General features: G+C 34.6%; 44 protein-coding genes, 1 tRNA gene and 2 pseudogenes. 23 read left to right on the top strand and 24 right to left on the bottom strand.

Annotated elements, in window-relative coordinates; all coding sequences use genetic code 11:
* The 10 genes and pseudogenes from WKI77_RS01240 to trxA all read right to left on the bottom strand — a co-directional run.
* Nucleotides 1-230: SDR family NAD(P)-dependent oxidoreductase (locus WKI77_RS01240; RefSeq protein WP_337860017.1), on the bottom strand; the 230-nt coding region annotated here is incomplete at its 3' end.
* Between the two features lie 244 nt (nucleotides 231-474).
* Nucleotides 475-1,613 (bottom strand): annotated as a pseudogene (locus WKI77_RS01245) (IS256 family transposase).
* Nucleotides 1,614-1,991: 378 nt separating this feature from the next.
* Nucleotides 1,992-2,064: transfer RNA gene (locus tag WKI77_RS01250), tRNA-Arg, on the bottom strand.
* Nucleotides 2,064-2,546, bottom strand: coding sequence for an adenosine-specific kinase (locus tag WKI77_RS01255; RefSeq protein WP_337860018.1), 483 nt, complete (start codon nucleotides 2,544-2,546; stop codon nucleotides 2,064-2,066). Before WKI77_RS01255 ends, WKI77_RS01250 begins: the two co-directional genes overlap by 1 nt.
* Before the next feature lie 38 nt (nucleotides 2,547-2,584).
* Nucleotides 2,585-2,869 carry a hypothetical protein gene (locus WKI77_RS01260; protein ID WP_337860019.1) on the bottom strand — a complete coding sequence of 95 codons (285 nt, stop codon included), beginning with the start codon at nucleotides 2,867-2,869 and terminating at the stop codon, nucleotides 2,585-2,587.
* 60 nt (nucleotides 2,870-2,929) lie between these two features.
* Complete coding sequence (locus tag WKI77_RS01265; RefSeq protein WP_337860020.1) at nucleotides 2,930-3,478, bottom strand: hypothetical protein; 549 nt, start codon at nucleotides 3,476-3,478, stop codon at nucleotides 2,930-2,932.
* Nucleotides 3,479-3,585: 107 nt separating this feature from the next.
* On the bottom strand, nucleotides 3,586-3,876 hold the full coding sequence (locus WKI77_RS01270; protein WP_337860021.1) for a winged helix-turn-helix domain-containing protein: 291 nt from the start codon (nucleotides 3,874-3,876) through the stop codon (nucleotides 3,586-3,588).
* Between the two features lie 81 nt (nucleotides 3,877-3,957).
* A complete protein-coding gene (locus WKI77_RS01275; RefSeq protein WP_337860022.1) occupies nucleotides 3,958-5,403 on the bottom strand; it encodes an amino acid permease in 1,446 nt (481 codons plus the stop codon).
* Nucleotides 5,404-5,652: 249 nt separating this feature from the next.
* Nucleotides 5,653-6,609 carry an FAD-dependent oxidoreductase gene (locus WKI77_RS01280; RefSeq protein WP_337860023.1) on the bottom strand — a complete coding sequence of 319 codons (957 nt, stop codon included), beginning with the start codon at nucleotides 6,607-6,609 and terminating at the stop codon, nucleotides 5,653-5,655.
* A 10-nt stretch (nucleotides 6,610-6,619) separates the two neighbouring features.
* Complete coding sequence (trxA, locus tag WKI77_RS01285; RefSeq protein ID WP_337860024.1) at nucleotides 6,620-6,973, bottom strand: thioredoxin; 354 nt, start codon at nucleotides 6,971-6,973, stop codon at nucleotides 6,620-6,622.
* Nucleotides 6,974-7,112: 139 nt separating this feature from the next.
* Between trxA and WKI77_RS01290 the strand changes: the two genes are divergently transcribed.
* On the top strand, nucleotides 7,113-7,481 hold the full coding sequence (locus tag WKI77_RS01290; protein WP_337860025.1) for a helix-turn-helix domain-containing protein: 369 nt from the start codon (nucleotides 7,113-7,115) through the stop codon (nucleotides 7,479-7,481).
* A gap of 43 nt (nucleotides 7,482-7,524) precedes the next feature.
* A complete protein-coding gene (locus tag WKI77_RS01295; RefSeq protein WP_337860026.1) occupies nucleotides 7,525-7,935 on the top strand; it encodes a molybdenum cofactor biosynthesis protein MoaE in 411 nt (136 codons plus the stop codon).
* Here WKI77_RS01295 and WKI77_RS01300 read toward each other — a convergent pair.
* Nucleotides 7,899-9,251 (bottom strand): MFS transporter, encoded by a 1,353-nt coding sequence (locus tag WKI77_RS01300; protein ID WP_337860027.1) that lies wholly within the window; start codon nucleotides 9,249-9,251, stop codon nucleotides 7,899-7,901. The genes WKI77_RS01295 and WKI77_RS01300 overlap by 37 nt on opposite strands.
* A gap of 94 nt (nucleotides 9,252-9,345) precedes the next feature.
* On the opposite strand from WKI77_RS01300, the gene WKI77_RS01305 reads away from it, so the two are divergent.
* The 4 genes from WKI77_RS01305 to asd all read left to right on the top strand — a co-directional run bounded on the left by WKI77_RS01305 (nucleotide 9,346) and on the right by asd (nucleotide 14,120).
* Nucleotides 9,346-10,758 (top strand): FAD-binding oxidoreductase, encoded by a 1,413-nt coding sequence (locus tag WKI77_RS01305; protein ID WP_337860028.1) that lies wholly within the window; start codon nucleotides 9,346-9,348, stop codon nucleotides 10,756-10,758.
* Nucleotides 10,745-11,947, top strand: a complete 1,203-nt coding sequence (locus tag WKI77_RS01310; protein ID WP_337860029.1) for a (Fe-S)-binding protein — start codon at nucleotides 10,745-10,747, stop codon at nucleotides 11,945-11,947. The genes WKI77_RS01305 and WKI77_RS01310 overlap by 14 nt, the downstream gene beginning before the upstream one ends.
* Before the next feature lie 116 nt (nucleotides 11,948-12,063).
* Nucleotides 12,064-13,110: a hypothetical protein gene (locus WKI77_RS01315; RefSeq protein ID WP_337860030.1), complete on the top strand. Its 1,047-nt coding sequence runs from the start codon at nucleotides 12,064-12,066 to the stop codon at nucleotides 13,108-13,110.
* Entirely contained in the window at nucleotides 13,098-14,120 is a 1,023-nt protein-coding gene (asd, locus tag WKI77_RS01320) for an aspartate-semialdehyde dehydrogenase (RefSeq protein ID WP_337860031.1), read from the top strand. Before WKI77_RS01315 ends, asd begins: the two co-directional genes overlap by 13 nt.
* Here the strand turns inward: asd and WKI77_RS01325 are convergent.
* Genes WKI77_RS01325 through WKI77_RS01335 form a run of 3 tightly spaced genes read right to left on the bottom strand, consistent with a single transcriptional unit; the run spans nucleotide 14,112 to nucleotide 17,196 of the window.
* Complete coding sequence (locus WKI77_RS01325) at nucleotides 14,112-14,753, bottom strand: HAD-IB family phosphatase (RefSeq protein WP_337860032.1); 642 nt, start codon at nucleotides 14,751-14,753, stop codon at nucleotides 14,112-14,114. The two genes, asd and WKI77_RS01325, sit on opposite strands and share 9 nt — an antisense overlap.
* Nucleotide 14,754: 1 nt before the next feature.
* Nucleotides 14,755-16,146, bottom strand: a complete 1,392-nt coding sequence (gene proS, locus WKI77_RS01330) for a proline--tRNA ligase (RefSeq protein ID WP_337860033.1) — start codon at nucleotides 16,144-16,146, stop codon at nucleotides 14,755-14,757.
* 27 nt (nucleotides 16,147-16,173) lie between these two features.
* Nucleotides 16,174-17,196 carry a hypothetical protein gene (locus WKI77_RS01335; protein ID WP_337860034.1) on the bottom strand — a complete coding sequence of 341 codons (1,023 nt, stop codon included), beginning with the start codon at nucleotides 17,194-17,196 and terminating at the stop codon, nucleotides 16,174-16,176.
* A gap of 353 nt (nucleotides 17,197-17,549) precedes the next feature.
* Between WKI77_RS01335 and WKI77_RS01340 the strand changes: the two are divergent.
* The 8 genes and pseudogenes from WKI77_RS01340 to WKI77_RS01375 form a co-directional block, all read left to right on the top strand.
* Nucleotides 17,550-17,708, top strand: a pseudogene (locus WKI77_RS01340) (IS481 family transposase); the annotation flags it as partial.
* A 72-nt stretch (nucleotides 17,709-17,780) separates the two neighbouring features.
* Nucleotides 17,781-19,097, top strand: coding sequence for an APC family permease (locus WKI77_RS01345; protein WP_337860035.1), 1,317 nt, complete (start codon nucleotides 17,781-17,783; stop codon nucleotides 19,095-19,097).
* Between the two features lie 306 nt (nucleotides 19,098-19,403).
* A complete protein-coding gene (locus WKI77_RS01350; RefSeq protein ID WP_337860036.1) occupies nucleotides 19,404-20,105 on the top strand; it encodes a hypothetical protein in 702 nt (233 codons plus the stop codon).
* 89 nt (nucleotides 20,106-20,194) lie between these two features.
* Nucleotides 20,195-21,001, top strand: coding sequence for a 5'/3'-nucleotidase SurE (gene surE, locus WKI77_RS01355; protein WP_337860037.1), 807 nt, complete (start codon nucleotides 20,195-20,197; stop codon nucleotides 20,999-21,001).
* A 60-nt stretch (nucleotides 21,002-21,061) separates the two neighbouring features.
* Nucleotides 21,062-21,901, top strand: a complete 840-nt coding sequence (locus WKI77_RS01360) for an ABC transporter ATP-binding protein (RefSeq protein ID WP_337860038.1) — start codon at nucleotides 21,062-21,064, stop codon at nucleotides 21,899-21,901.
* Complete coding sequence (locus WKI77_RS01365) at nucleotides 21,882-22,613, top strand: ABC transporter permease (protein WP_337860039.1); 732 nt, start codon at nucleotides 21,882-21,884, stop codon at nucleotides 22,611-22,613. The genes WKI77_RS01360 and WKI77_RS01365 overlap by 20 nt, the downstream gene beginning before the upstream one ends.
* Nucleotides 22,614-22,692: 79 nt before the next feature.
* Nucleotides 22,693-23,640 carry a GTP 3',8-cyclase MoaA gene (gene moaA / locus WKI77_RS01370; protein WP_337860040.1) on the top strand — a complete coding sequence of 316 codons (948 nt, stop codon included), beginning with the start codon at nucleotides 22,693-22,695 and terminating at the stop codon, nucleotides 23,638-23,640.
* A gap of 2 nt (nucleotides 23,641-23,642) precedes the next feature.
* A complete protein-coding gene (locus WKI77_RS01375; protein WP_337860041.1) occupies nucleotides 23,643-23,879 on the top strand; it encodes a MoaD/ThiS family protein in 237 nt (78 codons plus the stop codon).
* Nucleotides 23,880-24,455: 576 nt separating this feature from the next.
* On the opposite strand, the gene WKI77_RS01380 is transcribed toward WKI77_RS01375, so the two are convergent.
* Entirely contained in the window at nucleotides 24,456-25,907 is a 1,452-nt protein-coding gene (locus WKI77_RS01380; protein ID WP_337860042.1) for a gamma-glutamyltransferase, read from the bottom strand.
* Nucleotides 25,908-27,496: 1,589 nt separating this feature from the next.
* Here WKI77_RS01380 and WKI77_RS01385 point away from each other — a divergent pair.
* From WKI77_RS01385 to WKI77_RS01395, 3 genes are read left to right on the top strand one after another with little or no spacing between them, the layout of a single operon-like run.
* Complete coding sequence (locus WKI77_RS01385; protein ID WP_337860043.1) at nucleotides 27,497-29,140, top strand: NADH:flavin oxidoreductase; 1,644 nt, start codon at nucleotides 27,497-27,499, stop codon at nucleotides 29,138-29,140.
* Nucleotides 29,141-29,185: 45 nt separating this feature from the next.
* Nucleotides 29,186-29,653 carry a 5-(carboxyamino)imidazole ribonucleotide mutase gene (gene purE / locus WKI77_RS01390; protein ID WP_337860044.1) on the top strand — a complete coding sequence of 156 codons (468 nt, stop codon included), beginning with the start codon at nucleotides 29,186-29,188 and terminating at the stop codon, nucleotides 29,651-29,653.
* Nucleotides 29,650-30,726, top strand: coding sequence for a 5-(carboxyamino)imidazole ribonucleotide synthase (locus WKI77_RS01395; protein WP_337860045.1), 1,077 nt, complete (start codon nucleotides 29,650-29,652; stop codon nucleotides 30,724-30,726). The genes purE and WKI77_RS01395 overlap by 4 nt, the downstream gene beginning before the upstream one ends.
* Here WKI77_RS01395 and WKI77_RS01400 read toward each other — a convergent pair.
* Complete coding sequence (locus WKI77_RS01400; RefSeq protein ID WP_337860046.1) at nucleotides 30,723-31,235, bottom strand: regulator; 513 nt, start codon at nucleotides 31,233-31,235, stop codon at nucleotides 30,723-30,725. The two genes, WKI77_RS01395 and WKI77_RS01400, sit on opposite strands and share 4 nt — an antisense overlap.
* A gap of 84 nt (nucleotides 31,236-31,319) precedes the next feature.
* Complete coding sequence (locus tag WKI77_RS01405; protein ID WP_337860047.1) at nucleotides 31,320-31,994, bottom strand: DUF3834 domain-containing protein; 675 nt, start codon at nucleotides 31,992-31,994, stop codon at nucleotides 31,320-31,322.
* Nucleotides 31,995-32,188: 194 nt separating this feature from the next.
* Here WKI77_RS01405 and carA point away from each other — a divergent pair, with 194 nt between their 5' ends.
* The gene (gene carA / locus WKI77_RS01410; protein WP_337860048.1) at nucleotides 32,189-33,238 is read left to right on the top strand and encodes a glutamine-hydrolyzing carbamoyl-phosphate synthase small subunit; all 1,050 of its coding nucleotides are present in this window, start codon (nucleotides 32,189-32,191) and stop codon (nucleotides 33,236-33,238) included.
* A complete protein-coding gene (carB, locus tag WKI77_RS01415; RefSeq protein WP_337860049.1) occupies nucleotides 33,235-36,390 on the top strand; it encodes a carbamoyl-phosphate synthase (glutamine-hydrolyzing) large subunit in 3,156 nt (1,051 codons plus the stop codon). Before carA ends, carB begins: the two co-directional genes overlap by 4 nt.
* Nucleotides 36,391-36,520: 130 nt before the next feature.
* Here the strand turns inward: carB and WKI77_RS01420 are convergent, their stop codons facing one another.
* Together WKI77_RS01420 and WKI77_RS01425 are read right to left on the bottom strand one after the other, a co-directional pair.
* On the bottom strand, nucleotides 36,521-36,910 hold the full coding sequence (locus WKI77_RS01420) for a hypothetical protein (protein WP_337860050.1): 390 nt from the start codon (nucleotides 36,908-36,910) through the stop codon (nucleotides 36,521-36,523).
* Between the two features lie 9 nt (nucleotides 36,911-36,919).
* A complete protein-coding gene (locus tag WKI77_RS01425; RefSeq protein WP_337860051.1) occupies nucleotides 36,920-38,320 on the bottom strand; it encodes a hypothetical protein in 1,401 nt (466 codons plus the stop codon).
* A 216-nt stretch (nucleotides 38,321-38,536) separates the two neighbouring features.
* Between WKI77_RS01425 and nth the strand changes: the two genes are divergently transcribed.
* Both nth and WKI77_RS01435 read left to right on the top strand, forming a co-directional pair.
* Complete coding sequence (gene nth / locus WKI77_RS01430) at nucleotides 38,537-39,190, top strand: endonuclease III (RefSeq protein ID WP_337860052.1); 654 nt, start codon at nucleotides 38,537-38,539, stop codon at nucleotides 39,188-39,190.
* 71 nt (nucleotides 39,191-39,261) lie between these two features.
* On the top strand, nucleotides 39,262-40,851 hold the full coding sequence (locus WKI77_RS01435; protein ID WP_337860053.1) for an amidohydrolase family protein: 1,590 nt from the start codon (nucleotides 39,262-39,264) through the stop codon (nucleotides 40,849-40,851).
* Here WKI77_RS01435 and WKI77_RS01440 read toward each other — a convergent pair.
* The 5 genes from WKI77_RS01440 to WKI77_RS01460 form a co-directional block, all read right to left on the bottom strand.
* Nucleotides 40,848-41,636 carry an MBL fold metallo-hydrolase gene (locus WKI77_RS01440; protein WP_337860054.1) on the bottom strand — a complete coding sequence of 263 codons (789 nt, stop codon included), beginning with the start codon at nucleotides 41,634-41,636 and terminating at the stop codon, nucleotides 40,848-40,850. The two genes, WKI77_RS01435 and WKI77_RS01440, sit on opposite strands and share 4 nt — an antisense overlap.
* Before the next feature lie 37 nt (nucleotides 41,637-41,673).
* Nucleotides 41,674-41,961, bottom strand: a complete 288-nt coding sequence (locus tag WKI77_RS01445; RefSeq protein ID WP_337860055.1) for a 4Fe-4S dicluster domain-containing protein — start codon at nucleotides 41,959-41,961, stop codon at nucleotides 41,674-41,676.
* Nucleotides 41,962-43,155 carry an NAD(P)/FAD-dependent oxidoreductase gene (locus WKI77_RS01450; protein WP_337860056.1) on the bottom strand — a complete coding sequence of 398 codons (1,194 nt, stop codon included), beginning with the start codon at nucleotides 43,153-43,155 and terminating at the stop codon, nucleotides 41,962-41,964.
* The gene (locus WKI77_RS01455) at nucleotides 43,148-44,974 is read right to left on the bottom strand and encodes an FAD-binding protein (protein ID WP_337860057.1); all 1,827 of its coding nucleotides are present in this window, start codon (nucleotides 44,972-44,974) and stop codon (nucleotides 43,148-43,150) included. The genes WKI77_RS01450 and WKI77_RS01455 overlap by 8 nt, the downstream gene beginning before the upstream one ends.
* Nucleotides 44,975-45,086: 112 nt before the next feature.
* Complete coding sequence (locus WKI77_RS01460; protein WP_337860058.1) at nucleotides 45,087-45,821, bottom strand: hypothetical protein; 735 nt, start codon at nucleotides 45,819-45,821, stop codon at nucleotides 45,087-45,089.
* Nucleotides 45,822-46,014: 193 nt separating this feature from the next.
* Between WKI77_RS01460 and WKI77_RS01465 the strand changes: the two genes are divergently transcribed.
* Complete coding sequence (locus WKI77_RS01465; protein WP_337860059.1) at nucleotides 46,015-46,440, top strand: CBS domain-containing protein; 426 nt, start codon at nucleotides 46,015-46,017, stop codon at nucleotides 46,438-46,440.
* A gap of 1 nt (nucleotide 46,441) precedes the next feature.
* On the top strand, nucleotides 46,442-47,566 hold the full coding sequence (gene gltA, locus WKI77_RS01470; RefSeq protein WP_337860060.1) for a citrate synthase: 1,125 nt from the start codon (nucleotides 46,442-46,444) through the stop codon (nucleotides 47,564-47,566).
* The last annotated feature ends 594 nt before the right edge of the window (nucleotides 47,567-48,160 follow it).

Consider the following 48,160-nt stretch of genomic DNA (forward strand, 5'->3'; position numbering starts at 1 on the left):
GTATCATTGAAAAGCTTGTTTCTGCCTTCTTCTGTAGAAACATCTGCAACAGAAAGAATTCCTCTCGAGGCTTTATTTACCTCTTTCAATACTTCATTTCCTTCATCCACATGCTTTCTAACATTGATTACAACCTTTGCGCCGGATGCGGCGAATTTAATAGCAATAGCTCTCCCGATTCCTCTACCTGATCCTGTTACAATGCATACTTTATTATTTATATCATACATGTTTTCACCTTAAGTTTATTGATTTCCTGCATCTAATTAATTTTAATGCTTACTTAAAGTTTGTTTACTGGCAATAACCATATTATAAAAAATAAAAAGTTCAATGATATTGATATTATAAGATATTAATACATACTTTATTGCCTTAATATTCTTTCATTACTATTCTTTCTTTATCTTCTGTAAAAAATCTGATGGATAGTGTAACAATATTGCTGTAATTTCACTAAGCCCTGTACAATCTTTAATCAACCTCCATATTTATATATTTCCTTCCTGTAACCCATTCTTCATTGATATCCATCATTATTGCTGTTGCCAGTCTCATTAATGAGTTCTCTGAAGGGAATGCACCTATTTTCTTTGTCCTTCTTTTTAATTCTTCATTCAATCTTTCTATTACATTGGTATTCCTTAATCTTTTATAATTTATATTTCCAAATACCTTATAATTGTATAATGAAGGATAATACTTTTCAAACATTTCAGCCTCTTTTACAAATCCATTCTCTATGAGTTTATCCTGTGCTTCACCTACTAATGCTTCATTCTCCAGTGCTTCCTTTACTATCAGTGATACACTCTTCCATTTATTGTCTGGAATAAGCTTCTTCAGGTTTCTAAGGAAATGGACATGGCAGTACTGCCATGATGCACTGAATGACCTTGTTGTTCTTCCATTATTCCCTTATGGCCATCTGATATTACCATCTCCACTCCAGTTAATCCTCTATCCTTTAAATCATCAAAGAATAATCCCCAGTTAACTGTGCTCTCTGAATCATATAATCTGGAAGACAATATTTCCCTTTTCCCTTCACTGTTTATTCCGATACATATGTATAATGCCTTATTTCTGCATCTGCCATCTTCCCTTACCTTAAAGTATGTGGCATCTATGTATATGAATTTTACAGGTTCATCTATTTTTCTTTCCAGAAACTGTTTAACCTTAACATCAAGCTCAGAGGACAGTGAGGAAACATATGATGCTGATACATTCTCCAGGCCTAAAGCTGCTACTACATTTCTTACATTCCTGGTAGAAACACCATTTATGTATGATTCTAATATGACTGAGTCTATAGCCTTTTCCACTCTGGAATACCTTTCAAATACTTTAGTTTCAAATGGGAATTCTCTTACCTGTGGCTTGTTTAATTGTAATACTCCATCAACTGTCTTTAATGACCTTGTTCTTGTCCCATTCCTGTGTGCTTTTCTTTTAATGGTTCTTTCATAAGGGTCTGCTGATATCTGTATATTAGCTTCTTCCTCCATTACTGTATTTAAAAACCATTCTACTAGCTGTTTCTTTCCTTCCTTTCTGTCAAGCAGAAAAGTATTTATTAACCCTTTCAATATTTCAAACTGGTCCTGCATTTTTATTACCTCCTAAATCTTAATTATGCAGGGCCTTATCAATTTTACAGCAATTACATTACACTACCTTTTTCTAAATTATCTAAAGTTTATCGGATTATTGGTTTATATTACATTATTTGTATAAAACAAGTATCAGTTTTTGGAATCAAGTAAAGGTAATATCTCTACTGTCAAAAGCTGAAATTATATAAGGTATATAAAAATTAATATTAAGCAATAAAAATAAGATTAGAGATCTGCATAAATTAAACTCAAAAATAGGTATAATGAAAATATTAATACAAAAGCATTGATAACCATAATTAAACATTTATTTTTTAATGAACACAAGAATTTGAGTATTTTTTGTTATTCTAATTATCTTAATAAAATAAATGAGCCCGCCGGGATTCGAACCCGGATTATAGGCTCCGGAGGCCTATATGATAATCCGTTACACCACGGGCCCTATGACTTATATCCGATATCCCTCAAGAATTTTCTGCGCTTTTCCTTATCTGCATTGGATTCAACACCAACAGGTGAATACCCATCTGCAACTCCAATAATTGCATTAGTATTCTCGGTTCTGGCAAGTATTACCTTGATTGGATTAGAAGTTGCGGCAAATATAGTTCCTACTTCCTGGCTCATCTTTAGCTGCGGGAGAATGCTTATTGGAAAGGCATTTTTCAATAATATAATAAAAGTATGCCCTGCAGAGATATTTTTAATATTATTTATACTATATTCTATTAATTCTTTATTGTTGCCTTCGTAACGTATTAATTTATCACCGGAAGCTTCTGAAAATGCAAGTGCGTATTCACAGTTTGGGATTGTTGTTTTTATAATTTCATTGATGTCTTCAATAGTTTTAATAAAATGCGAATAGCCTAAAATAATATTTATTCCCTCTGGTTTTTCGAGCTCCACTGCATTTATTTCCATATATGCTAATTGAATGAACAGATATTAATTTAATGCTCTCACTGTTTCATGAAGCGGAATAGCATAATTGTGCCTGCCAGGCCCAGTAAACTTACGATCATCAGTGGAATTGCAACAGCAGGACCAAGGAAATGGGAAAAATAATAATATATGTAAATGGTGATGGCGCTTTGAACCATGAATATAAAGCTAAATCCAAAAATTTGAGAAAATATTCGCGCTCTGGATTTTCTGTAGTACCCAATAAAATAAATTAAAAGCACAGAAAGTGCAATTAATTCGATTGCCGCAATAGCTATATCAGATGTCCAGAAGATTTCCATATGCACCCCTTTATTTTCATTTAATTATTAAATATATATTAAATTTTTTTATTCAAGAGACTATAGTTTTCCAGCACCTGTTATATGGAATGTTTCACTTATTATTTCGTAGTTCACATTATTTGAAGAGTGCGCTGTGTTATAGTATTCTATGCTGTATGTTGTATTAATGTACTGGAATGCATGTGTTGCACTGTTTTGAACAACAAACTGAGTGAAATTGGCTGTTACAGTTGCAGTATTCCCATTTATAGTTATTATAGGGTTATTTGTAGTATTAGTAGACGCATAGAACCATACTGCCTGCCATGCAGTAAAGAATTTATTCCATGTTGAATTTATTGCTGATGTTCCATTGTAAGTTCCATTTAATGGGCCACCTATCCAGTGCAACGTTGCATTGTTATCATACTGTGTCATAATTAGGGATGAATTCTCAATAGCTATCTGATTCCAGTGTTCGGTTGCAAGTTCATTTGCATCATTTACCTCTAACTGCTTTTTTTCTTTTGCTATGCCAGAGCTGTCCAGGTAATAGACACCGATAAATGCACCTGCAAATATTATTGTCAGGGCTATAAATATAGCCGAAATTATTTTCCAATTCATTTTTATCGATTGTCAATTTCCATCTGGTTATAAAAATATATTTCAAAATAATGTACAATTAAGATACAAATTCCATGCAAGTTCTTCAAACCCAGCTTACAGGCACCTTATTTATTTTTTAAATGTTCCATTATCGATTGATAATTCTTCTGATAATAGTCGGAAAGAAAATATACACTACCATATCCATTTCCTTCTTTTTGAACCACGGCATTATCCATTAAAATCTTGATGTGATGCTGTACCGTTCTGTAGTTTATTTTTAAAGTTTCAGCAATTTTATTGAGATTTTCAGGATTGTCTTTCAGAATTTCCAGAATCATTGTTCTTGTAGGGCCACCACGTGTTGCAATAAGCAACCACCACAAAATTCTGTGAAATTCGTCGGGGAAATTCATAAATTGGTTATATTTATAATAACTTAAATATTGCCATCAAAGAAATTTTGAATGCATAAGTGGAATTAAAATTTGATAAATTTATTCTTTGGCCTTCATATTAAATTCACCTGCATCCCTTAAAATTTCTGGCCTTTTAATTCTATAGTACAGAGTTACAACAATTCCACCAACCAGTATCCATAATATTGTTACGATAAATGATATAAAATAAGCATCATTAAGTGCACTTGGTGTCACAAAATATTTTTTAAATATATCAGCCATTGTAAAATAAAGAACGACAAGCCCAACGATAGTAGCAATTGAAGGCAATATACCGTGCTTTAAAAGATTGAATTTATTCACTCTTTTAGTATATATTGTTAGAGACGTGTTTGCAATCATGTGCACAACAATGATGGATATGCCCGTACCCGCTTCAAGAACAAATGCAGCACTCAATGGGCCAAATATAAGTCCCATAATTACATCCAGAACAAAGGAAAGGCCAGCCCATATTATAGCAGCATTTGCTGGAGAGCTATGCTTTTTGTTAATTTTGCCTATTGTTTCTGGGAATATTACATGGTCTCTGGCCGCAGAATACCACCATCGGCTCACTGCTGTAGCTTTAGAAACTCCATTAGAAAAATAACTGTTAATTGTGAACACGATCAACAGTACAAGGCCTACAGGGCCAAGATACCTGTAAAATACAGTAAGCCCTGCATCCGAATGTGCCGCAAAACCGCTAATGCTGCTTACCCCCCATCCTACAGTTAATGCATATGCTGCTGGAATTAGTGCTATGGCTGTTAAAACCATTGCAAATACTATTGATTTCCCTATATTTTTCTTTGGTTTGCTAATTTCCTCGGAAATTGTGGTAACTACACCGGAACCTGTGAAATCAAGTATTGAAAATACAGAGGCAAACATAATTGCAGAAAACCCAATACTGTATGGTCCGGTTACTTCAAAAGGTATTATTGAATTATGGGATCCTACACGTATTATAATAATTATTGAGCCAATGAGCAGAAACATAACTTCCAATATGCCTGTAATTGCAGTATAGTTCAATGAAGGGCGTATTCCGAGATATGTAACTGCAATAATAAATGCGGTGAATATTCCCGCAAATAGTATCCACAGGTATGGTATTTCCGTTATCTGGGGTGCCATCAAAAATATAAAGCTTGAAAGCCCAAGGATTCCGAATGCTGCTCCTGTAATATCATAGTACATAAAACTAAGTGCAGATATGGGCCCAAGGCCACCTTTTTCAGTAGCACCTGCTGCATATGCGTAATAGCTCCCGGAATTTGATTTGAGTTTTGATAATTCATAGGGTGTTATCATCCATAATGCATATATTATCCAGCCGATTATGACAGACATCACTGTCTGGGCCCCTGAAATAGAGAATGAAGCAACAAGCAATATTGCTATATCAGCCGCCGGCGCCACCTGCCCCAGAGATTGAAATGTTCCCTGCAAAAGCCCAACAGAGTTTCTTTTTAATTTGGTGTGCGTGATAACCATTTATACACCTGTATGTATTATCTTTAAATATTATAAAACATTTTTGTTATAAATGACTGAATTTTATATAATTATAATAGTAATATAGTGTAAAATTATCTTAAGTTTATATCTTCTGGCTTATTTCTTGGTATGCAACCAACCTGGAGGTGAAAACTGAATTTTAATTCTTTAAAATTTACCACAGGATTCAAACAGTAAAATTGGCTTCTACACAATGAAATATTATTCAATAAAATAAAAAAAATATCAATGTTTTATCAGTTTCCAGTCGCTTTTTGCAACTACCTTTCCTTTCTTTTTCTGCACATAATTATATGCAGACAAAGCTGCTGTTGCGCCCTGGCCGGCTGATATTATCGCCTGCTTGTATGGAGTATCTGTAACATCTCCGCATGCAAATATGCCCTCAGTTGAAGTTTTGCAGAATTTATCCACGGTTACCTCATTATTTTCGTTAAGTGATACTATCCCTTTAACAAAATCAGATTTGGCAATATAACCCATTTCTGCAAATACAGCCGATACTGGAAGTATTGTTTTTTCACCAGTAGTTTTGTTCTGGAAAGTAACAGATTCTACAGATTTTGTTCCATTTATGGAGTCTAAAGTGCTGTCAAAGAACATTTCCTTGTTTTTCAGGCTATTGACTGTTTCAAGAAGATCATCTTCACCAAGCAGTTTTTTTGCGTTGGTGATATAGTATACTTTCCTGGCCACAGAAGAAAGATATATCATTGCCTCAAGGGCGTGGCTCCCATTGCCTGCCACTGCGACATCCCTTCCCTTAAAGAGTGGCCCGTCACAGATGGCACAATATGAAATGCCATGGCCTTTTAATTCCTTTTCGCCGGCAACGTTTAAATCCCGGGGTGTTTTCCCAAAAGCCAGTATTAACGATAATGATGAATATTTATTGTTACCTGTTTCCACTGTAAAACTCTCTTTATTGTTTGAAATTTTTATAACTTCATCGTAAACAAACTCAGCGCCATAATAACTGGCCTGTTCCTTAAATTTGTTTGTAAGTTCAAAACCGCCAATCATATCAAATCCAGGGTAATTCTGAATATCTGTGGTAAGCAAAGCCTGCCCACCGATGTCCTTTGTAATTACAAGTGTTTTCATTCCCTGCCTTGCCGTATAAATTGCAGCGGAAAGCCCTGCAGATGCACCACCAACTATTATGGTATCATAGTGATCCATTGAACCAACCTTATGCAAGTTCCTTTATTTTTTGAACAAGAAATTCTTTTGGCACCACACCTATTGATGTGTCAACAACCTTACCATTTTTCATAAAAAGCAGTGTTGGAATGCTTTCTATTCTATAATTTCTTGCTGTTACAGGATTTTCATCCACGTTCACTTTGCCAAAATTTGCCTTATCAGAATATTCTTTTGAAAGCTCATCTACAACAGGTGACAGGTATCTGCATGGTGCACACCAGGCTGCCCACATATCTATAATCGATAATTTTGGTGAACTGACAAAAGATTGAAAATTCTTATCATTTAAATCTACAGGGCCGTTTTTTCCGGAACTTTTTCCAAATATATTGTTTTCCATTTTTATTACCTCACAACAAGTACATCATTACTCTATAGCCATGTACTTACAACTTAATTTTAAAGGAATATTTAACTGTATTGTTTAGTATTGTAAATACAATGCAATACCGTTATATAGCCTTAAACTATTTACTATTATGGGCTCATTCAATCAGATACTGGACGACAATGCATCATGCAGAGATATATTTGAATATTTCTTTGATCTGTCACCGGCCGATGTGTCGGTACTTTATTCACTGGCCAATAAAAAAGGTGAATCCCTGGAAAGCATTGCCTCAATAATGAAAAAAGAGAGGACAGCAGTCTTTCGCTCCCTTCAGAGGCTTGTCAGCACCGGGCTTGTAATCAAAAAGAAAAATATCCTGAAAAAAGGAGGTTATTACTATGTATATTTAAGGATAAGCCCGCCAAAAATTACTGAGCTGGTAAAAATAAGGGAGAATGAATTCCATTCTGCACTTGTATCCCTTTTAAAAGATATTGAAAACGATTTTAAAAATTGAATCATATCAAAAATATTAATAGGAAACAGCAATTAATAAAATAATGATCAAAATACAGACTGAGAAAATAATAACAGATGACCTTATAAATGAAGTTAGAAACAATAAGGCAGGAGCAATATCCATATTTCTGGGAACTGTGAGGTCAATTGACGAAACCTCCGATAATATTGTAGCATTAATATATGAAGCATATACCGAAATGGCAATGAAAAAAATAGAAGAGATAGTTAAAGATGCAAAACAAAAATATCCAGTGATGGATGTTGCTGTTATCCAGCGAACAGGCCGAGTAAATGTTGGAGAAGATTCAATAGGCATAGCAGTTTCTTCCGAACACAGATCAGATGCTTTCCGTGCATGTGAATATATAATCGATAAAATAAAGGTTTTGCCGCCAATATGGAAAAAGGAAGTTTATTCATCTGGAGAGGTTTGGAAATCGGAAACATAATTTTTTTTAAAATATTTTGTTCTTCCAGTATATAAAGCTATTAAGGTAAATGCAAGCACTATTATGAATAAAATCATGGTATTGAATTTCAGGCCTACAAGTACCAGTATTGCTCCGGCAGTTAATCCACTGACTGCTTCCGTAATCTTATTGAACATATAGTTCCAGCCATTTCCCACCCCTCTGAGAGTTGTTGGGATAAACCCATTTAATACTGCATTATATGCCATTGGCCCGGAATAGTTCATGAATATAATTATTATTGACAGAGGAATAACAAAGTAAACGGGCAAAATCCCGGAAAAAGTTATGAAAAGGGCGAAAATGGACATTGTGGCTATTATAGCTGGAATTACTGCAGCACGATAAATTCCAAAGTGCTTTGCAAGAATTGGTGATATAACTGCACCTGCAAATCCAAAGCTGTATATTATTGCATCGGCACCAAGTATCTGGTAAAACTGGAAATGCAATAGCACAAGCATATAGGTAATATAAAATGCAAATCCCCATCCAATGAAACCAACTATGCCATTCAGTGAAAATGCAAACATCAATTCCCTGTTTAATCCACGGTGGAATAATGCAATAAGGTTCTTTAAACTTACAGTGTTTTTTTCTTTTGGCGGCTTAACTTCCATATCTTTGCCATAAACATTTTTAATTACATCATGTGTTTCTTTATATTTCCCACTGCCATAGAGCCATATTGGGGTCTCAGTCATTCTGGAACGCAGTAAAAGTATAATTGCCGCAAAAATTCCGCCCATGACAAATATATAGCGCCATACAGAATCATTGTTTATTGCATGATATAAAAGGAATACCGAGGCAACCGCTATCAGGCCAACGACCGAAAAGCTATATGCCCATAAAGAGTAATAATGGTTTCTCTGCCCTCTGCTTATATACTCGTAAATATATGAAAAACCTGTAGCAACATCACTTCCTATTGAAAAACCCATTATGACCCTGAAAGCTATAAATTCGTATATATTTGTTGAAACAGCAATTAAAAATGCAAATATTATGAATATTGCCATATTATACATTAAAAGCCTTTTTCTTCCGAATTTGTCTGTAAGGTACCCACCAAGTATTGCACCTGCAATTGCGCCTATATTTGCAGCGGCTACGGAGATTCCAAGGAAAATTCCCACTGGATTCAAATCGGCCTTAAAGAAAGTAAGGACAAACCCAAAAGCAGTTAAATCCCATACATCAAGGAATACACTTGCAGAAGCTATAAATACCATGTAAATTCCCTTTACATTATTATGCTCATATACAAATTCTGTAACATTGCCTGAGTCCATATTTAGCAGAAAGTAAAGGCAAATAAAAATATTTGTATCGCATAAATTATATAGATATGAAAAGGATTATTAGCCATAAAGTTTTATGTTTTCTATGCTGTTACGGGAAAAAAATGCTATTGATGAAATTGTAAATGCTGTTAGCCGTAAAAATATATTAACAACTAAAGAAGAGCTGATTCCATATATGAAAGATGCTTCATACATAAAAGGAGAAATGCCGTTAGCTGTTTGCCTGCCAAAAAATAGTGAAGAAATAGCAAAAATAATGCATATTTGCAATAAAAATAAAATCAATGTAACTGCAAGAAGCGCAGGAACTTCGCTTACTGGCTCTTCTGTAGAAAGTGTTCATGGAATTATAATAAGCACCATGAATTTAAGTAAGATTATAGATATTAATACATCATCGAGATATGCAGTATGTGAGCCGGGAGTCAGAATAGATATCCTCAATGAAGAATTAAAAAAATATAATTTCTTTTATCCTCCAGATCCGGCAAGTTCACGAGCTTCTACAATCGGCGGTTCCCTATCTACAAACGCTGGCGGCCTCAGGGCTGTAAGATACGGCGCCACAAAGGAGTGGGTTCTTGGCCTCGAAGCTGTATTGCCAACAGGTGAAATTATAAAAACTGGGGAATATACATTAAAAAGGAGTGCAGGCTATGATTTAACTGCCTTATTTATTGGAAGTGAAGGCACACTGGGAATAATTACAAAGGCCATACTTAAAATAGAGCCCTTGCCAGAAGCCACTGGAAAAATTATTGGATTTTATGGTGATATAATATCTGTTGGAAAGTCAATGGACTTAATAAAAAGCAAAGGAATCACACCAATAATTGCGGAGTTCATGGATCGGGGAACAATTGAATCAATCAAAAAGAATATGGGAATAAAAGTGCCGGAAAGCACAAATTATCTCCTTATGATAGATCTGGATGCGCCTCCTGAAGCCCTGGAAAGAAAAATTTCAGCGGCAAAAGAAATTATGGAAAAATATGCTGAAAATATAATTGTAATAAGGGACAGGGATAAAATGGATCAAATATACAGTGCGAGAAAAGGCGCTTATTCAGCGTTGCTTGAGCAGAGGGAAAATAACAGGCAACTCATAGTAATTGGGGATGTTATCGTTCCATCCAGTGAACTGGCGGAATCCCTTACTGAAATAGATCAATGCGTTAAAAATGATGGATTAAAAGCAACACTCTTCGGCCATATTGGTGATGGGAATATACATGCAAACATATTTATGGATAATACAAAGGAAGGAAGAACCAGAATGGAAAAACTTCAAATGGACATTGCAAAAGTTGCAATAAAGCATAATGGATCTGTATCGGCCGAGCATGGCATTGGAACTGAAAAGAATAAGCTGCTTTATGAGGAGTATAAGGAAAGAAATTCACTTTATTCTCTTGAGATTATGAAATTAATTAAAAAAGCATTTGACCCGAATAATATACTTAACAGGGGGAAAATATTCTATGAACCTGATTAAAAGCATTACAGATATTACTGAAAAATGCATCAGCTGTGGATTCTGTGAAAGCGTCTGCCCCACACTTGTTCCTGGCGATAATAATTCTGTCTTCGGTGCCCGTGGAAGAGTGATACTGGCTGATTTTGCTGTGAAAAATAACAGTGATGATTTAGAGCTTGCCGATTCATTCTATTCATGCCTTGATTGCTATGCCTGCGTAAATGTATGTCCTGCTGGAGTGAATGCAGGAGTTGTCAGTGAGCTCATGAAAGAATTCATTGTATCAAAAGAACAGGATAAAAAGAACCCTATTGCAGAATTAATAAAAACAGCCATAATGGAGTATGAAAACCCCCTTGGGCTTAAAAAAGAATCTGCATCATGGGCCAGTGGCATAGAGTTTAATGAAAGCAGCACATATATTCTTACCGGGCATATGTACCAGATGATGCCATATACCAGAGAAATAAATAAAATAAGAAAATACATTGATGAAAATATTATCAAGAATATGGCTATTGCATTGAAAAAACATATTTCTTTAATAAAATTTGCAGGGCATTTCTATGATAAGTCGCTAAAAGAAAAAATGGAAAATGATTTAAGGAATATAATTTTCTTGCTGAAAAAATCCGGTGTTAAATTTGGGTATCTTGGTTCTGAAGAACCTTACCCGGGAATGTTCCTGTATGATCTTGGGTACATAGAAGAATTTAGAGAATATGCAAAAAGGGTATACGGTTATATGGCAGAAAAGAGGATAAAAAAAATTATTGCTATTGACCCGCATACATATGATTTATTAAAAAATATTTATCCAAAATATGTCAGTGGCTATAATATTGATGTAATTTATTATACAGACCTGCTCGATCTAAAATATAATAAATTCGAGCAAAGTATAACTGTTCAGGAGCCGTGCCACATGCTTTTGCATGATAATAATTTCAATGCAATGAATATACTTAATTCCGTTGCAGAGGTAAAACTCCCTTCCAGGAATGGAAAGTTTACAATGTGCTGCGGTGGCCCCGATGAATTGCTTTTCCCGGAAATTGCTAAAAAGGCATCAAAACAGAGGTATATGGATCTTAAGAAAAGTGCCGATAATATAGTAACAATATGCCCATTATGTTATAATAACCTTGCATATGATAAAAACGTCCATGATTTTTCAGAATTTGTTGTTAAATTGGCCAAAAAATAGATCATTTTATTTTTTTTATTCTAAAAATACATAATAAATTACTGGTACTCATTTACTTATATACTTATTTCGGAATATATTTATATAATAGTGTTATACAAAATAAAAGTGGTAAAATGCAAGTTGTAAAAATAGGTGGATCAATACTAAAAAATAAGGATGATTTATTCCTTATAAAACAAAAATTGATGGACTGCCATAATTGCATTATTGTTACATCCGCTTTAAAGAATGTAACGAATATGTTAATAAATGCCTTTGAAACAACAAATACAGGCATTATTGATAACATTTACCACATTCATACAGATTTAATAAAAATAGACGATGAAACTGGCAAAATACTTTCAAGATTTAAAGATGAATTAAAATCCCTATTGCAGCTTGAAAAATCATTATCTTTGCGCGATCAAATATTATCTTATGGCGAAAGAATGGCAACTGTCGTTCTTTACAGTTTTTTTAAGGATCAGGGCTTTAATATTTCGTATATAATTGAACCATTGCTTGTAACCGATGATAGGTTTGGAGATGCAAATTGCCTTCTAGATGAGACTGCTAAAAAAATTAATTCTACTGCCTTTGGCGATGTCACAATAGTTCCTGGTTTTTATGGAATAACTTTGGACAGCAAAATAACAACTGTTGGGAGAGGTGGCAGCGACTATACTGCTATGGTGTTTGCTTCAATACTTCACTGTGATGTTAGAATAATAACAGATGTTCCAGGAATAATGACTTCAGATCCGAAACTTTTCGCAAACTCCAGAACGCTTCCAGAAGTTTCTATGAGTGAAGTCCTTAAAATGTCAAATTATGGGGTTAAAAACTTTAATTACAAAACATTCACCCCGGTATTGGGCATGGACATAAACATAACTGTGGAATCACTGTACCAGGATGGGATAACAAGAATAACAAAAAAACCAGTAAACACGGTGAAATGTGTTGCCCTTGCGGGCTACAATAATAAAACTGATAAAAATATACTGGTATTTATAGGACACGGGCTTTCAGACCCTGAAATAAGTAAAAGCATAATATCAACAATAGGAAATGACCGCCTTTACCACATAGATTCTTTATCACTATCACTGATTTTGGATGATGACCTGATAAACAATAAAAAATGCTTTCAGGAGGCATCTTCATGGATAAAATAAAAGTTTCACTTCTCGGTTCTACTGGAATGGTTGGCCAAAAGATGATAAAGCTCCTTTCCAAGCACCCTTATATCGAACTTGTAAAACTCAGTGCATCCGATTCCAGAACAGGAAAAAAATATGGGGAAACTGTACGCTGGATCGAGCATGGGACAATACCGGAAAAATTCAGGGATATGAAACTGGTTTCTTCATCTCCCGAAGACCAGAAGGATGTTGACTATGTGCTCTCAGCATTGCCACCGGAAGCAGCTGAATCTATTGAGCTTAATCTGGTAAAACATGGAATAAATGTCATATCAAATGCCTCTCCATACCGTCTTGCAAAGGATATTCCACTAATAAATCCAGAAATTAATTATGAACATTTAAGAATTCTTGAAAATAAGGACACAAAATTTGTAAAAAATCCAAACTGCACTTCAGCAATAATGTCCATGCCACTCGGCTCCATTCTTGGACTTGATTATGAGAGGATTTCATTAGTATCCATGCAGGCCATAAGCGGAGCAGGGTATTCAGGTCTACCATACATGTCAATTGATGATAATATAATACCATATATCCACGGTGAAGAGGAAAAAATACCGGCCGAGATATCAAAGATGTATGGAACAGTGCAGGATAATGAAATAAAAAGCAGGGAGATTAGAATGTCAGTAACCTCAGTGAGGGTTCCAGTAAAGCTTGGCCATATGGGTGTTCTAAATGTCCATATTGATGGAAAAGTCAGTATTGAAGATATAATAAATAAGTTGAATGACTTTAATCCATTTAAAGGATTCACTGGATTATACAATGCTCCTGAACATCCAATTGTAATTCATGAGGAGGAAGACAGGCCGCAGAATGCCATTGATACTTACAATGGAATGGAAGTCCATGTGGGCAGAATTTCTTTGAAAGATGGCAATCTAAGAATGGTAATTCTTGGCAATAACCTTGTAAGAGGCGCAGCAGGAATTACAGTTCTTACACTTGAAACAATGAAACAGCTGAAACTAATTTGATTCGATAAAATCCTTAATGGATTCAAGGTTTCCACTTAAATTTGTTTTTGCTATTTGCAGGAGCAGGTTGCTATCAGAATTAAAGGCTACAAAATTTGGCACTGCTCTGTACATTGAATAATCAGAGTCGGAATCACCAACAGCAATGCATTCATCGGGGCTTACATTATATTTCTCCATTACTTTTCTCATTACCTTATCCTTTTTTAAGGGATTTACCATAACTTTGCCCTCAGGAATTATAGTCCCGTTTTCATCTGTATATATTATGTTCGCATAAGCCTGATCTATAGAATATTTATTTGTTAACCTATCGGAGAGCCATGATATCCCACCAGATACTATTATTGTTATTATTTTATTTCTTTTAAGGTACGAGATAGTATTTTGTATGCCGGGCATTTCCGGTATTTCATCCAATATTGAGATTATAAAATCACGCTTTAATTCTGGCAATTTCTGTGTCCATCCAACAAGGTCTTTTTTAAAAAATTCTTCATATTCCATATTGCCTTTCATGTAATTTATGAAGTTTTCCCTGTTATTGATGCCAAGCCTGTTATTCACATAAAACCAGCTGCTTTTCTCAACTGTAAGCACGCCGTCCATATCAAAGAAAATTAATTTTATCATTTTAATAAGTCCTTGAAAATGCAGATAATTTACCAGTTTTTCCGCAGACAATGCATGGTCCTGTTGAATTGTTGTCTTTAATGTTCCCCAGTGCGGTTTTTTCTGATAAAGCCTCTATTCTGTCAGAACATGCCTTTGAACCACACCAGTAGGCCATTACCATTTTATCTTCCTTTATTTTGTCCAGAGTATCAATAAATACAGTATTATCTTCATAAAATTTCGATGCCTTATCCTGAATGTCAGAATTTACCTGATTTAAGTAATCATATATGTGATCAATTTCCTCAAATTTTGCTTTTGTTTTCTTTTTTTCTGTTCTTAATGAAATAGTAACACTTTGTTCCTGCAATTCTCTTTTGCCTATTTCAAGCCTTAATGGAACACCTTTCATTTCCCAGTCATTGAATTTGTAGCCTGGAGTATAATCACGGTTATCAATCTGGCATCTTACTCCCAATCCACTTAATTTCGATTTAATGGTTTCTGAATATTCCAGTATTTCATCATAATTGTCACCTGGTATCGGAACTATTATAACCTGTACCGGTGCGAGTTTATATGGAAGCACAAGGCCCTTATCATCCCCATGGATGCCAATTATTGCTGCTATGAGCCTTTCACTCAATCCGAACGTTGTCTGTGACACATATTGCATTTCACCATTTTCATCGAGATATTTAATGCCATAATTCTTTGCAAAATTTTCACCATATTCATGTATTGTTCCAATCTGCAATGTCCTGTTGCCGGGCATTGGTGTGTCAAAAGCAACGGAATACATAGCCCCGGGGAATTTATCCCAATCTGGCCTGATATTCATAGAAAATTTAATGCAAAGATCTGTTGAAAGTTTCTCCATAATTTTAAGGTAATCTACCATCTGTTTTTCAGCATCTTCGAAATTTATGTGTGCAGTATGTGCTTCATAGAAATGTATTTCCCTGACGCGAATGAATGACCTTGTATGCTTCGTCTCATATCTGTAAACACTTACTATTTGATATACCCTGAATGGAAGGTCAGTATGTGATCTAATCCATAATGGAAACATTGTATACATTGCAGCTTCGCTTGTGGGCCGCAGTGCTAAATCTATGTCCAGTGGGGTGGTTCCTCCCTTTGTAACCCAGTATATTTCATTTTCAAATCCCTTTACATGTTCAAATTCCACTTCAAGTTGCTCCCTTGATATCAGTACTGGAAAACTGACCTCCTCAATACCATGTTCTTCTGAATATTCCCGCAAAAGAGAATCTATTGAATGCATGATTTTAAGACCGTATGGAAGCCAGACATTCATGCCCTTAATATTATAACGCTTATCGCTGAGTTTTGCAGTATCTATAATTTCATTGTACCATTCACTGAAATCATTTTTTTTATTTTCCATTGGGCATTTATTATTAACCATTATATATTATTTTTTAACGGGCTTTACATTTATAAGATATGTATTCACCCAGGCATAAATATATAAAATTATAAGCCCTGCAGTGAAGATAATAATTGAATATACGAATATCTCCAATTTGGTATATGCATAGATCATATAATCTGAAAATGTAGAAATGCCAACAGGAAAGACATATGCCCATACAACCATAGACTGTCTACGTTTTATATGGGTAAGAGCTATTGCACCGGAGACAAGGAACAAAAATAAATCAAAGCCCCAGAGCATTATTGAAATGTTTATAGCAAGATGCAAAGGGACGTAAAATATATTTATATAATTAAACTGGGACATGAACATAATGTTTATAATCAACATGCTGGAAGCGCCCACCGGTATCATAGCAGCAGGTGCCGTCTGCAGATAATTTGGCCTGTTGCTTATATGTGATATATATGCCGAAATTCCAACAAATAAAAACTGGAAAAATGATATGCCAAAGGCAACCATAACCATAAAATAAACTGTATCAAGTATGCTAGTGCTGTAATACGATGATATTGGAGGCGTTAACATTACCGAACTCAGTATTATGTTCGCACTCATTACTATTGATGGTACCAGAATTGCATAAGTCACTTTGTTAAAATCATACTTATTTGTATAAAGATTGTAATTCAGCACAATGTTAACTAAAAGCACAAAAATATAAAAGAATATAAATAAATAATAAAAAAGGTATGCTACAAAAGAGCTTATGCCAACATATGCTGTATAAAAGAAAGCAAAGGCATAGTATAGAACTCCGAGAAATGTGATAAAACTCAATTTTGACATGTCGTTATAATCCTCTCTTATAAGGCTTTTATTTTTTGCATACCTGTAAAGCCATGAGCCAAATACAAAGAAAAAGAATATAAGAACTATAAAATATATTATTTTTCCAATATCAAAGATTAAATGATTATGAAATACCAGATAGATTATAAAAAAAGCAAGAGATATTGAAAGTGTGCCAAGCACAACAGGAAACCATGACGAATCCATGCCATTATAACACATGTAAAGTCAATGTTTAACTATTTTATAATTTTATTTATTCACAGTGTTACGATTTCGGTTGACCATGTTAACAGACTCCTGTGGAAGTTATCATCTCTTTCATGCTTAAATGTCGTGGATGCAACCCAACACCTCTATCCCGTCCTCTAATGATTCTAGGATTGTTTTTTTTTATTATATTATATACTGCATTGGCATCTTCGTTAATTATAGTTTTATCTAATGTTTCAAATAAACATCTTGATACTCTCTTTCATGCATATTTATTATAATGTTCTATTGTTTTATTATCAAGAAAGGATGCTTTGCCTGTGCATGCTTCATCGATAACCATGTGTACAATAAAAAGGTGAAGACTATATATCAATACATGGGAAGAGGTAGTATACCACTATAATTATCAGACAAGGCATATGTCATTATCCATAGATGAAAAGCCGGTAGTAACACCTGTAATGGCTTATGAAGAAAAAGGAAGGGAATTAAATGAGCAATAAATATAATTAGGAACTCATTTCAGGATATTACAAATTACATAGTTTATAAATAATTAATAAAAATATGCATCAATGAAACAACAGGTAAGTGTTCCTGTAGCAACAGCGGTAGGGCTTGGAGCCATAATTGGGGCAGGCATATTTGTTTTGAGTGGCACAACAATCGCCCTGGCCGGGGCAGATTCATTAATATCATTCGTAATAGTCGGAATACTTGCTTTGATCATGGCACTTGAATTTGGTGAACTTGGTTCAATAATGCCAAGAAGCAAGGGAGCATCATTCTCATACGCATACAATGCATTTGGCAGTGAACTTGGATTTATTTCTGGATTATTATTGTATTTCAGTTTTTCCTCTGCAATATCTGCAATAGCTCTGGGTTTTGGATCATATTTAGCAAGTTTATTGAATGTTAATAATAATTATTATCCAATTTTATTTGCTATAATGCTTATATTTGTATTATCCATAGTAAATATTGTAGGTATTAGAAAAGCAACAAAGGCAGATTTTTTTCTTGTAATAATAAAATTGTCTATTTTAACATTATTTATTGTTTCGGCACTGGCGCTTGCTTTTTATAGCAACACATTTAAGGTAACAAATTTTTCAGTATCCCCGCATCAGGGCACAATATTCGCAATATTTTCAGCCAGTGTGGCAGTATTTTTTGCATATTCTGGATTTCAATCTATTTCAACCATGACATCCGATATCAAGGGCGGCCCAAAAAAAGCTGCACATGCAATAATATTTGCTGTAGCAATCAGCATCGTATTTTATATTGTAATTGTTATTTCACTGATGGCAATGGTTCCAGCATCAAAATTCACAATATCTGCTGACCCGCTTGATTTTGCATTGAATTATGTCCATGCGCCATATTCATTATTTTTAATAGTTACTATCGGAGCTTTAATTGCAACCACCTCTGCAACTCTGGCAATGATATTAACATCATCACGGGTTTTGTATCAAATAGCAGACAATAAATTGTTGCCAGCATTTCTGAGAAAATTTGACAGAAAAAAGGATGTTTCTGTTAACGGTGTGATTATATCTGCAGCAATAGGAGTTGTTGTTTTATTCTCAGGCAATGTCTTTATAATAGCTGCTATCAGCAATTTTGGCTTATTATTATCCTATCTTGTCTCGAGTTTTGCATTGATACATTTTAGAAGGCAGCATAGAAGTGGTGAATTTAAAATGCCTCTTTATCCATATTTAACTATTATCTCGATCTTTTTATTGTTTTTACTGATAATTGGTCTGCCAAAAGAATCGCTTTATATCGGTCTTATTATGATCATTGTATTTATGATGATCTATTATGTGTTTGTAGAATTTAAAAGGGATAAAGTTATAAAAGAGGAAATTTTCAAATAATCTATAAAAATATCTAGAGCACAGCCGGGCAAGGCCTGTGCATAATATAATATTAAAGACCATAAGCATTATTTGGAACTTCTTTCTTGTAGCTTGAAGCCCAATATAGTGAAAATTAGAAAAAAAACATTGAGTTTACTGGCTCGTGCTACTGGTAGTTAATTGAATAATTGAGTTGTTAATATCAACAGGCACTATTGAAAAATTGATATTCACATTTAACTAACATTTATTGTAATTTTTAAAACATAATTATCTGCTATTATATGTATCAACATTTTTATACAATGATTCCGTATATTTATTATGAGAATAACAGGGCTTATTTCGGAACAGGTTGCAAAACAGCCAGTAGAAGTGAATTATACCTGGTATGATAAAGCTAAAGGAATAATACAGTGGAATTTTATGAATACCAGCAGTACTGCCAGGTCATTTATATTGTTAAGGGGCATAGAAGAAAACAGGAAAGTTTCAGAAATATATGCTTTTGGCAATGCTTTTTATCCACTTTATTACAAGAATTTTCATGTTAATTTTGCAACAAAACCAGAACCACTGGCCAACATATCCCCTGAAACAAACAGCGCACCTTTGGCAGTTATTAATAATTCTGATTCCATATTGCTTGTTGCTTTTTTGTATACGTTATCAGGAGGCACCAAATATTCTGTTCTTGAAGGAGGTTGGAAAGGAATAGAGCCAGGCGGAATAAAAGTGGTTGATGCGGAATTTGCTGCTACAAAGAACTTTGAAATAAAATATGATAAAAAGCAATGCGCCTTATATAATGAAGAATCAAACAGTGATTACCCATGCCCAGAAAATCCATTTACTGTAAAGAGTGCATTAATGAATGTAAACAATAGCATAAAACCTCTGTTTAATGATACAATTTCTATATTGCGCAGTGAAAATTGCAGAAAAAAGATTGAAAATTTTATGCAAAGCAATAATCTCAATGATTATTATGATGCACTGCAGTGCCTTCTGGATCAGTATCTATAATCAAATTATTTATAAAAATCAGTTAATTTAACGAATTTTTCATAAAAATACAATAAAAACTAAATATAAGGATGGTATATTATAGTATTATGATTTTAGTAACAAATGATGATGGTTTTAATTCTACTGGAATAAAGCAGCTTTACCGTAATGCTGCCATGGTAGATGAAACAGTAATGGTTGCACCTGACAGTATGCGAAGTGCATCTGGCATGACCATTACTTTTACAAAGCCCATGAGAATAAATTCATTAGAAAAATATGGAATTAATGGATATTCTATATCTGGATATCCTGCAGATACAATTACAATAGCACAGAATGTTGTTTTAAAAAACCGGAAAATTGACCTTGTTGCAAGCGGAATCAATCTTGGCTCAAATATATCATTGCGCTCAATATACGCAAGTGGCACTATATCAGCAGCCATTGCAGCTGCTTTAAAAGGGATAAAGTCAATGGCATTTTCTATGGTTACAAGCCGGATTAATGCCAGTGAAGATTCAGATTTTGCCAAAGCAGGAGTGTATTCCAGGTACATAATGGAAGAATTCAAAACAAATGGATTTCCAGTTAACGCTGATGTACTTAATATAAACTTCCCAGAACAAATTACCGATGACACCGAAATAAAGGTTGTTCCAATGGCAGAGAATGTATTCCTTGATTACCTTGACCATAATATAGATCCAAATGGGAAGGATTATTACTGGCTTGGAAATACAATAAAAAAATCGGATGATAAAAATACAGATTATTATGTTTTAATGGAAGAAAATAATATCTCTGTAACACCACTTTCAATCCATGGACATGTTATAAAGGACTATGAACCGACTAAACAATTTTTCGCTGATATAAGAAAAAAAATTCTTGAAGATGAAGCTCTTGCATAATTTAACCTTTATAAACTTTATAAAATGTAAATTATATATGATTGAAATTCATTTAAGGCAATGATACATATTCAGAACCTTGAAAAAGAGTATAAAAAAAATCAGAAAGCTCTTAATTCTATCACACAGGATCTGGATAATGGGATAGTTTCAATTATTGGAAAAAATGGTGCGGGAAAAACAACACTTTTACGAATTTTATCCACACAACTTAAAGCTTCATCCGGCGATGCCTATATTGATGGCATTAGTGTAACTAATGAACCGAATAAAATTAGAAGCAGAATAGTAAGCATCCCTCAAGAAGCTGCACCTATTGGAATTTTAACAGCCTATGAACAGGTTTTTTTATATTTAACCGGAAAAGGATTTTCATTTCACTCTGCAAAGGACGAAACAATGCGGGCATTAAAAGGTGTTGGCATGGCAGAAAAAATGAATGTGCCTACAGATGAACTGTCAGGTGGCATGAAAAGAAAAATGTTCGTTGCCATGGCCCTTGGAGCAAATGCCGATACCGTATTTCTGGATGAGCCTACCACCGGCCTTGATCCCCTTTCAAGAATGGAAACATGGAGTGCTATTAAAGAACTTTCAGGAAATGTAATATTAACCACGCATTATATGGAAGAAGCAACAGAACTTTCACAGAAAATATACATGATGGATTCTGGAACTTTTATAGGGGCAGGCACAGCTGATGAATTGCTTTATGGTCTCAAAGACAAGGTTAGAATAGAATCCAGATCTCCTCTTTCAGGGTCATACCATATAGGCAATATATATGTAAAATACATAGATAAATCCGAAATATCCAGTTATAATAATATTTATTACTCAATCAAGCAAATTTCCATAGAAGATTTATTTATAATAAGAGGTGTTGTACTTGAATATTAGATTTATTTTAACAATGGCATGGTATTATGGAGTTAAAACAATAGTGCGTGGCCCTTCATATTTAATTGCTTCACTTGCAACTCCTCTGACACTTTTATTTCTGGTATTTGTACTAAGCCATGGAGCTTTAGTAAAATTTGCCATTGTAGGAGGGCTCATAGCTTTTATTGGTTCCGTAGGCCTCTCAGGAGCAGGAGATTCAGCCTTTTTCAGGCTTCAGTTGAGAATACAGGATTTGTATGTTCCCAGCAAGGTGTCACCTTTCGATTACATGGCTGCATTTACTTTAAGCTATATGGTATTTTCAATTCCTGGAATAATACTTTATGTATACCTTGGAACATTATATCATCTTTTCACATTATATGATTCATTAATAATGCTTCTTGTTATGATTTTATTAATTATTTCAACAACATCTATTGCATTTATGATTTCAGGTTCTATAAAGCATTTAAGGAATATATGGGGAATAACTGGAATTTTAACAATTATTACAAGCATTCTGCCTCCTACGTTTTATCCATATAAATATGTGCCAAAAGCATTTCTTTACATCATTGCATTATCGCCAACAACGCCTGCAGCAGTGATAATTCAGGGAGCATTTGGCCTTTCCCCGGTGATGAACATTATGTTTTTTATATTGCTCGGCGAAGCAGTAATTTATACTATTCTTGCCAGAATTCTGGTTAAATGGAGGGAAAATTAGTTTTAAATTTTTATTTATATATTTTTTGCATTGAATCATTAAGAAAATCTTATATACACTTCTGGCAATATGAGTTTATATGATAAATACCGTGGAAACAGAGCTTCTTTACGATAACTATAACAGGTCTGTCAATAGTTTAAGAATACAGGTAAATGCCATATGCAATTTCCACTGCATATTTTGCCACATGGAAGGCACTGAAAGGAGTATGGAGTATATGACTCCAGAACAGATAGAGAGAGTTGTTCAGGTTGCAGCCAGCCACGGTGTCAATAAGATTAAATTTACTGGCGGTGAACCGTTATTAAGGGAAGATATAATTGAAATTGTTAAAAGGACAAGGACACATATTACCGGAAATATATCGCTTACAACTAACGGAGTTGAACTTCCAAAACTGGCCAAAGGCTTGAAGGAAGCTGGTCTTGATAGGGTAAATATCTCTATGCATGCTATAGATGAATATAATTTTCATTTTATAACTGGGACAAAAAAAGATTTTCTGCCAATTGTTCAATATGGAATAAAAGCTGCACAGGATGCAGGCCTTGGCCCCATAAAGATAAATTTTGTATTAATGAAAAATATAAATGAAGATCAGGTTGATGGAATGATTAAATTCTGTGCCGAGAATAACTGCATCTTCCAGTTAATAGAATTTGAGGCAAATGTAGAAAAAGAGCACAGTGAAGAATATATAAAATACCATGTTTCACTTCAGCCTGTGGAGGAAAAAATTAAAAGGCAGGCTCTATGCGTTGAGCACAATCCATTGCACAACAGAGAAATATATACCGTTAATAGTGAGTTTGGAAAAGTAAAAATAGAGTTTGTAAAGCCAATGAGAAATGCAGATTTTTGCAGGCATTGCACAAGATTAAGAGTAACTGCTGATGGGGAATTTAAAACCTGTTTATTACGTGAAAATGATTATTTTGATATTAAAAAGGCCCTGCAAGATCAGGATGAACTGGATAATGTATACAAAACTGCAGTGAAAGCAAGAATACCGTATTGGAGATGAACATGAAAATCAATGTTTTATATTTTGCCCATGTAAGAGATATTACCGGAATACCTGAAGAATCAATGTATCTTGAAACAGGGAGCATTGATCTTTTAAAAACAAAAATATTTAGAAAATACCCTGAACTGAAAAAGATTACCAATTTGCTCATATCGGTAAATAATGAATATTATTCCGGCATGCCGCTCAGTGAAAATGATACTGTTGCGTTTTTCCCTCCTGTAAGCGGGGGATGAATAAAAAGTACAATTTTAAGAATGGTTCTGCATTATAATTTTTTTAAAGCTTTCTAATATGCAGGTATTGGCAGGTTTCAAAGATTGTTAGCAGGTTAATAAATGCCTTTGGGAGTTACCATCTCCTTTATTGTTAAACTTTCTGGATGAAACCAGACACCTTATATCATGGCCTCTAACGGTTCTGGAATTGCTTTTCTTATCAATATGATATCTCTGATGGCTCATCGTTTGATAATACACCGGATATTGTTTTGTAATCAACAAAATAAACTAAATTTGCAACTGTTCTTGCTGCATGGATATGAAACAAAAAATAAGGAAAAAATAGATGATTTTTATGCTTATGATTATCGGGATATAATGTTATAATTGTTCAATGTAAATTATATTGGCATAATACTGCTTTATTGGTTGCTGAAAATTTTTAATTCATTTATATTTCTCCATATTTAACAGGCTGCAAATTCTAAGTATTAAATATTTTAATCCCATGAATTAAAAGTCTAAATTGTAACGCGAAGTTTATCCATCCGCGTATATTATAATATACTCAATGTATTAAATTTAAAAATTTTATTTGAAATACTTTTCCTTCATATAATGTAGAAGTCCGTCACCTCTTGGATCAACACCTGCTTCCACCTCAGAATCTACAGTAATTCCCTGAGCATGTCCCATCATATCATTTAAATCATCTACAGGCTCATAGTGATTAAGCCTCAATGTGCTTTCATAGTATACCTTTGCAGTTCCGTATATGGATGCAGGATATGCAAATCTTGGATAGGCTATGGCATCTTCTATATTTGCTCCCAGATCAATAAGCCGTGAAAGTATCTGGACATTCACCTGTGGCTGAACATCCCCTCCCATGCTCCCAAGGATTATATCCTTCTTTCCTGAAGCAAGTATACTCATTAACGTATGAAAAGTTTTTTTATGCGGCTCAAGATGATTTTTATTTTCCCTATCAAGTGTGAAATAACTTCCCCTGTTGTTCATATTTATTCCTGTGCCCTTGATGCTATGCCCAGAGCCAAATCCCATGTAATTACTCTGTATGGCACTTATTTCAATGTTTCCATCGAATATGGAATATGCAGTTGTATCAGAAAGATTTGAAGTGCTATTTCCAGGGTCTGTTCCATCTGGCTTAAGATCATTTATATTATCCGGCAATTTCACACCATCATAAATATGATTTCTCCTTATATTGTATGCACCATACATTGTTTTAATCAGAGTATCATAATATTGTTGGTGTTCCATTCCAGCAAGATCGTAACTATTAAGATCACGCAGCCATACAGATGCTGTCAGTCCCTGGCTAACTGGAGGATTTGTATAGATATCATATCCCCTGTAATTCACCTTTACTGGCTCCAGTATTTCTGGCTTAAATTCTATAAGATCTTTTTTTCTTATTAAACCGCCTTTTTCCTTCATATCTGCATCGATTTTTTCTGCAATGCAGCCGGTATAAAATGAGCCAAGCCCTTCCTTAGCTAGAGTTTCCAGTGTTTTTCCAAGGCTTTTCTGCGTCAGCCATGCATCCGTATCTTTATAAATCTCATTAAAATCATCGTCTCCATAGCTAAAATTCTTAATTGCTTTTGTAAGCTTTCTGCTTGGTCCAAATCCTTCCTTTGCAAACTGTATAGCACGTTTGAAATTTTCATCGATCCCCATCGTTGATTTTTCTGAGGCAATTTTCCATGATGCTACGAGCCCGGGTATGGAGAATGAGGAAAGAGGACCATGTTTTGGTATTTCTTTATAATCATTTTTAGAATAAAAATCAATATTTGCCATTTCTGCGGCATAACCACTGGAATTAATACAGTAGTATTTATTGTCTTTTATTGTTGCAAATAAATCCCCGCCAAGGCCATTTAAATGAGGTTGGACAACAACAAGAGCTGATGAAGCGGCTAGCATTGCATCATAAGCGTTTCCGCCTTTTTCCATTGCTTCTAACCCTGCCATTGTACTGAGTGGATGGCTTGTAGCCACATTATATTTCATAAATAAAATATCTATTCACACTATTTAAATGATTTTGTGAGTTAGTTTGGCTATCATTATCCATATCATATGGTGATTTGTGATATTTTTGAAGTAGCTGGTTAGATTTCATACTATATGACACAAAATTACCATGTTAATTCATATTTATGTGGCATATTATACCTCTTTAGTAATGGTTTAACCTGATCAACGATGGGAATTATAACGATAATAGATATGCTTTCATGCTAGAATTTTAAATTACGAAACAGTTTGGGTTGCCAACACTTTATTTATTACAGTATATCGAAATCTTTATATAGAAATATCTGCCTTATAGTTTACGAAATCAAATAAGCTAGTAACAGTGATGGTTGCAATAGTAGTAGTTATCGAGGGGAAAGGATTTTCGTGGTGACAACGGTACTTGAGATCATGATTAGCAAACTCCCTGAAGACGTGTACAACCATGTGGCAGACATCGCGAATTGGCCCCGGTGGAATGGTGCGATCCTCGCTATAAAGCCTGTGAATGGCCGGGAAAGCTCAGAGTGGCACGTGCGACTGCAGGTAATTGGGTGGGTTACGGCATCAATCCACTTGGATTCAGAGAGCCGCCGATTGACCTATCGAATGGGCGGCAAGGGAGCCGCTGAAGATGGACAGATGGAAGTATTGTCAGTCCAGCATGACGCAGCACAGGTGCGTTACACCATTCAATATCACGGATGGGCGGCTTGGTTTCCCTCATTAAGAAACACGGTCACATGGCGACTGAGCCGGTTGAAAGAATTTTGTGAAACCGGGGCAGTGAACAACCCATGGTCCCTGGACAATTCAAACATTCTATAACAGGAGCATCGGAGAACAGCCATGGAGATGTAGGCGTCAGCTAAAATAGCTGCCCAATTCCTGCAAGGCATTTAGGCTTTTGCGGAGAGGGCCTGGCAACCGTGGGGGAATCGGGGGGGAGTGGCGATGGGTTCAAGGTCTATCAACCCGTTCACACTGTTCTATAATTCTGTGATACAACGGTCAGATCTTCCCCAAGGCTGGACCTCGCGTGCCACTATGAAACCACCGGAACCTGAATATGGGTGCAGCAGATACACCAACTGAAATCAGTGGAGTAACCGGAGTCTATATTACATTCAGTGCTTTGGCATTGCATTCTGACAAGGCATTTTTCAACTCCAGAGGATAGAAAATTATTCATAGCATGGACAAAACAGTTAAAATATTGAATTTGGCCATAAGTAACGCAGCTTTCCTTTCAATCCATCTATGCATCATTTTAAAATATAATGAAACTATACAAAAGAATATTTTTGCTTATTGATGCAACACTTGCAAGCTCTTGTATTCAGTACAAAGGTCAACATTATATTTATGCATGCCTTTGCCCTGATTGTAAAGGTCATCCTGTTATAGTATGAGCTCATGCAATTACAGATGTTGTGACTGATTTTAATCTTAGCAATAATATGAATCTTAGCTCAAAGACATTTAACATGAGCGCTACAGTTTATGTTTTATCTTGAACTATAATATTTTTTATTATTTTAATATGCACAAAAACTTTATTTTGAATAGCTGCCTGTATGTGAATGGAAGCTTTTGAAAAAGGCATTATTGGAAATGTCGAAATCAAAAATAGATTTGTCATGGCACCAATGATATCTAATCTGTGCAATCCTGATGGTACCACCAACGACAACCATATCAGGTACTTAGAAGAAAGAGCCAGAGGAGGCTTTGGCCTTATAATAACGGAATATGCGTATGTTGATGAATACAACGGAAAAGGATCTCCAAATGAGATGGGCATATTTTCAAGAGAACAGTTACCAAAGCTTTCAAGATTAACGGAAAGAATACATTCAGCAGGCTCAAAAATATTTGTGCAGCTTGTTCATGCTGGGGGAAAAGCAAATCCACGTTTTAATAGTGGAAATATATTTGCACCGTCCAGCGTAGATTACATTGGAATAGTGCCGAATGAAATGGGCAAAGATGATATAAAAAGAGTCGAAGATCGATTTGTAAATGCTGCTGAACTTGCATACAGATCAGGATTTGATGGAATAGAACTCCATGGAGCCCATGGATATCTGCTTCAGGAATTTATATCACCGGCGTTAAACAAAAGAAACGATGAGTACGGCGGCACAGTAGAAAATAGAATCAGGATTATCAATGAAATTTCGGAAAAAATCAGAACAAGAATTGATTTGCCTGTAGGAATCAGGCTTAGCCTGTATGAGGACGATGTTGATGGTTACAGTGCTGATTACGGCATAGAAATAGCTTCAAAGTTGAAGAATATTGATTATATACACTTCTCTGCTGGAAGATTTGCTCCTCCAGGTTCTTCAGCTTCATTTTATTATGAAAATGTGCATATAGGATCAAAACTCAGGAAAAAGCTAGACAAAACAACCATGCTAGTTGGATCCATAGAGTCAATAAATGATGTTGAAAAAGCATTGAAGATTTCAGATTTTGTGGTTCTTGGAAGGCAGGCCCTTGCAGATCCCTATACACCGTTGAAGATGAGGATAAATATTCCGTACAGACCCTGCATAAGGTGCAACCAGGCATGCAGAAATCTGTCTAATGCAGAGGTAAGGTGTACAATTAATCCTGATACTGGATTAGAAAATACTGTAAGCCGTAAAATAAAATATACCGGGGAAATAGCAATCGTTGGATCCGGAATAAAAGGCCTGGAAGCTGCATTATACTCCGCGAGCCTGGGATTAAAACCGATAATTTATGAAACAAACCGCTTTGGTGGCCAGTTTAATGAAATAGTCGATAAATACAAAAAACACGATTTTATGCAACTTATTGAATATTATAGGTCCATGATCGGGCACTATGGAATTGATATCAGAATGGAATCAGTAAATAAAGGCATATTTTGCCTCCCTGATAAGGTTTATCCAGATCTGCCAGAAAATAGGGATATCACTATTGATACAAATATTTACAGGTACTTTGATGATGCATTAAAGATAGCAGGTAAAAATAAAGTTACCATGAGCCTGAGATCTCTAAACAGCCTGGAAAGATCAAGAATAACTGGATACAAAAAGCTTGCTGAAAGTTCAGGAATCATATTTAAAGATATGGATTCTTACGATTTCAAGCTTTTAGATTCCAGGCAGTATGACATAATGGAAGCCATGAAGAGTGGCAGACGGGCGATAAACAATTATTTAATAGAAAATGAAACAAATTTTTTATAAAATTCAATAACTAAATTTTTATTAATTAATAATTAATTATCTATTATGAAAGTTGCTGTAATAATGGGTAGCAAATCAGATTTTCCAGTAATGCAGGATGCTGTAAATGAATTGAAGAATTTTGGCGTAGAAGTTGAATATAAGGTTGTTTCAGCACACAGGACTCCGGAATTTATGCTAAAATATGCACATGAAGCCATTCAAAATAATATTGAAGTAATAATTGCAGGAGCAGGCGGTGCTGCCCATCTGCCAGGAATGGTAGCAGCAATGACAACTCTTCCTGTTATAGGTGTGCCAATACAGTCAAAGGCGCTGAATGGCATTGATTCACTTCTTTCCATTGTGCAGATGCCTCCTGGTGTTCCAGTAGCTACTGTATCTATCAACGGTGCAAGGAATGCTGCCCTTCTGGCATTGAGAATCCTTTCAATTAAATATCCAAAAATAATGGAAATGCTGGAAGGCTTTTCCGAGAAACAGAGAGAATCCGTGATGGGTGATAAATTATGAAAATAGGCATTATAGGTTCGGGACAATTGGGTTATATGATGATAAATACCATGAGAAGGTATCCTTTAGAATTTTATGTAATTGATGATAATAAAGGGCCTTCGGCATTTATTGCAGACAGATTTTTTGATGCATCAGATTACAGGGAATTCGTAGACTCATGCGATTATGTTACCTATGAATTTGAGCACATAGACCAAAATATACTGAAATATGCCGATGAGCAGAATAAATTAAGGCCTTCAATTAAAGCAGTAGAATTAAAGCAAGACAGGTCACTGGAAAAGAAATACTTAAAAGAGCATGGCTTCCCAATAGCAGATTATGAATATAGTGAAACATACAAAGATGCCTTTGAAAAAGCAAAGGAATTTGGAAAAGCAGTAATTAAAAGCTGCAAGGGTGGCTATGACGGAAAGAATCAGTACTTTGTTGACATTAATTCAAAATATGAAGAACATCCAGATGTGCCGTATGTAATAGAAAAATTCATTGATTATGATTATGAAGCTTCAATTATAGCAGTAAGGGATGTCCATGGAAAATTTTATCATTTTGAGCCTTCATTTAATTACAATAAGAATGGCATACTTATATACAATATATCACCTGTTAACAATACATTGGAGATGATTGATATGGCAAAGAGATTGATGGAATCACTGGATTATACAGGTGTCATGGGAATAGAATATTATGTTAAGGATGGAAAAACAATAATAAACGAATATGCACCAAGAGTGCATAATACCGGGCACCATACGCTTACCGGGAGTTCAATATCTCAGTTTGAAGAGCATATCCTTGCAATTTCAGGGATGGATGCTGTCAATCCGGAGCTATTTGTTCCATCTGGCATAGTTAATATAATAGGAACAGGGATAGAAGATAAAATATCAGAAATCCTGGAACTAGGCAACACAAATATTTACTGGTACCATAAGGATGAAATTAGAAGAAAGAGAAAAATGGGGCATGTTAATGTGTATGGAAAGTCATATAACGATGTCCAGAAAAAAATAAATATAATACTTGATATACTTTATTGCGGAAAAATAGATGAATATATTTAAAGCAATAAAACTGCCTTTACACCATCAACTTTTTTAATTTTATTGAGCATTTCGCCACTTACAGGTTCTGTAGTTACAATTATGGCACGTGGATTATCAATAAGATCCGGATCATCCGTAATTACCTGTCTGATAGATATTCCACCATCTGCAAGTATGTTCATTACACCAGCAATTATTCCAGGTTTAGATGCATCAACTGGAATTATTTCAATAACACCAAAACCTATTTTTGAGCCTGAATTCTCAAAATTAGAAATGGGTTCCAGATTGCTGAAAAAAGCAAATAACTTATTGTCGTCAATAATCTTTTTAATAAGGTTTACAACTACTCTTCGGTCAACATTAAATGCCCTTGCTATAGAATTTGGTTTTATTTCAATAGCATCACAGAATAATTTTGGCTCATCATAAAGAATTTTTACTGAAATTCCTATTTTTATCATTTTCTGTACTATTTTCGTCTCTGCTGGATAGCCTTCAAAAACTTTGTCTATGTAGTCCCACATATAAAACTGAATTAAAAATGAGTATTTAATTTTATGATATAATATTTTAAATAAAATGTATATGTTTACCGATTTAATTATTCATTATGATGAATACTTATGTACAAGTTCTATAAACTTTTCATTATTTTCGGGCTTATGAACGTTTAAATCGGAATTTTTCATTGTATTTACTACAAATTCAACCGGGAACTGCATAGGCAAGTGTGAAATCACGAATTTTGCTGTTTCTTCAGGTTTTTCTTTTAACAGCTTAATTCCAAGATTGTATGCATCAATAAATTCCTTTTCTTTATTAAATACTGTGGCACCGCAACTACCAGGTATCGTTATACCGCTTTTCTTAAAATATTCCTCTATGCTAATTCCTGCCTTGTCTATTGCAGGTACGACTACAGTGTCAACCTTATTGGAATTCATTGCACCCATTAAATCGCCCATGGTGTCGAAATATTCTATTTCAACTTCCTTGTTTGTTTCTCCAACAAGCGCATGGAAAAGAATGTCAGAAGCCCCTCCCTTTCTTGTCATGCCAACCTTATATCCAAGTTTTGGAGCCACTCTTGATAAATTCTCTATTGTCACATAATCTATAGGCAATCCATTCTTAACCAGAGAAACAGTAGAATCTAGAACTACATCTGGTTTTTCCTTCCCTATTTCGGATGATTTTTTGAATTCTATCTCAATATCTTTTATTTCCATCATTGCCGCTACCATTGGATAACAAACCGGTCCTGCTGCTGCTATAACTTTCATATTAATATAATTACAACCATATTAATTAAATTAATGTTAACATGCCTATTAACGATATAATAAATATAATTATGGCCGAACTTAAAATAATTTAGTTTAACTTTTAGATTTGATTATAATATTTTAACCAAAAAATATCAAAAAATATAGAAAATGATATATCTAAAGTTGAAATTAGGTTTTTTAAGATTTAAATGAAAAGATATTTATTGCTTGAGGACGGGTCTTCTTATGAAGGGTATGCATACGGATTTAAAGGTGAAACAAATGGTGAAATCGTTTTCACCACATCAATGTCAGGATATCTTGAAACCATTACCGATCCATCATATGCTGGAGAAATTTTGATTTTCGCTTTTCCGGAAATTGCCAATTATCCATTAAACATGGAGCATATGGAATCAGACAAGGTCCAGGTAGCGGGCTTAATTACAAAAGACGCACATTCAATGCTTTCCAGTGAATATGGAAATCAATTTAATGAATTTCTTAAAGTCAATAAGGTTCCTGCAATTGATGGAATAGATACAAGGTCCATTGTTGAAAAAATTAGAAAGGCCGGCGCTATAAAAGGCTACATAAGAAACAAAAATGAAATGCCGGATGAATTTGAGGATACTATGGATATTAACCTGGTTTCAAAAGTTTCAAGGAAAAAATATCAGTATTATAATTCTGGAAATAAAAAGGAAATCCTGTTTATTGATGTTGGGACAAAAAATAGCCTGATTAAAGAGCTTGGAAAAATAGCATCCCTGCATATTGTTCCATATAACTGTGATTTTTTTAATATAAAATTCCATTATGATGCAATTTTTATACCGAATGGCCCGGGAAATCCGGATCATCCATCAATGGTACTGATTAAGGAATTTATAAAAGAGAAAGCTAATGAGGTACCTGTAACAGGGGTATGCCTTGGAAACCAGCTTATAGCTCTCTCCATGGGTGGGAAAACGGAAAAAATGAAGTATGGCCACAGAGGAGTGAACCATGCGGTTTTAATAAATAACAGAGTTTATATTACATCACATAACCATGGCTATGCTGTTAACAGCGAATCCATGAAAAATACAAAAATGGAAATTACAGGCAGGGATATAAATGATGGAACTGTGGAAATGATAAGGCATAAAGAACTTCCGGTATTTTCTGTACAGTTTCATCCTGAGGCATATCCCGGGCCATACGATGGTTCATGGTTTTTTAATGAAATAAAGAAAACAATTGGTGATGGCATATGAGGTCTGATATTAAATGTACACTGGTTATAGGTTCAGGCCCTATAGTTATAGGGCAGGCAGCGGAATTCGACTATTCAGGATCGCAGGCATGCCTTGCATTGAAAGAAGATGGCATAAAAACAGTACTTTTGAATTCAAATCCTGCAACAATACAAACAGATTATGAGATAGCTGATAGAGTATATATAGAACCTGTAGACCCCGAAAGTGTTATCGAAATAATAAAAAAAGAAAAAATAGATTCGATACTGCCTTCAACAGGTGGGCAGGTTGGATTGAATCTTGTTATACTGCTTGATCAACTTGGAATTATATCTTCATATGGAATAAAAGTTCTTGGAACACCGGTAAAATCAATAGAAATGGCAGAAGACAGGAAAAAATTTTTTAACCTGATGAAAAGTATTAATGAGCCTATTATAGAATCGTATACAATTTCTAAATCTGATTACAGTGAACTTGTACCGGAAATAAAAAAATATCCGCTTATATTAAGAACCGGATTTTCTCTTGGTGGTTCAGGCGGCGTAATAATTAACAGTAAAGATGAATTGCTGGACTATTGCAAAGATTATTTTTCTGTTCATGAAGATGCACTCGAACTTGATGAATCGTTGCTGGGCATGAAAGAAATGGAATATGAAATGATGCGTGACAGCAACGGAAATTGCATTTCAATATGTAACATGGAAAATTTGGATCCAATGGGTGTGCATACTGGAGAAAGCATTGTTACCACGCCGTCACTTACACTCAGCAATGACGATTACCAGAAATTGAGGACATCGGCAATACATATTGTCAGTGAAATAGGGGTAATTGGTTCATGCAATATTCAATTTGCACTGGACCAGAAAAATAATAAATATTATGTTGTTGAAGTTAACCCGAGGACATCAAGATCATCCGCACTTGCTTCAAAGGCATCAGGATATCCAATAGCCAGAATATCAACAAAGATAGCTATTGGATACAGTTTAAATGAAATAAAAAATCCCGTAACAAAAAATACATATGCTGCATTTGAACCATCAATGGATTATATTACAGTAAAAATCCCTAGGTGGCCATTTGATAAATTTTCTGTTAAGCGCCAGATAGGGATAGAAATGAAATCAATAGGAGAAACCATGGGAATTGGCAGAATATTTGAAGAAGCTTTAATGAAAGCTGTAGCATCCCTTGATATAAAAAATACCGCATCTATGAGGCTTTTTACATCACCGGAAAAAACAGTTGAGCTTATGAAGATTCCAAATGACCAGCGATTATTTGCGATCTTTGAAGGATTGTTTCAGGGAATGGATATTATGTCCATTTCCAGGTTAACTGGCTATGATAGCTTTTTCATAGAACAGATGAAAAATATTGTTAATGGAATTTTATCATTAAAACCTAATATAATGCCGGATAATATTGAAGAATTAAAAATGTTGGGAATTTCAGATGAAACAATATCATATTATTCAAAAATAACACAAAACGAAATTATAAAATATAGATTAAACAAATCTATTATCCCATCATATAAAAAAATTGATACCTGCTCTGCAGAATTTGATTCTGATACTGCATATCTATATTCCACATACGATAAATTCAGTGACAATGTTGCAACAGGCCAAAAAAAAGTAATAGTAATTGGTTCAGGGCCAAACAGAATATCCCAGGGCGTAGAATTCGACTATGGCGCTGTTAAATCAATATTATCCTTAAAAAAGCTGGGTTATCAGGCAATAATGGTAAACAGCAATCCTGAAACAGTTTCTACAGATTTTGATATATCTGACAAGCTGTATTTTGAACCGATAACGCTGGAGCATGTAGCCAATATAATAAACTTCGAAAAACCTGCCGGAATCATAATTCAATTTTCTGGCCAAACAGGGCAAAATATGGCAGAAGCTTTATCTGATTTATTTGGCAACATAGTTATTGGAACCAGGCCGGAAGACATATATAGCATAGAGGAACGAACAATATTTTCCAAAACATTAAAAAAATTGGATATCAAGCAACCAGATTTTATAGAAGCTTCAAACATAAATGACCTCGATGAGAAAATAAAAAGCATAAATCTACCGGTTATCATAAGGTCAAGCTTTATCATAGGTGGAAGGGCTATGGATATAATATATGATTATGACATTCTTGCAGATCGTGTCAAGGAGTTATTCATGGATCGCCCCGGTTCACCTGTGCTTATAAGCACCTATCTTCAGAATGCTGTGGAAATTGATGTTGATTTCATTTCCTTCAAGGAAAAGTCTATAATTGCTGGAATCTCTGTGCATATAGAGGAGGCCGGCACACATTCCGGAGATGCAACAATGGTTCTTGGGCCAGGAAGAGTCAGGGAAGATACATTTGAAAGAATACAGAGCATAGTAAATAAATTATCAACAAATTTTAAGCTTTCTGGAATATCAAATCTTCAGCTTGCAATCAAGGATAATGAAATATATGTTATCGAGTTAAATGCAAGGTCTTCAAGGTCTATGCCATTTGTTGCAAAGGCTACAGGGATTAACTGGATTGATTATGGAATAAAAGCCATGCTTGGTATAGATGCACAAATAAAATACGTTGAACCGAAATCGTTCTTTATTAAGGTGCCAGTTTTCCCATTTAAAAGGTTCAGAGACATGGATGTAATTCTTGGCCCTGAAATGAAGTCAACAGGGGAAGCCATGTGCTGTGGTAAAACATTCCAGGAAGCAATGTCTAAAGCAGTACGCATTATGAAAAGGGGATTTAAGTTAGATTCTGTTATAATTACAGTGAATGATGCAGATAAAAAACAGGCGATAAAAATTGGCAAAAAACTATCAGAGAAGGGAATAAAACTGTATACTACACCTGGAACACACAGTGCTTTAAAAGAAGCAGGAATTGAGTCCACTGTTGTTTACCGGGTAAAGGATATGCGGGCACCGGGAATCAGCGAGGTAATAAGAAATGATGATATATCTCTGATTATAAATACGCCTTCTGAATCATATGGATCAATAAGGGATGGATTTTCAATCAGAAATCTTGCCATAAGGAAGGATATACCGCTGATAACAAATATCAGGTTTGCATCGGAGCTTGTAAATTCTCTTTTATCAAATAAAAACACAGGCACCAGAGAGTTATCGGAATACTGGTAAATTTATACTTTTAAATTCTATAATAATATTTTTTACACCATCTTTTGATTTTACCGAGTTTATGAGATTATACATTTATATTGTTTAATAATATGTAAAACACATTATACTTTTTAGATTAAGTTTGTATTTATTGTTCAATTCGATTTTTGTTTCTCATTTTTCTTTTGTTTAATTTATATTCGATATAATAAATAAAATATATTATGGTTACAGGCAGTGAAATCAATCCTGCAATAATCGATCTGATCAGTTCTGTATTAGGATAATAAAATTCAAAAAGTGGTTTGGGAGCGAAGAATGCGGCCAAATTTAATAGTAAGAGATAAATACCAACCTTTAATCTTGCATCTTTATAAGGCATATAATATTTTGAAAAGAAAGGTATCAGAGGATACGCTGATAAGACTGCAATAACAATGGAATAAAAAATCAACTTGGCTAAAAATCCAACAAGCAGCGAAGTTAGCAAAATAAGGAATATAAGAAGTAATGCCATTTTTTCTTTATATGCCTTCATTTTTTGCCTCTATATGTTAGGATTCCAACGTGGGAATATTGATGTATGGGCAGGGAAGAATCCTTCCCAACTACTGAAACTATGGTAAGTTGAAATTATTACTGACGAACTTGGTATAGTGACATCTGTTGAAACGATAACAACGTATCTGTATGAGAAGTTATGGCTGTTTCCTGTAACAGGATTATGAAAATGATCGGTATAAACTCCAATTCCGAAATATGGCAGGTAAATCCAGCTTAAATACCATGCATATGGATGCCAGTAACCCAGTTCCACATATGGATTTATAGTATTACTGGGTTCAGATGGATATGCCGTCATAACATAGGCTATAAGACCAGTTACAGCTAAACCCAGGCCTACAAAACCTGCTGCCGTAGTTGCAGCTGCAGCAAGAGCTGTAGTAGCTTCTCCTCCCGCCGCAAGAGCTGTTGTTGCAACTAACAAACCCCCAAAAATACTCACAAAAGAAGCGATACCGAAATCACTATACGGTAAAGATGCTTTTGATTCTCCTATCCACTCATAACCATTATTTATGTTTCTTGAAGCTGACTGCGGGTCTATATAAAAATTCACAGGATCATTTCCGATAGTCAATGTTGCATTTCCATTAGTTACCATTACAGAATAATTATATTTTCCTGTAGAGTTTACGTATATTCCATTTATATTTCCGGTTTTAATAGTAATATTGTTATTGCCCATAGATGTTATATTTCCGGTTGATTTTATATTATTGGAATTTATTGAAAATGTTGTTGTAATATTTTGATTAAATGTTTTAGTTTCATTAAAGAATGAGGGTATTGATGTATTTTTATAGAATATTTTGTTAATTGTTCGTGGTGCTTCAAATAATTTTAAGGGCATTATTGTATTTGTGAAATCTGTTTTAACTGTTTTATTATAATATTTATATGCATTCACGGTAATTTTATTTGCATTCAAGAAAGATGAGGATGAATACATTGTTAAATTCAAAAACGTTGTGTTTTTCCATGATTGGTGGTTATAATAGTTATTGCTAATTTTTTCTGTTGTTCTGAACAGGCTTAACATTTCATATGTATAATATTTTTCTGAACCATTATAATTTTTTAATGTTGCAATGTAATTATATAATGTACCATTGAATTCAAGTGTTCCTTTTCCATTGATTATGGACAACATACTTGAGTTATCAAAATATGCGAAATCTGATATTACCTTAGAATTGGTTGTATTTGCGCCGAACTCCACCAATCCAGTATTAACAAATTTAGTCACTGCATCTGAAATTTGTGGATTTTCTTCATTAGATTTTATTGCCTGACTATTATTCGAATTAATAGCACCGGAAAACGCAAGCATAACCATAACAACCACAACCATTACCGATAATACCACAATATGCTTTTCCTTCATAATATAATATAATATATAAAATTTTCTATATATAAAATATTGTATTATATAATGATTTGAGTTTCTTTATATACTTATTTACTGCACTCCCGGTATACAGTATTCTTCACAGAATTCTATATTAACATTATCATTTAAAAAAGTTCCTTACTGGAAAAATAAACCCATAAGATGCCATTCCTAAATAATATAAATAATACCATATTATAGAGGTTTATGAAGAACTTTGAAAAAATCTATTCAGAAATCAAGAAAGTAGCTCCAGCGCATCATTTCGAATTCACAGACTCACCATTCTGGATCCTTATTACCACCATACTTTCACAGAGGACTAAAGATGCTGTTACAGATAAAGCAGCCAGATTGCTGTATGAAACCTATCATGATTCGTATGGCCTTGAAAATGCTGACCCGGCTGATATTAAAAAAATTATAAAATTTACAGGATTCAGCAATGTTAAATCACTCAGGCTCATAGAAATAGCTAAAATTATTAATCATGAGTATGGCGGGAAAGTGCCAAACACCCATGAAGAACTTATAAAACTTCCAGGTACAGGCAGCAAAACTGCAAATATAGTACTTACACAGGGATTTAATATTCCAGCTATTGCTGTTGATACCCATGTTTTTAGAATTTCAAACAGGATTGGGCTGGTAAAAACAAAAACCCCGGATGAAACTGAAGAGGCGTTAAAGAAAGTAATACCGGTTAATTACCAGATAGAATTTAATCCTGTATTCGTAGAATTTGGAAAAAATATATGCAAACCAGTATCACCGAAATGTAATATATGTCCCATATCGGATTGCTGTGATTTTTTTCTGAATAATAAGAACAAGGATGCTGTTAAGAAAACCAAAAAATGATAACAATATCCTTCCAGTTAACCGAAACTGTAATTAATGGTGGCTCAATTCATTCAATTAAGAGTGATATCATGGAAAAATATGTTATTATGGACAAATATTTTGATGGAAATAAAATAAATATGTCCTTAAAGGTCTTTAAAATTGAAGATGGGATTATAACTGGTTACACTAATCCTGAAAATTTAGATTCTGATGGCATAAAAAATAGTAATGCCTATATAGATCTGAGGGGAAAATTTGTTACTCCTGGGCTTATAGATTCACATGACCATTTTACTCTCACATCATTGAAATTAAAGTATCAGATTGATTTCTCTTCTGTCCGTTCATTTGATGATTTTAAACAAATTTTAATAGAAAATAAAGATAAAATAATTCATGGGTGGCTGCAGGGATATGGCATAAACGAGTATAATATGAAGGAGAAAAGGCTTCCTGATAAGAAAATAATTGATGAAATATACAGTGATATCCCTGTTTTTATAACACAAATGACAGAGCACTATGGAATTTCCAATTCTAGAGCTATGGAAATCGCAAATATAGAAAAAAATACAGAATCGCCACCAAACAGCAAAATAGGTAGATTTAGCGATGGCAATCCCAATGGAATATTGTATGAAGCAAATGCAATGGACCTTGTAAAAAGAAAAATTCCGGAATACAATAAAGAAGACTATGTAGAAGCAATAAGATTTGGATCTGAACAGTATATAAATTTTGGAATTTCGGCAGTGAAGGATATTGGTGGAACAGGTAAAGATATTAACGAAGAGACAAGGATAAATGCTATAAATGAATTGGCAGAACGAAACGAACTCAAACTTAGAATAGCAATTGCTTTGCCTGTATATTCCATTAATGATGTTAAAAAGAAAATAGAACTATCGAAGATGGTAAAGGAAAACAAAATTGTTAAATTTGCTGGATTCAAAATGTTTCTGGATGGCAGTATTTTATCAAAAACAGCGTGGATGAAAAACTTCTACGCAGATGGACAGGATAATAAAGGCATTTCACTTTGGGACCTGGAACAATTTAAGAAGGCTCTTCAGGAATTATCAGGCACAGGGCATCCTGTGAGTATACATGTTATTGGTGATAAAGCCATAGAAACCGCACTGGATTGCATAGAAGAACTGAATAATGCTGGGAAAGCTTCAAAATATAATCTAATACACTGCTACAAATTAAATGGGGAAATTATAAACAGGATAAAAAGGCTAAATGTAAATATTGAAACTCAGCTTGCTTTCCTGTATTTCATTGGTGATGCAATAAGTGATAATATAGGCCCTGATCAATCTAAATGCCTGTTTCCACTGCGAACTTTAATGGAAAAGAAAATACATGTTTCCAACGGTTCAGACAGCCCGGTTACTCCATTTAACCCAATTTACGGAATCTATTCAAGTATGTATAGAAGGACAATTACAGGGAAAAATGAACAGGTATATTCTGGGCAAGAGGAAATAGATTTAACCAGTGCATTAAAAACATATACAAAAGAAAGCAGTGAAACCATTGGATGGGAACAAATTGGTTCACTGGAAGAGGGTAAAATGGCTGATTTTACTGTCTGGCCAGAGGATCCTGAAAATACTGGCAATGATCTGGAAAATTGGCTTAAAATGAAGCTAAAGGTTTGCAGGGCTTAATTGCCGTGAAATTCCAGTTCCGGCTTATCAGTGGAACCATAGACCTTTGCCATTAAATTATTTGTATCATGATTAAATATTATCGATATATTTTCATTAATTGCTTTTTTCAGCAGCTTCCTTTTCATTTTCATGGTCTGAACTGGATATGAATCTATTGCTGGAATATAATATGGCTTAATGTGGAATGCTGATGGGAAGAGATCACCACCATACATATATTTTTTGGAATTTATATTAAAAAGTATTACCATATGCCCTTCGCTATGCCCACCTGTATTTACTGCAGATATGTTCCCGTTGATCTTTGCCGTTCCCTCCAGTGCCTTTATATTTCCATATATTTTTTTGTGAATGTAGCTTCCCCTGGTAAAGTTATTGGGATGCCTGAATGCTTTTAATTCTTTTGTTTGCATTATAATTTGGGACCTTTTAAATAGCAGGCTGCTGGAAAATATAGATCCCGCATGGTCAAAATGCATATGGGACAATATAATATTATCCAGGCTTTTTAAATGATAATCTTCAGTCAATGATCTGGAAATGTCATTATTCTTTTCTGGCCTGAATATTTTTTTAAACTGATCAGAAAAACTATTTCCAATACCTGCATCTATTGTTGTATTTACATTATTAATTCTCAAATAAGGTATATTGGTGGTTATTCTTATTTTATTGTTGTTATCATTAAAATGTTTAGACCATAATGCTTTTGGGATAATGCCAAAATATGCACCTGCATCAAGTTCATATGTTCCATCATTTAGAAAATAAAGTTCTTCCATAATAAATACTATAAAACAAAAATATAAATGTTTTATGTTATGCGTATCTCAGTGCTATTCCTTTTCCGAATTGAGGGTATTTCCAGTCAATGTTTTCATACGGGCATGAAATTCTTGATGCACCGCATTCAACACAGTTTTCGTATCCTATAACTATTCTATTGTTCTGCCATGAAAAAACATTTGCCGGGCAAATTGAGACACATGGCTGTGGCTCTCCGTACTTGGCAGTGCATTCAAGGCATGTGTTTACATCCTTAATGGCAAGATGTGATTTATCATCCTTTTTATACCTTAAAGTATATAATTTCTCTTCTGTTCTCATTTATCTCATCCTCATAACAAAACTCATCAAATCAGGTATTATATTTCTATAATTGCCTACCATGGTATTTCTGATACCTATTAAATCTCCTGATGCCCAGCCCTCAAGCAAAGTTGATACCATGCCCATGTATTCGCCAGCTTTATTTCCAGACATGAAATCAGCTTCAAGCTTTCTTTCCTTTGCAATTTTTGAAATTTCAGGATCTTTCATAAGGTTATATCTGTAGATTTCCTTACTATAGTTATTAACGGCTGCTTCTGCGGCCAGTGTCCCTGATGCTATTGCAGGGGTAATTCCATCAAATGTCAGTGGATCTACAAGCCCAATGGCATCACCGCAGAGATATACATTTCCCTTTGCAACGTTAGAATCTGGAAAACCGCCCTCAGGTATAACTTTAGCAGAATATTCTCTTAAAGAATAGCCCTTCACCTTTTCGGCTATGCCTGTCTTTTCAAGGAATTCATCAAGAAGTTTTTCCGGGCTTATCTTTCTATCAAGGAGTTCTTTAATTGGTGATCCAATTCCAACTGCAAGGCTATCCTTGTATGTGTACATAAATCCTGCTACAAGTGGATCAGACATGATCATTCTTGCTGCCATTCCTGTATTGTCATCTGGAAATCCAAAAATGGTGTTAAGATCTCCTTTCTTTATTGAGTAAACCATTTTTACTGCCTGTACTGAATTAGCCGGTGTCCAGTCTCCGTTTATTCCAGATTCCATGGATACTAAAGCATTTACACCTTCAGCAAGGATAAATGATTTCGCTGCAACATCACCGCGGTCTGTTGTCAAAGATTTTGCAATTCCATCTTCCCAATTCAGCTTTAGTGCAGTTGTTTTTGTAATAACCATGGCACCTGCACTTTCAGATACGGAAGAAAGCCATTTATCAAACTTTAATCTTCCAGTTGTTACAAGCCCTTCCGGATGGAACTCAATATCAACAGGTTTATTTTTATTGTAAAGTGAGAGTTTTATAGTTTCTACATTTCTTTCGAAAGGCATTCCTTCACCAAAAACGGAAGTTACATAATTTTTCCTTATCATTGCGCCTGAGACATTTTTTGAACCAGGCTCTGGCCCTCTTTCTATAACAAGTACTTTCTTGCCTTCAGAAGCTGCTTTTAGGGCTGCTGCAGATCCTGCTGGCCCTGCACCTACTATAACTATATCATATTCAAGCATTTACATCACCTAATTTTTTAATAAGTTCTGGAACTATTTGAAACACATCGCCTATAACACCATAATCACAGTTTTCAAATATCTGGGCTTCCGGATCGGTGTTTATGGCTATTATTCTTTTAGATCCCTGAATTCCAACCAGATGCTGTATTGCTCCAGAAATTCCAAGGGCAAGATATAGATTTGGCCGTATGGTTGTTCCTGTCTGACCTACCTGCCTGTCTTTTGGATACCAGTCTGCGTCTGCAAGCGGCTTGCTTACTCCCACTATTCCGCCAATTTCTTCAGCGAGCTTTTCAACCATCTTTAAATTATCCTTATTTACAAGCCCCCTTCCAGCTCCAACCACAACCTGTGCAGCTGCAAGTACATTGGTTTTTTCTATATTTTTATAATCTGTGATTTTGAATCTTGTTTCAACTTTTTCCAATTTATCCTTTATTACTTTTCCTTTAAATTCCCTTTCAGGCAAAGCGGAAAACACACCTGCCCTGGTAGTAACCATGATAGGCTTATTATTCGGGCATATAATTGTTGATGTTTCTTTTCCGCCGAAATCCGGCCTGGTAGCCTGTAGCTGGCCCTTTTCATCCACGTCAAAAATGATGCAATCTGCTATAAGCCCCGTATTTACTTTTATTGCTGTTGTGGCTGCCAGTTCTCTGGAATTATATGTTCCTGGGAAAAACAGCGAATTCGGTTTGTATTTATTTATCATCATTTCAAGAGCTTTTGTGTAAATATCATTATCATATCTTTTTCCATTCTGGACTTCACAGTAATATGCCTCATCTGCCCCAAATTTAAAGGCTGTGTCAACAAGTTTTTCATCATCAGTTCCTATTATAATTGCACCAAGCTTTGTATCCATTAAATCCGCGACTCTTCTGGCTGCACCAAGTATTTCAAGTGATGTTTTATTTAGCTCGCCATCAAAATGGTCTATGTATACCCATATATTATCATCAACTTTTGTAACAGGTTCTGGCTTTTCATATGCAGCGTCCATTTCTTTTAATCCTTTCAAAGATTCCTTTATTTTAGAAACAAGGAAATCAACTGTTTTGTTTAAATCCTCATTTTTAATTATTTCCGGGTTTCTCATTTTAGGTGGAGGCCTGACCTTTATAACCTTTGTGGGTGATGCTGCAAGGCCTATTTTTTTAGGGTCTGCATCTATATCTGTTTTTGAAAGCCTTGTTACCTGGAATGTCATGGATTTTACCATGCCTTCCAGTGTGGCTTCCCTAGGGGTGTTGGAATTTTCGGTTATTGTTGCAATAAATGGCATTTTAACTTCTACAGTTTCGGTATCGAATTCCGTAGTTCTCTGTAATCTGGCAACTTTTGTGTTCATGTCGATATCGATAATTTTATCAGTATAGGCAACTTCTGGAATTCCTAGCCACATTGCGGTCTGAGGGCCTACCTGCTGAGTTTCGCCATCAAGTGCTCTGCGGCCAAACAATATTATATCTGGTTTTCCGATTTTATTAATTCCTCTTGAAACAGTATATGATGTCGCCCATGTATCCGAACCGACCATTGCTGCATCTGTAATTAAATATATATTGTCAGCTCCCATAGCCACAGCCTCCCTGAGTGAAATATCTCCTCTGGGAGGGCCCATGGAAACTATTGAAACGGTACCGCCATATTTTTCCCTCAGGCGAAGAGCCTCTTCTATGGCGTGTAGATCAGGAGGGTTAATAATGGCTGGAACTCCCTCCCTGACCAGGTTATTCGTTACCGGATCGATCCTTAAATCATCGGCATCCGGTACCTGCTTTACAGAAACAACAATATTAATGCCTTTCATAGAGGTATATGCAAAGTGCTATTAAAAAGCTTTTTCACAGGAAATAATATTGTATCTCAAAGTTTATAAATAATAATGAAAAGATCTGGCAAAATAACGGAAAATGTTGTTTTTATAATCTTTTAAAAGAAATTTTATATTTTCTGATCATATATAGAAGGACCAGGAACAGGATTCCAATGGATGCAATGCTTAAAAGAATTTCATTAAATGTGCTGCCATATATTTGATCTAAATAAAAAGAACTAAGAAATGGGCTTGCACCAATAACTATACCAAAGAATGTTCCCGTAGCACATGCGGGGCATACACCGATGGCACCGACAATAGAAAGTGGAGTCGCTTTCTTTAATTTCATGCCCATAATTGAAAATGAAAATATTGAACTTCCGATGATAGCTGCTGCTAACAATGAGATAACTTGAAATGGATATACATAAATTCCAATTAAATGAGAATAATAAAAAAGAAAATTTGGTGTGAACATTGGGAGGCCATAAAGGAAAACAACATAATGTGGATAGTGGTATCCAGATGGGGCTATATGTAGCATTCCTCCTGCTATAGCAAGAATCAGAGAATATATTGCCAATATCGGATAAAAATGCTTTAATTTTGGAATGCCATATTTTGTTATTATGTAGTAATAAATGGAAAGCCCTATTGATACAGCCCCTGCTATCAATATAATATTATCTGTGTATGTATAAAATTTGGCTGTTTTTACTGAGGCGACATAATTGTACGAATCAGGATAAAATAAATTTCCAAATTTTGAATAAATTTCAATGCCATTGATTATTAAAACAATTCCAAACAGAAACAGAATTAAACTTTTATTTTTCACCTATAGTATAATATAATCATTATAAATAATGTTTTATAGCGATGATTTTCTATATTATCATATTTTTGCCTCTTTTGCAAAGTAGTTTTTAAGGTAAAATACATAAATTGCCGATTTTAATATGGAAAAAAGGCAGGGCAAGGCATTTTTTTACCAAACATAATCTTTAAATTAAACTGTAACATATTAAATTATGACTCTGGAAATAAAGAATATAATGCAGAAACAACCCATTTATGTTGAAAAAAACTCGACTTTAAAAGAATGCACAGAGAAGATGACAAATGGAAATAAAGGGTCACTTTTGCTTGGTTCTCCTATTGCACTTGAAGGAATTATCACCGAAAGGGATATTATCAAGGCAATTGCCGAAGGAAACAGTCCTGATGCCAATATTGGAAATATTGGAACCAGAGTAAATCTAATTTCTATTTATGAGGATGAATCTATAACAAGAGCAGCCGTGCTTATGAGCAAACATAATATAAGGCACCTCATAGTAAAATCAAGGGAAGGCAAAGTAACAGGAGTTCTATCCACGAGAGACCTGATGCGGGAAAGCTATACTTTGAAAGAGCTGGCAAACGTAAAAAATTCAGATTGGTTTGGAAGTGATTAAAATGGCAGTAAGTTTAGGACTTGAAGATGTATTTATAAAATATACAGGATTAACATATATTGATGGAAATGAAGGAATACTTAGATACAGAGGATATGACATTAATGATCTGGTGCAGAACACCAGCTTTGAAGAGGTATGCTATCTAATGGTAAATGGGGAACTGCCAAATTCCGAGCAGCTGCAGGAGTTTAAGAGAAGCATAAAAGATCATTATAAATTGCCGCCCCATGTTATTGAATTAATATCTGATTTGCCCAGGGAAGCTGACACTCTCACAATGATGGAAACGGCATTTGCATCTCTCTCTTCTGGGGATTATAAATGGAGCAAAGAGAATGATAGGGTTCAGGTTCCAAAAATACTTGGAGAAAATCTCGGAATAATTTCAAATATATACAGGCATAAAATGGGAATGGAACTGAAAAATCCTGATCCAAAATATGATTACGCCGAAGCTTTTCTGATGAATTGCTTTGGAAGAACTGATAATAGTAAAATTTCAGCTATGAATGCGGCACTGGTTATATATGTTGACCACGAGGTTCCAGCATCAACAACTGCGGCACTGGTGGCATGTTCCACATTATCCGATATGTACTCATGCATAACAGCAGCAACAGCTGCACTGAAAGGGCCATTGCATGGTGGCGCCGCTGAAGCAGCATATAAACAGTTACTGGACATAGGCAATATAGATAATGTAGAAAATTGGTTTAAAACGAATATTATTGATGGCAAAAAGAGGTTAATGGGATTCGGGCATAGAGTATACAGGACATATGACCCGAGAATGAAGATATTTAAAAAGCTTGCAACAACTCTTGAACAGACAGAGGAGCAAAAAAAACTATTTGAAATAGCAAAGAAACTGGAAGATCTTGGAGTTGCCGAGTTTGGATCTAAAGGAATATATCCTAATACAGATTATTATTCCGGAATAGTATTCAATGAAATCGGATTCCCAATATATATGTTTACAACTCTATTTGGATTTTCAAGAGTTCTGGGATGGCTTGCACATACAACGGAATATGTGGAAGAGGAAGAAAGGCTGATAAGGCCAAGGGCAGTGTATACTGGACCGGATAGGAGAGATTTTGTAAAAATGAAAGACAGGAAATAATTATTTCTTAATTTAATATTAATAAATTTATGGTAAAGTGAATGATGTTGTTTCTTATTACAGATGTAAGAATTTTCATTCAATTATTTAAATTATGCAATTAAACTAAGGCTTATTAAAATTTGAAAAATACAGATAAATCTCCGGCCCTATTTCTATGCCAACTCTTCTGCCTGTTTGATGGTTAAAAATTTATAATTGGCATATGAAAGGATGTCAAGGATATTGCCGTATTCCACAGACCATGACATATTAATTTCTTTGTCATTAAATATTTCCTTTATTTCATTTAGAGTATTATCATTTTGGGGATACTCCAGGCCCTGGTATTGGAATTATATCGATATCCTTTTATATTCTTCATTTTTGAAATATAATATATATTGTAAGGAATGGAAACTATAATTCGTCCGTCATCGCCTTTCCTAATTATAATCTCATCTTCCATTTAAAAGGTAATTCCTGTCCGATATGATAATATTATACATTTATAATTTTATTGATTAAGTTACTAATGTTTAATTAAAAGATGTTTATTTGCTACAAATTATTATCGCCGGTGCTATATCACTTCCCACTATAATTGGAATGTGC

This window comes from Ferroplasma sp., assembly GCF_037442045.1.
Lineage (GTDB): Archaea > Thermoplasmatota > Thermoplasmata > Thermoplasmatales > Thermoplasmataceae > Ferroplasma.

What these genes read in the sequence shown, in the direction of transcription:
- WKI77_RS01345 (WP_337860035.1), top strand. Translation starts at nt 17,781, where the DNA reads ATGAAACAACAGGTAAGTGTTCCTGTAGCAACAGCGGTAGGGCTTGGA.
- WKI77_RS01350 (WP_337860036.1), top strand. Translation starts at nt 19,404, where the DNA reads ATGAGAATAACAGGGCTTATTTCGGAACAGGTTGCAAAACAGCCAGTA.
- WKI77_RS01290 (WP_337860025.1), top strand. Translation starts at nt 7,113, where the DNA reads ATGGGCTCATTCAATCAGATACTGGACGACAATGCATCATGCAGAGAT.
- carB (WP_337860049.1), top strand. Translation starts at nt 33,235, where the DNA reads ATGAGGTCTGATATTAAATGTACACTGGTTATAGGTTCAGGCCCTATA.
- WKI77_RS01270 (WP_337860021.1), bottom strand. Translation starts at nt 3,876, where the DNA reads ATGAATTTCCCCGACGAATTTCACAGAATTTTGTGGTGGTTGCTTATT.
- trxA (WP_337860024.1), bottom strand. Translation starts at nt 6,973, where the DNA reads ATGGAAAACAATATATTTGGAAAAAGTTCCGGAAAAAACGGCCCTGTA.
- nth (WP_337860052.1), top strand. Translation starts at nt 38,537, where the DNA reads ATGAAGAACTTTGAAAAAATCTATTCAGAAATCAAGAAAGTAGCTCCA.
- WKI77_RS01425 (WP_337860051.1), bottom strand. Translation starts at nt 38,320, where the DNA reads ATGAAGGAAAAGCATATTGTGGTATTATCGGTAATGGTTGTGGTTGTT.
- WKI77_RS01275 (WP_337860022.1), bottom strand. Translation starts at nt 5,403, where the DNA reads ATGGTTATCACGCACACCAAATTAAAAAGAAACTCTGTTGGGCTTTTG.
- WKI77_RS01255 (WP_337860018.1), bottom strand. Translation starts at nt 2,546, where the DNA reads ATGGAAATAAATGCAGTGGAGCTCGAAAAACCAGAGGGAATAAATATT.
- WKI77_RS01315 (WP_337860030.1), top strand. Translation starts at nt 12,064, where the DNA reads ATGCAAGTTGTAAAAATAGGTGGATCAATACTAAAAAATAAGGATGAT.
- WKI77_RS01395 (WP_337860045.1), top strand. Translation starts at nt 29,650, where the DNA reads ATGAAAATAGGCATTATAGGTTCGGGACAATTGGGTTATATGATGATA.
- WKI77_RS01360 (WP_337860038.1), top strand. Translation starts at nt 21,062, where the DNA reads ATGATACATATTCAGAACCTTGAAAAAGAGTATAAAAAAAATCAGAAA.
- WKI77_RS01300 (WP_337860027.1), bottom strand. Translation starts at nt 9,251, where the DNA reads ATGGACTCAGGCAATGTTACAGAATTTGTATATGAGCATAATAATGTA.
- WKI77_RS01440 (WP_337860054.1), bottom strand. Translation starts at nt 41,636, where the DNA reads ATGGAAGAACTTTATTTTCTAAATGATGGAACATATGAACTTGATGCA.
- WKI77_RS01280 (WP_337860023.1), bottom strand. Translation starts at nt 6,609, where the DNA reads ATGGATCACTATGATACCATAATAGTTGGTGGTGCATCTGCAGGGCTT.
- WKI77_RS01450 (WP_337860056.1), bottom strand. Translation starts at nt 43,155, where the DNA reads ATGCTTGAATATGATATAGTTATAGTAGGTGCAGGGCCAGCAGGATCT.
- WKI77_RS01380 (WP_337860042.1), bottom strand. Translation starts at nt 25,907, where the DNA reads ATGAAATATAATGTGGCTACAAGCCATCCACTCAGTACAATGGCAGGG.
- WKI77_RS01445 (WP_337860055.1), bottom strand. Translation starts at nt 41,961, where the DNA reads ATGAGAACAGAAGAGAAATTATATACTTTAAGGTATAAAAAGGATGAT.
- WKI77_RS01385 (WP_337860043.1), top strand. Translation starts at nt 27,497, where the DNA reads ATGGAAGCTTTTGAAAAAGGCATTATTGGAAATGTCGAAATCAAAAAT.
- purE (WP_337860044.1), top strand. Translation starts at nt 29,186, where the DNA reads ATGAAAGTTGCTGTAATAATGGGTAGCAAATCAGATTTTCCAGTAATG.
- proS (WP_337860033.1), bottom strand. Translation starts at nt 16,146, where the DNA reads ATGGAAAATAAAAAAAATGATTTCAGTGAATGGTACAATGAAATTATA.
- surE (WP_337860037.1), top strand. Translation starts at nt 20,195, where the DNA reads ATGATTTTAGTAACAAATGATGATGGTTTTAATTCTACTGGAATAAAG.
- WKI77_RS01435 (WP_337860053.1), top strand. Translation starts at nt 39,262, where the DNA reads ATGGAAAAATATGTTATTATGGACAAATATTTTGATGGAAATAAAATA.
- WKI77_RS01310 (WP_337860029.1), top strand. Translation starts at nt 10,745, where the DNA reads ATGAACCTGATTAAAAGCATTACAGATATTACTGAAAAATGCATCAGC.
- WKI77_RS01305 (WP_337860028.1), top strand. Translation starts at nt 9,346, where the DNA reads ATGCTGTTACGGGAAAAAAATGCTATTGATGAAATTGTAAATGCTGTT.
- moaA (WP_337860040.1), top strand. Translation starts at nt 22,693, where the DNA reads ATGATAAATACCGTGGAAACAGAGCTTCTTTACGATAACTATAACAGG.
- asd (WP_337860031.1), top strand. Translation starts at nt 13,098, where the DNA reads ATGGATAAAATAAAAGTTTCACTTCTCGGTTCTACTGGAATGGTTGGC.
- gltA (WP_337860060.1), top strand. Translation starts at nt 46,442, where the DNA reads ATGGCAGTAAGTTTAGGACTTGAAGATGTATTTATAAAATATACAGGA.
- WKI77_RS01405 (WP_337860047.1), bottom strand. Translation starts at nt 31,994, where the DNA reads ATGAAAGTTATAGCAGCAGCAGGACCGGTTTGTTATCCAATGGTAGCG.
- carA (WP_337860048.1), top strand. Translation starts at nt 32,189, where the DNA reads ATGAAAAGATATTTATTGCTTGAGGACGGGTCTTCTTATGAAGGGTAT.
- WKI77_RS01325 (WP_337860032.1), bottom strand. Translation starts at nt 14,753, where the DNA reads ATGATAAAATTAATTTTCTTTGATATGGACGGCGTGCTTACAGTTGAG.
- WKI77_RS01455 (WP_337860057.1), bottom strand. Translation starts at nt 44,974, where the DNA reads ATGAAAGGCATTAATATTGTTGTTTCTGTAAAGCAGGTACCGGATGCC.
- WKI77_RS01420 (WP_337860050.1), bottom strand. Translation starts at nt 36,910, where the DNA reads ATGAAGGCATATAAAGAAAAAATGGCATTACTTCTTATATTCCTTATT.
- WKI77_RS01265 (WP_337860020.1), bottom strand. Translation starts at nt 3,478, where the DNA reads ATGAATTGGAAAATAATTTCGGCTATATTTATAGCCCTGACAATAATA.
- WKI77_RS01465 (WP_337860059.1), top strand. Translation starts at nt 46,015, where the DNA reads ATGACTCTGGAAATAAAGAATATAATGCAGAAACAACCCATTTATGTT.
- WKI77_RS01295 (WP_337860026.1), top strand. Translation starts at nt 7,525, where the DNA reads ATGATCAAAATACAGACTGAGAAAATAATAACAGATGACCTTATAAAT.
- WKI77_RS01335 (WP_337860034.1), bottom strand. Translation starts at nt 17,196, where the DNA reads ATGGATTCGTCATGGTTTCCTGTTGTGCTTGGCACACTTTCAATATCT.
- WKI77_RS01400 (WP_337860046.1), bottom strand. Translation starts at nt 31,235, where the DNA reads ATGTGGGACTACATAGACAAAGTTTTTGAAGGCTATCCAGCAGAGACG.
- WKI77_RS01260 (WP_337860019.1), bottom strand. Translation starts at nt 2,869, where the DNA reads ATGGAAATCTTCTGGACATCTGATATAGCTATTGCGGCAATCGAATTA.
- WKI77_RS01375 (WP_337860041.1), top strand. Translation starts at nt 23,643, where the DNA reads ATGAAAATCAATGTTTTATATTTTGCCCATGTAAGAGATATTACCGGA.